Annotated in this window: 60 protein-coding genes (2 of these 60 running past the window's edge); 18 read left to right on the forward strand and 42 right to left on the reverse strand. The window is 50.3% G+C overall.

All coding sequences use genetic code 11. The features are described 5' to 3' along the window. The 5 genes from V5G20_RS14265 to V5G20_RS14285 all read right to left on the reverse strand — a co-directional run. A protein-coding gene (locus V5G20_RS14265; RefSeq protein WP_327934559.1) for a hypothetical protein crosses the window boundary here: on the reverse strand, window positions 1–483 show its 5' portion. The gene continues 474 nt to the left of window position 1, outside the view; only the first 483 of its 957 coding nucleotides appear in the window; its start codon is at window positions 481–483; its stop codon lies off the left edge, out of view. A 34-nt stretch (window positions 484–517) separates the two neighbouring features. Then, window positions 518–1,075, reverse strand: a complete 558-nt coding sequence (locus tag V5G20_RS14270) for a spore coat protein (protein ID WP_039071237.1) — start codon at window positions 1,073–1,075, stop codon at window positions 518–520. Window positions 1,076–1,215: 140 nt separating this feature from the next. Beyond that, window positions 1,216–2,640, reverse strand: a complete 1,425-nt coding sequence (locus V5G20_RS14275) for an FMN-binding glutamate synthase family protein (RefSeq protein ID WP_003386743.1) — start codon at window positions 2,638–2,640, stop codon at window positions 1,216–1,218. Next, window positions 2,624–2,917: a hypothetical protein gene (locus V5G20_RS14280; RefSeq protein ID WP_024984873.1), complete on the reverse strand. Its 294-nt coding sequence runs from the start codon at window positions 2,915–2,917 to the stop codon at window positions 2,624–2,626. Before V5G20_RS14280 ends, V5G20_RS14275 begins: the two co-directional genes overlap by 17 nt. A gap of 194 nt (window positions 2,918–3,111) precedes the next feature. Then, window positions 3,112–3,831: a YebC/PmpR family DNA-binding transcriptional regulator gene (locus tag V5G20_RS14285; RefSeq protein ID WP_024984872.1), complete on the reverse strand. Its 720-nt coding sequence runs from the start codon at window positions 3,829–3,831 to the stop codon at window positions 3,112–3,114. 753 nt (window positions 3,832–4,584) lie between these two features. On the opposite strand from V5G20_RS14285, the gene V5G20_RS14290 reads away from it, so the two are divergent. The 6 genes from V5G20_RS14290 (at window position 4,585) to V5G20_RS14315 (ending at window position 10,015) form a co-directional block, all read left to right on the forward strand. Next, window positions 4,585–5,361, forward strand: coding sequence for an NUDIX hydrolase (locus V5G20_RS14290; RefSeq protein WP_003386747.1), 777 nt, complete (start codon window positions 4,585–4,587; stop codon window positions 5,359–5,361). A 77-nt stretch (window positions 5,362–5,438) separates the two neighbouring features. Then, window positions 5,439–5,993 (forward strand): cysteine hydrolase family protein, encoded by a 555-nt coding sequence (locus V5G20_RS14295; protein WP_122958550.1) that lies wholly within the window; start codon window positions 5,439–5,441, stop codon window positions 5,991–5,993. A 65-nt stretch (window positions 5,994–6,058) separates the two neighbouring features. Continuing rightward, window positions 6,059–7,693, forward strand: coding sequence for a nicotinate phosphoribosyltransferase (locus tag V5G20_RS14300; protein WP_122958549.1), 1,635 nt, complete (start codon window positions 6,059–6,061; stop codon window positions 7,691–7,693). Between the two features lie 14 nt (window positions 7,694–7,707). Next, a complete protein-coding gene (nadD, locus tag V5G20_RS14305) occupies window positions 7,708–8,352 on the forward strand; it encodes a nicotinate (nicotinamide) nucleotide adenylyltransferase (RefSeq protein ID WP_003386750.1) in 645 nt (214 codons plus the stop codon). After that, window positions 8,352–9,185, forward strand: coding sequence for an ammonia-dependent NAD(+) synthetase (gene nadE, locus V5G20_RS14310; protein ID WP_031933015.1), 834 nt, complete (start codon window positions 8,352–8,354; stop codon window positions 9,183–9,185). Before nadD ends, nadE begins: the two co-directional genes overlap by 1 nt. Window positions 9,186–9,421: 236 nt before the next feature. Beyond that, on the forward strand, window positions 9,422–10,015 hold the full coding sequence (locus V5G20_RS14315) for a YdeI/OmpD-associated family protein (RefSeq protein WP_003386753.1): 594 nt from the start codon (window positions 9,422–9,424) through the stop codon (window positions 10,013–10,015). A gap of 92 nt (window positions 10,016–10,107) precedes the next feature. Here V5G20_RS14315 and V5G20_RS14320 read toward each other — a convergent pair whose 3' ends face one another. The 6 genes from V5G20_RS14320 to V5G20_RS14345 all read right to left on the reverse strand — a co-directional run bounded on the left by V5G20_RS14320 (window position 10,108) and on the right by V5G20_RS14345 (window position 14,046). Continuing rightward, on the reverse strand, window positions 10,108–10,368 hold the full coding sequence (locus V5G20_RS14320; RefSeq protein WP_003386754.1) for a DUF2573 family protein: 261 nt from the start codon (window positions 10,366–10,368) through the stop codon (window positions 10,108–10,110). 130 nt (window positions 10,369–10,498) lie between these two features. Continuing rightward, entirely contained in the window at window positions 10,499–11,320 is an 822-nt protein-coding gene (locus V5G20_RS14325; protein WP_122958548.1) for an SPL family radical SAM protein, read from the reverse strand. A gap of 59 nt (window positions 11,321–11,379) precedes the next feature. Then, window positions 11,380–12,093: a 2OG-Fe(II) oxygenase gene (locus V5G20_RS14330; RefSeq protein ID WP_024984865.1), complete on the reverse strand. Its 714-nt coding sequence runs from the start codon at window positions 12,091–12,093 to the stop codon at window positions 11,380–11,382. Beyond that, the gene (locus tag V5G20_RS14335) at window positions 12,086–12,622 is read right to left on the reverse strand and encodes a methylated-DNA--[protein]-cysteine S-methyltransferase (RefSeq protein ID WP_338461020.1); all 537 of its coding nucleotides are present in this window, start codon (window positions 12,620–12,622) and stop codon (window positions 12,086–12,088) included. The genes V5G20_RS14330 and V5G20_RS14335 overlap by 8 nt, the downstream gene beginning before the upstream one ends. Continuing rightward, window positions 12,606–13,271 (reverse strand): bifunctional transcriptional activator/DNA repair enzyme AdaA, encoded by a 666-nt coding sequence (locus tag V5G20_RS14340; protein WP_422387968.1) that lies wholly within the window; start codon window positions 13,269–13,271, stop codon window positions 12,606–12,608. The genes V5G20_RS14335 and V5G20_RS14340 overlap by 17 nt, the downstream gene beginning before the upstream one ends. 250 nt (window positions 13,272–13,521) lie before the next feature. Then, window positions 13,522–14,046: an MgtC/SapB family protein gene (locus V5G20_RS14345; RefSeq protein WP_003386759.1), complete on the reverse strand. Its 525-nt coding sequence runs from the start codon at window positions 14,044–14,046 to the stop codon at window positions 13,522–13,524. A gap of 366 nt (window positions 14,047–14,412) precedes the next feature. Here V5G20_RS14345 and V5G20_RS14350 point away from each other — a divergent pair, with 366 nt between their 5' ends. Then, entirely contained in the window at window positions 14,413–15,606 is a 1,194-nt protein-coding gene (locus V5G20_RS14350; RefSeq protein WP_251247427.1) for a saccharopine dehydrogenase family protein, read from the forward strand. Window positions 15,607–15,814: 208 nt separating this feature from the next. Here V5G20_RS14350 and V5G20_RS14355 read toward each other — a convergent pair whose 3' ends face one another. The 17 genes from V5G20_RS14355 to V5G20_RS14435 all read right to left on the reverse strand — a co-directional run bounded on the left by V5G20_RS14355 (window position 15,815) and on the right by V5G20_RS14435 (window position 32,172). Beyond that, window positions 15,815–16,681 carry an SMR family transporter gene (locus V5G20_RS14355; protein ID WP_338461024.1) on the reverse strand — a complete coding sequence of 289 codons (867 nt, stop codon included), beginning with the start codon at window positions 16,679–16,681 and terminating at the stop codon, window positions 15,815–15,817. 80 nt (window positions 16,682–16,761) lie between these two features. Then, window positions 16,762–17,034: a EutN/CcmL family microcompartment protein gene (locus V5G20_RS14360; protein ID WP_003386764.1), complete on the reverse strand. Its 273-nt coding sequence runs from the start codon at window positions 17,032–17,034 to the stop codon at window positions 16,762–16,764. 5 nt (window positions 17,035–17,039) lie between these two features. Next, the gene (locus V5G20_RS14365; protein ID WP_338461027.1) at window positions 17,040–17,858 is read right to left on the reverse strand and encodes a hypothetical protein; all 819 of its coding nucleotides are present in this window, start codon (window positions 17,856–17,858) and stop codon (window positions 17,040–17,042) included. Window positions 17,859–17,863: 5 nt separating this feature from the next. Then, window positions 17,864–18,643: a phosphate propanoyltransferase gene (gene pduL, locus V5G20_RS14370; protein ID WP_338461029.1), complete on the reverse strand. Its 780-nt coding sequence runs from the start codon at window positions 18,641–18,643 to the stop codon at window positions 17,864–17,866. Between the two features lie 11 nt (window positions 18,644–18,654). Continuing rightward, on the reverse strand, window positions 18,655–18,942 hold the full coding sequence (locus tag V5G20_RS14375) for a BMC domain-containing protein (RefSeq protein ID WP_003386767.1): 288 nt from the start codon (window positions 18,940–18,942) through the stop codon (window positions 18,655–18,657). Window positions 18,943–18,955: 13 nt separating this feature from the next. After that, window positions 18,956–20,437 (reverse strand): acetaldehyde dehydrogenase (acetylating), encoded by a 1,482-nt coding sequence (locus V5G20_RS14380; RefSeq protein WP_338461032.1) that lies wholly within the window; start codon window positions 20,435–20,437, stop codon window positions 18,956–18,958. A 62-nt stretch (window positions 20,438–20,499) separates the two neighbouring features. Next, window positions 20,500–20,778, reverse strand: coding sequence for a BMC domain-containing protein (locus V5G20_RS14385; protein ID WP_003386769.1), 279 nt, complete (start codon window positions 20,776–20,778; stop codon window positions 20,500–20,502). Between the two features lie 3 nt (window positions 20,779–20,781). Then, the gene (locus tag V5G20_RS14390; RefSeq protein WP_327956162.1) at window positions 20,782–21,183 is read right to left on the reverse strand and encodes a BMC domain-containing protein; all 402 of its coding nucleotides are present in this window, start codon (window positions 21,181–21,183) and stop codon (window positions 20,782–20,784) included. Between the two features lie 65 nt (window positions 21,184–21,248). Further along, window positions 21,249–22,034, reverse strand: coding sequence for a DeoR/GlpR family DNA-binding transcription regulator (locus V5G20_RS14395; protein ID WP_003386771.1), 786 nt, complete (start codon window positions 22,032–22,034; stop codon window positions 21,249–21,251). Window positions 22,035–22,229: 195 nt separating this feature from the next. Continuing rightward, on the reverse strand, window positions 22,230–23,342 hold the full coding sequence (gene phnW, locus V5G20_RS14400) for a 2-aminoethylphosphonate--pyruvate transaminase (protein ID WP_338461037.1): 1,113 nt from the start codon (window positions 23,340–23,342) through the stop codon (window positions 22,230–22,232). 2 nt (window positions 23,343–23,344) lie between these two features. After that, window positions 23,345–24,139: a phosphonoacetaldehyde hydrolase gene (phnX, locus tag V5G20_RS14405; protein ID WP_172920778.1), complete on the reverse strand. Its 795-nt coding sequence runs from the start codon at window positions 24,137–24,139 to the stop codon at window positions 23,345–23,347. Window positions 24,140–24,155: 16 nt separating this feature from the next. After that, on the reverse strand, window positions 24,156–25,856 hold the full coding sequence (locus V5G20_RS14410; protein WP_003386776.1) for a putative 2-aminoethylphosphonate ABC transporter permease subunit: 1,701 nt from the start codon (window positions 25,854–25,856) through the stop codon (window positions 24,156–24,158). Next, window positions 25,853–26,917 carry a putative 2-aminoethylphosphonate ABC transporter ATP-binding protein gene (locus V5G20_RS14415; RefSeq protein ID WP_003386777.1) on the reverse strand — a complete coding sequence of 355 codons (1,065 nt, stop codon included), beginning with the start codon at window positions 26,915–26,917 and terminating at the stop codon, window positions 25,853–25,855. Before V5G20_RS14415 ends, V5G20_RS14410 begins: the two co-directional genes overlap by 4 nt. A 55-nt stretch (window positions 26,918–26,972) precedes the next feature. Then, entirely contained in the window at window positions 26,973–28,031 is a 1,059-nt protein-coding gene (locus V5G20_RS14420) for a putative 2-aminoethylphosphonate ABC transporter substrate-binding protein (protein ID WP_031933028.1), read from the reverse strand. A gap of 243 nt (window positions 28,032–28,274) precedes the next feature. Next, window positions 28,275–29,273 carry a histidinol phosphate phosphatase domain-containing protein gene (locus V5G20_RS14425; RefSeq protein ID WP_338461042.1) on the reverse strand — a complete coding sequence of 333 codons (999 nt, stop codon included), beginning with the start codon at window positions 29,271–29,273 and terminating at the stop codon, window positions 28,275–28,277. Between the two features lie 538 nt (window positions 29,274–29,811). Next, entirely contained in the window at window positions 29,812–31,077 is a 1,266-nt protein-coding gene (gene ltrA, locus V5G20_RS14430; protein WP_024985202.1) for a group II intron reverse transcriptase/maturase, read from the reverse strand. Between the two features lie 618 nt (window positions 31,078–31,695). Then, the gene (locus tag V5G20_RS14435) at window positions 31,696–32,172 is read right to left on the reverse strand and encodes a hypothetical protein (protein WP_003386780.1); all 477 of its coding nucleotides are present in this window, start codon (window positions 32,170–32,172) and stop codon (window positions 31,696–31,698) included. 119 nt (window positions 32,173–32,291) lie between these two features. Between V5G20_RS14435 and V5G20_RS14440 the strand changes: the two genes are divergently transcribed. Continuing rightward, window positions 32,292–33,428, forward strand: coding sequence for a zinc-dependent alcohol dehydrogenase (locus V5G20_RS14440; protein WP_338461045.1), 1,137 nt, complete (start codon window positions 32,292–32,294; stop codon window positions 33,426–33,428). Window positions 33,429–33,635: 207 nt separating this feature from the next. Continuing rightward, window positions 33,636–33,773 (forward strand): CDGSH iron-sulfur domain-containing protein, encoded by a 138-nt coding sequence (locus V5G20_RS14445; protein WP_375338703.1) that lies wholly within the window; start codon window positions 33,636–33,638, stop codon window positions 33,771–33,773. Between the two features lie 6 nt (window positions 33,774–33,779). Here V5G20_RS14445 and V5G20_RS14450 read toward each other — a convergent pair whose 3' ends face one another. From V5G20_RS14450 to V5G20_RS14465, 4 genes are all read right to left on the reverse strand, one after another. Then, window positions 33,780–34,343, reverse strand: a complete 564-nt coding sequence (locus V5G20_RS14450; RefSeq protein WP_003386783.1) for an AAA family ATPase — start codon at window positions 34,341–34,343, stop codon at window positions 33,780–33,782. A 136-nt stretch (window positions 34,344–34,479) separates the two neighbouring features. After that, window positions 34,480–35,271, reverse strand: a complete 792-nt coding sequence (locus tag V5G20_RS14455) for a helix-turn-helix transcriptional regulator (protein WP_003386784.1) — start codon at window positions 35,269–35,271, stop codon at window positions 34,480–34,482. 315 nt (window positions 35,272–35,586) lie between these two features. Then, complete coding sequence (locus V5G20_RS14460; RefSeq protein ID WP_003386785.1) at window positions 35,587–36,501, reverse strand: NADP-dependent oxidoreductase; 915 nt, start codon at window positions 36,499–36,501, stop codon at window positions 35,587–35,589. Window positions 36,502–36,572: 71 nt separating this feature from the next. Next, window positions 36,573–37,883, reverse strand: coding sequence for an MFS transporter (locus V5G20_RS14465; RefSeq protein WP_338463471.1), 1,311 nt, complete (start codon window positions 37,881–37,883; stop codon window positions 36,573–36,575). A 271-nt stretch (window positions 37,884–38,154) separates the two neighbouring features. On the opposite strand from V5G20_RS14465, the gene V5G20_RS14470 reads away from it, so the two are divergent. Further along, on the forward strand, window positions 38,155–39,105 hold the full coding sequence (locus V5G20_RS14470) for a LysR family transcriptional regulator (RefSeq protein WP_338461048.1): 951 nt from the start codon (window positions 38,155–38,157) through the stop codon (window positions 39,103–39,105). A gap of 72 nt (window positions 39,106–39,177) precedes the next feature. Here V5G20_RS14470 and V5G20_RS14475 read toward each other — a convergent pair whose 3' ends face one another. Both V5G20_RS14475 and V5G20_RS14480 read right to left on the reverse strand, forming a co-directional pair. After that, window positions 39,178–39,537, reverse strand: a complete 360-nt coding sequence (locus tag V5G20_RS14475; RefSeq protein WP_003386788.1) for a Lin0512 family protein — start codon at window positions 39,535–39,537, stop codon at window positions 39,178–39,180. Window positions 39,538–39,606: 69 nt separating this feature from the next. Next, window positions 39,607–40,983 (reverse strand): MATE family efflux transporter, encoded by a 1,377-nt coding sequence (locus V5G20_RS14480; RefSeq protein ID WP_003386789.1) that lies wholly within the window; start codon window positions 40,981–40,983, stop codon window positions 39,607–39,609. Window positions 40,984–41,811: 828 nt separating this feature from the next. Here V5G20_RS14480 and istA point away from each other — a divergent pair. The 4 genes from istA (at window position 41,812) to V5G20_RS14500 (ending at window position 45,810) form a co-directional block, all read left to right on the forward strand. After that, window positions 41,812–43,317, forward strand: a complete 1,506-nt coding sequence (gene istA / locus V5G20_RS14485; RefSeq protein WP_023555239.1) for an IS21 family transposase — start codon at window positions 41,812–41,814, stop codon at window positions 43,315–43,317. Continuing rightward, entirely contained in the window at window positions 43,314–44,042 is a 729-nt protein-coding gene (gene istB / locus V5G20_RS14490) for an IS21-like element helper ATPase IstB (RefSeq protein ID WP_023555238.1), read from the forward strand. The genes istA and istB overlap by 4 nt, the downstream gene beginning before the upstream one ends. 131 nt (window positions 44,043–44,173) lie before the next feature. Beyond that, window positions 44,174–44,536 carry a hypothetical protein gene (locus V5G20_RS14495; protein WP_338461051.1) on the forward strand — a complete coding sequence of 121 codons (363 nt, stop codon included), beginning with the start codon at window positions 44,174–44,176 and terminating at the stop codon, window positions 44,534–44,536. A 53-nt stretch (window positions 44,537–44,589) separates the two neighbouring features. Further along, window positions 44,590–45,810 carry an IS256 family transposase gene (locus V5G20_RS14500; RefSeq protein ID WP_025845625.1) on the forward strand — a complete coding sequence of 407 codons (1,221 nt, stop codon included), beginning with the start codon at window positions 44,590–44,592 and terminating at the stop codon, window positions 45,808–45,810. 616 nt (window positions 45,811–46,426) lie between these two features. On the opposite strand, the gene V5G20_RS14505 is transcribed toward V5G20_RS14500, so the two are convergent. The 3 genes from V5G20_RS14505 to V5G20_RS14515 form a co-directional block, all read right to left on the reverse strand. Further along, the gene (locus V5G20_RS14505; RefSeq protein ID WP_338461057.1) at window positions 46,427–47,263 is read right to left on the reverse strand and encodes a nucleotidyltransferase domain-containing protein; all 837 of its coding nucleotides are present in this window, start codon (window positions 47,261–47,263) and stop codon (window positions 46,427–46,429) included. Window positions 47,264–47,383: 120 nt separating this feature from the next. After that, window positions 47,384–47,584, reverse strand: a complete 201-nt coding sequence (locus tag V5G20_RS14510) for a hypothetical protein (RefSeq protein ID WP_003386797.1) — start codon at window positions 47,582–47,584, stop codon at window positions 47,384–47,386. An 88-nt stretch (window positions 47,585–47,672) separates the two neighbouring features. Continuing rightward, entirely contained in the window at window positions 47,673–48,593 is a 921-nt protein-coding gene (locus V5G20_RS14515) for an aldo/keto reductase (protein ID WP_031933032.1), read from the reverse strand. A 128-nt stretch (window positions 48,594–48,721) separates the two neighbouring features. Between V5G20_RS14515 and V5G20_RS14520 the strand changes: the two genes are divergently transcribed. Next, complete coding sequence (locus tag V5G20_RS14520; protein ID WP_003386801.1) at window positions 48,722–48,946, forward strand: hypothetical protein; 225 nt, start codon at window positions 48,722–48,724, stop codon at window positions 48,944–48,946. Window positions 48,947–48,952: 6 nt separating this feature from the next. Here V5G20_RS14520 and V5G20_RS14525 read toward each other — a convergent pair whose 3' ends face one another. The 4 genes from V5G20_RS14525 to V5G20_RS14540 all read right to left on the reverse strand — a co-directional run bounded on the left by V5G20_RS14525 (window position 48,953) and on the right by V5G20_RS14540 (window position 53,624). Beyond that, complete coding sequence (locus V5G20_RS14525; RefSeq protein ID WP_024984846.1) at window positions 48,953–50,080, reverse strand: GerAB/ArcD/ProY family transporter; 1,128 nt, start codon at window positions 50,078–50,080, stop codon at window positions 48,953–48,955. Between the two features lie 21 nt (window positions 50,081–50,101). Beyond that, on the reverse strand, window positions 50,102–51,328 hold the full coding sequence (locus tag V5G20_RS14530) for a Ger(x)C family spore germination protein (RefSeq protein WP_338461062.1): 1,227 nt from the start codon (window positions 51,326–51,328) through the stop codon (window positions 50,102–50,104). Beyond that, window positions 51,318–52,952 (reverse strand): spore germination protein, encoded by a 1,635-nt coding sequence (locus tag V5G20_RS14535; RefSeq protein WP_338463472.1) that lies wholly within the window; start codon window positions 52,950–52,952, stop codon window positions 51,318–51,320. Before V5G20_RS14535 ends, V5G20_RS14530 begins: the two co-directional genes overlap by 11 nt. 303 nt (window positions 52,953–53,255) lie before the next feature. Beyond that, a complete protein-coding gene (locus tag V5G20_RS14540; protein ID WP_052259727.1) occupies window positions 53,256–53,624 on the reverse strand; it encodes a sigma factor in 369 nt (122 codons plus the stop codon). 241 nt (window positions 53,625–53,865) lie between these two features. On the opposite strand from V5G20_RS14540, the gene V5G20_RS14545 reads away from it, so the two are divergent. The 3 genes from V5G20_RS14545 to V5G20_RS14555 all read left to right on the forward strand — a co-directional run bounded on the left by V5G20_RS14545 (window position 53,866) and on the right by V5G20_RS14555 (window position 55,890). Then, on the forward strand, window positions 53,866–54,807 hold the full coding sequence (locus tag V5G20_RS14545) for an MBL fold metallo-hydrolase (protein WP_039071652.1): 942 nt from the start codon (window positions 53,866–53,868) through the stop codon (window positions 54,805–54,807). 119 nt (window positions 54,808–54,926) lie between these two features. Next, a complete protein-coding gene (locus tag V5G20_RS14550; protein ID WP_024984841.1) occupies window positions 54,927–55,529 on the forward strand; it encodes a TetR/AcrR family transcriptional regulator in 603 nt (200 codons plus the stop codon). A gap of 34 nt (window positions 55,530–55,563) precedes the next feature. Beyond that, complete coding sequence (locus tag V5G20_RS14555) at window positions 55,564–55,890, forward strand: DoxX family protein (RefSeq protein WP_039071439.1); 327 nt, start codon at window positions 55,564–55,566, stop codon at window positions 55,888–55,890. A 175-nt stretch (window positions 55,891–56,065) separates the two neighbouring features. Here the strand turns inward: V5G20_RS14555 and V5G20_RS14560 are convergent, their stop codons facing one another. After that, a protein-coding gene (locus V5G20_RS14560; protein ID WP_228006658.1) for an S-layer homology domain-containing protein crosses the window boundary here: on the reverse strand, window positions 56,066–56,805 show its end. The gene runs 1,600 nt beyond the window's last position; 740 of the gene's 2,340 nt are visible here — the last part of the coding sequence; its start codon lies beyond the right edge, outside the window; it ends in the stop codon at window positions 56,066–56,068.

Genomic DNA, 56,805 nt, shown 5'->3' on the forward strand with positions numbered 1-56,805 from the left:
CGGTTGGAAAATCGCTTGGGCTCCGCCGAATGCAGCCGGGGAAGCTTGCTGGGTGAAGCCGCCGGAGAAGCCAGCTTGTCCAAATCCGCCTTCACGAGCGATGTCCTGTCTTACTTGCTGCGGGTTGGTGCCTGCAAAGCCTGGTTGGAAAATCGCTTGGGCTCCGCCGAATGCAGCCGGGGAAGCTTGCTGGGTGAAGCCGCCGGAGAAGCCAGCTTGTCCAAATCCGCCTTCACGAGCGATATCCTGTCTTACTTGCTGCGGGTTGGTGCCTGCAAAGCCTGGTTGGAATACAGCTTGGGCTCCGCCGAATGCAGCCGGGGAAGCTTGCTGGGTGAAGCCGCCGGAGAAGCCAGCTTGTCCAAATCCGCCTTCACGGGCGATATCCTGTCTTACTTGCTGCGGGTTGGTCCCTGCAAAGCCTGGTTGGAAAATCGCTTGGGCTCCACCGAAGTTATTGGAGAGTGTTTGATTGGTAAACATGTTTGTGTTCCTCCTTTTTAATGTGGTTCATAACTTAAGCCATTGCTGGCTGTTGCTGGTAAGCATTGATCATCGTGTTCATCGTATGGTCTGCTAGCTGCGGCGTTTGGTAGAACCCTCTCATATTCATATACTGCCATGTTTCATAGGCCATTTGTTGGCACAGATTGGCTCCATTAACATGATATTGTCTGATTTGCGGGTCTACGCATTCACTAGCCCAGAGCATACCGATGGCGGAACCGGCCTTGTGCCAGTTGAGCATGATTGTTGCGATCGTCATATCAGAAAGGCGGGTTGGATGTGGATTTGGCGCCATCATCTGAGGCTGATTCAGCCCGACGGTCGCTGGCTCAGTCGTACGGATTTGAGCCAGTTGGGGAGTGGCTGCTACGTTTACACCCTTCCCCATCAACAGATTGATCCCTTGCTGATAGGCATTCATGATTTGGCGTTGGTGATTGAGAACCATGTTTTTCAGTTGCGGATCCTGTGCCATTTCGGCAAATAAGCCATGCATTTCGATCTCCGCATGCTTGGAGCGCAGCGCTTCTTGCGTTTCCAAAAATTCATGTGCGGCAAACCGTTGCATATATGCACCTCCTCTTCATATGGTTTGGTGTACATAGTACATCCCATCATAGACTTCCCGGGCAAATTTGCCTTTATGTATCTGCGGAGTAAGGAAATTCCACCCCGTATGATGGCTCTGGAGAAAAATAATTCATTCTGCTAGTGAAAAGTGGAAGGCTGTGTTTCTGCAAAGCGCTCTTCGGTCTGATCGAACACGGGTTTGGTTTCTTCGAAGAAACGATCTTGATTCTCGGGCGAAACGTACCCCAGCTGAATGCCGGTTGCTTTTGCGAGAAACGGGTCAAGCGTGCAAAGGTCAGCTTTGGAAATGTCGGATAAAGCGGTTTTTCCTGCTGATACAGCAACCAATTCCATTTCTGTCACACAAGCGTTGAGGTACCGAAACAAATTGGTCGACGCCTGGTCAATATCTAGCTGATCCGTCATTTTTCCCGTATAAACCAGCAAACTGGTGGGAGGTTCAAACGGAACCGACTTGACCATTTGTTCGCTCACGAGCGCCATGAGTGCTGCGGTGCCGATATAGACTGCATCTGCACCCAGTGCTATCGCTTTGAGCATTTGCCCCGGCGTTACAAGTCCGCCTGTGGCCAGTAGACTGACATCCCGGAAAACGCCTTTGCGGGCAAAAAATTCTGTTGCCCTCGTGATCGCAAAAAGAGTCGGCAGCCCCACATCATCCTGAAGCGTCGGCGCTCCTCCATGGGTTCCACCCTCTGCTCCATCCAGCGTAACGAAATCTACCCCGGCCTCTACCGCAATTTGCAGCTCTTTTTCCAGGTGATGGGTTGCTGCGATTTTGAGCCCGACCGGTACACCCGTCTCATCCCGAAGCCGCCTGACGAGCTGAATAAAATCTTCTTTTGTATTTACCCCCGGAAGACGCGAATGAATAAGCGCATCCTCCCCTTCGCGAAGCTCAAAAACCTTTCGGTAATCTTCACCGATGTTTTTTGCTGTCGTCCGCTGGTAGGCTGATCCCTGGGCGCCTTGTCCCAATTGAATCTCAATGGCATCCAGACGGTTGTACTTGTCAGGGGTATTCAACCAGCCGCCGCGATTGTATTGACCGATCAGCAAGCGAGCGGCTTCCCGCTCCTCCTCGAGCAGACCTGCTTCCCCTGTATTGGTCGCTGTCCCCGCAGCCGCAGCCGCCTTGGCCAACGCAATTTTTGTACTCTTGCTAAGCGCCCCTCCAAACGACATCGCTGCGATCATGATCGGCATGGAGATGGTCAATGGTTTTCGCGCGCGGTGGCCGATCGTGACAGAAGTCTTGATCCCTACATTTTCTGGTGTTGGAAAGCGGAATAAATGTACGGGATTAAACAAGATTTTCTCCCACGGGGAAAAGTGAAGGTGACTGCCAAGCGGACGAGGGACGGGTGTTCCCTGGGCAGCCCGCATCGCGATTTCCATAAGGTTGATCGGTCCAACCTTTTTCGTGGCAGGCACCATCTCAAACAGGTTTTCAATGTATTGATCCCTCATCATTCTCGTTACTGCTTTATCCACCGTTTCGTTAATAGCCGAACGGATGAAGTTTTCAATGAGTCTCAGCACGTTGCCCACTCTCCCCCGGTTCACCACCGTCTAGTGCGTTTATGAGCCCCTCTAATTTTTGGGTCATCGCCAAGCACATGTGCTTCATGGTGCCAAGCTGGCGGGCAGCATTCTGTTCTTCCACGGCAATATCGACCAGGTTTCGGTCATCGAAATTCGTGAGCTTTTTGTAATGGTCGTGCTCAATGGTAGACAGCGTTCCGGCCATCGTTTCGATCCGATTCAGCTCGGAATGGATATACGAAAGCGTGTTCTTCAGTTCTTGGTTGGCATTCATTGCATGGCACCTGCCCTTTCCATTTTGTTTATACATTAACCAATGTTTGTAAGTTCTATGCTTTTTTTGTCCTGAGCAAATAAAAAAACCGTCCCCTCTTTTGAAGGGACAGTTTTTCGATTCTTATATGAAATATCGAGTTGATTCAGTTGGCTTGCAAGGACGTCCCTTTCGCCGGGACCGGCGCCAAGCATTTACTCCGCCAAATCTACATTGTGGTACACCTGCTGGACATCATCCAGATCTTCCAGTGCATCAATCAATTTTTCAAATTGAGCTTGCGCGTCTTCGGGAAGTGTCACTTCATTTTGCGCGAGCATGGTCAGCTCTGCAACGGTAAACTCAGTGACGCCGGCATTTTTGAACGCTTCCTGTACGGCGTGAAACTGGTCTGGCTCCGCGTAGACGATCACCGATCCGTCTTCGTCCAGAATGTCGCGTACGTCCACATCCGCTTCCATGAGCAATTCGAGAACTTCTTCCGCAGTTTTGCCTTCGACACCGATAACGGCAGTTGCATCGAACATATAGGCTACCGAACCGCTCACGCCCATGTTGCCGCCATTTTTATTAAAGGCTGCACGGACTTCGGAAGCAGTACGGTTTACGTTGTTGGTCAGTGCATCGACGATGATCATCGATCCATTTGGTCCGAAGCCTTCATAACGCAGCTCGTCGTAGCTTTCTTCGGAACCGCCTTTTGCCTTTTCGATGGCCCGGTCAATGATCGCTTTCGGTACGCTGTACGTTTTTGCGCGCTCAAGCACGACCTTCAGGGCGCGATTGGATTCCGGGTCCGGTTCTCCCTGTTTGGCTGCAACGTAAATTTCTTTACCGAACTTTGCATATATCCGACTGGTATTGGCATCCTTTGACGCTTTTTTTTCCTTGATATTGTTCCATTTACGACCCATAATGTCCCACTCTCTTTCGACGGTTTCAAATTAAGGCTGCTCCCCTCAAGAGGAGGTTCATAGCAACGAAATGATTGCTGACAAAAAAATACTAAATGAAAGATATCCAGTTCACAAGAGGAAATTATAAAACAATGCCGGAGCAGGGATGTTTATAAAACCGGCTATGCCTGAAACTGAGCGGCGGAAAAAATGAAATGGCATACCTCCTGAATCTGCAGCCAATTCAAGAAAGACGGTACCTATTATAACATAAACAGAATGGCTCTCTCTATCAGAAACCTCGATCGCTTTCCTTTCGGTTCGCAGCAGATTGTTTTTCTTGCATTCCTAAAAAATGTCCTCTGAATGAAGGCGATTTTCTCAGTACGAGCTATCATTTTCCGCGAATCCGGTTCATATTTTACGAGCAGCACCGGAATATGAGCATGCTGCACGACAGCTTGACCGCTTTTTCCAGTGCTTTTTTGGCTAACGCCGATCCACCGAAAGGCATCAAAATTTTGCTGCATAGCATGCCGATCACGGCCTTTCTCATTGCGTCTAGGAGCATCCTTTCTTTGCTATTCTACCATAGACATACCCTTACGTTTACGTTAACGTCAATAAAAAGATATGCTGTCACTACCGGTCTACTACTCAATAAAGAAACATAGAATAAAATCATATGGTGTTTTTAACCATACCGTATTGACAATGTAATTTCCACCTTGTAAAATAAAGCCAAGACGATGCAGAAAGGAGGAGACAAATTTGAATTCTGCATCCGTTTCAAAGCCGGTCTTTCGTTCTCCGGATGGTCTGCCTACCGATATATGCATTTTTACAATCACATCCGAGCCCAGAAAAGATACAAAAAACAAGTCGCTTCCGGAGAGAAAGCTGAAGATCCTGCTCATCCAGCGCGATCCGAACAGCGACCGGTTTCCAGGCTACTGGGCTTTTCCCGGCGGTTTTTCCAATGAACACGAGACTCTCGACGCTTGTGCCGAGCGGGAATTGAGAGAAGAAACCCACATCCTGAACGAAAACGTCCATATCGAACAACTGAAAGCCTACTACACTCCGGGAAGAGATCCGGGAGGCTGGATTCCCACGGTCGCCTACTACGCTCTGGTGAACGAGAAAAGCCTTTCCGGTTTTAAAGCGGATGACGACGCAGTTGATGCTCGCTTGTTTACAGTGGAAGAAGCCTTGTCGATGAAGCTTGCTTTTGACCATAACAAGATATTGGAGGATGCGCTCAAACGCATCCAGGAAAAAATGCTGCAAACCAACATCGCCAAGGAATTCCTGCCGGAAGAATTCACGTTATCCGAGCTGCTCCAGGTCATCGAAACGGTAGTGCCGACATATACAGTGGATAGATCAAACTTTGAGAAAAAATTAGTGGGCACCAAAACGAGAAAAGGGATCATTGAAGTCGCCCGGGACTCGCAAGACCGGATCAAATATTCGAATGAATACTCGCAAAACAAGGCGAAACTGTACCGTTTCACGGACTACGTCCCCTTTTTAACGATCTATTAGTCCATCTTTTTTTAAGTAACGATAAGGTTATTTTGACAATATCAAAAATACATTTTGATTTTCGGGAGGTCATGATGATGAGCAAAAAAGCGTTGATTGTCATCGATTATACGAATGATTTCGTTGCTGCAGACGGTGCCCTGACTTGCGGAGAACCCGGACAAAACATCGAGAAGCGGATTTGCGAGCTAACCAATGAGTTTCTGCAAAATGGAGATTATGTCGTCATGGCTGTGGATGGCCACAAAGAAAACGATCCTTACCATCCGGAAACCGCCCTCTATCCCCCGCACAATATCATGGGCACAAAGGGACGCCATCTATATGGAGCGCTGCACGATCTCTACCTGGAAAATGAAGCGGCGATTTACTGGATGGACAAAACGAGATACAGCTCCTTTGAGGGAACAGATTTGGCTCTCCAGCTTCAGGCGCGGGGCATCCGGGAAATCCATCTTGTCGGCGTTTGCACGGATATTTGTGTTCTCCATACTGCCGTTTCGGCCTGGTATCTCGGGTACGAGGTAGTCATTCACGAGGATGCCGTGGCAAGCTTCAATCCTGCCGGTCACGAATGGGCATTGGGTCACTTTAAAAACCAGATGGGCATGAAGGTTGTATCGAAAGCTTGACCAGGGGAGCCTCCTCTCCCCTCTCTTACAACTCCCTTTGCCGGAGCAGAAAGGATTGGGAACGGATGAAAAGGACCATTTTTGATGCGATTGATCCGAAAGTATATCGTTTTGTCCATATTTGCAATTCCTGCAAGCAACCAAATTTTCGCATCTCGGATCAGGTGAATCCCTGCTCTGCGTGCGGCCAGACGGCAGACTTCGAGATTCTGCCCTTCTTCGATCCTTCCAGAGATTACGGTCTCGACGTAGACGAATACGCGATCAACATGATGTATGCCCTGTACAAGAAGGGCTTGCACCAAACGCCTGTCGTTTTCGACGACTTCTACCGCAAGGCGCCTTTTGTAAAACCGGTTGGCGACCATACGGGAGAGCTTGGCGGATACGTCGCCTTTTGCGGACTTCACCAGCTGATCGACATCGTAGAAAATCTCTACTTCAACGAGAGCGACATCGAATACCTCCGCAGCAAGCAACTGTACGATGAAGAATTTCTCGCTGAACTGCGCTCGCTGCGATTCACTGGTCAGCTTTATGCCATGGAAGAAGGCCAGATCGTTTTTCCGAACACGCCCTATATCCGGATTGTGGCCCCGATCATGGAATGCGTCTGGATTGAAGCCCAGTTGCTGAATACCGTGAACAGCGAGTCTCTGCTCATGACCAAGGCTTCGCGGATTATGACTGCGGCCGAAGGTCAGACGGTCATCGAAATGGGCAAAAGAAGAGCCCAAGGACGTGACGCCTCCGTACAAGGAGCCCGTGCCGCCTATATAGCGGGATTCCATTACTCTTCCAACATGAAGGCAGGCAAACAATACGGTGTCCCGACAACCGGAACCCATGCCCATCTGTTCGTGCAGTTTTTCCCGAATGAACTGGAAGCGTTCCTTGCATTCGCAGAGGTGTTTCCGGCGAAAAGCATTTTGCTGGTCGATACCTTCGATGTGCTCGGGTCGGGTATTCCAAATGCGATCAAGGTCGGCAAGATCATGCAGGAACGCGGTCACAAGCTGAGCGGGATTCGCCTGGACAGCGGGGACCTCGCCTTCTTTTCCAAAAGAGCCCGGAAAATGCTCGATAATGCCGGCTTGCACGATGTCAAGATAGCCGCATCCAGCGATCTGGACGAGTACACGATCACTTCCCTCAAATATCAGGGAGCCAAAATCGACATATGGGGCATCGGCACCAAGTACATCACCGCTTACGACAGCCCGGCACTCGGCGGCGTCCACAAAATCGTGGCCCGCAAGACGGAAAAGGATTGGATGGCATTGATCAAAATCTCCGAAAATATCGACAAGATCCTGAATCCGGGCATTAAAAAAGTGTATCGGCTGTACGATCAGGACGGAATGGCCAAGGGCGACTACATTTGCCTGGAGCATGAAGAAATCGGGCATGTCAAAGAAATTGTGCTGAAGCATCCGACGAACCCGTTAAAGAGCAAACGCGTGGTCAATTTTCGGGCTGTCCCCTTGCTCGTCCCGATCTTTGAACACGGAAAGCGGGTTTACAAAACTCCGACACTCGAACAATCCCGCCGTTTCCATCTGGCACAGAAGAATACGTTTTGGGAGGAGTATTTGCGCCTCGACAACCCGGAGGTGTACCCGGTATCGTTGTCTGACGAATTGAAAGAGTTGAAAGAGAAGCTGATCCACGAAAAAAGGCAATTTGCTCTTATGGAATAAGGGAGGATTCGACCATGCGACGAATCGGTATATACGGCAGCAGCTTTGACCCCATTACGTATTCCCACATGTTTACGGCAGCTGCGGTAGCGAGCCGCAAGCGCCTCGATAAGGTGTACTTTACCCCCTGCTCCTCCATGCGCAGAGACAAGATTCTGCAAACGGAAGACCGGCATCGCGTCAAAATGCTCGAGCTTGCTTTGGGAACCTGCAAAAACAAAACCAACCGATTCGGGGAGCCTTTGTTCGAAATCTCTTTGGTTGAAATGAATGCGCTCCCTGGCGAAACCTATACCTATGACACCATGGAGCACTTTCGCAAGCAGTTTCCGGACGACGAGATTTTCTTCATCATGGGCGCCGATCTGTTGGAAGGATTGTCCCGCTGGGGAAATGCAGAGAAATTGGTGAAAAACCACAAGTTTATTGTCATGTCTCGGGAAGGCTATCACATGGATGACTTGATCGCAAAGGACCCGCTGCTCAGAAACAATGACGAAAACTTCCTCACGATGTCAAAAGGCATCAGTATGGGCATCAGCTCCAGCTATATCCGCGGAGAAATTCGCAATGGCGGCGATCCGAGCTTCCTGCTTCCCGACCTGGTACTCGACTACATTTACAAGAATCAGTTGTACACGAAAGAGGTTGGCCGCTAATGAACAGGAACTTGACAAAGCAAGAGAAAATCATAGAGAGCTTGCATGTTCGGGCAACGATCGACGCAGAGGAAGAGCTGCGCTTTCGGGTGGATTTTTTAAAAGAATACCTGTTGAAAACAGGTGCAAAAGGATATGTGGTGGGGATCAGCGGCGGGGTTGATTCTACGCTGACCGGCTATATGGCCCGGGTTGCCTGCGATGAAGCAGCCAAGGAGACGGGCAAGGAATACCGATTTGTCGCTGTCCGCCTCCCCTACGGCCAGCAGTTGGATGAAGATGATGCTCAAAAAGCAATAAGATTCATTCGTCCACATAACACGATTACGGTAAACATCAAGCCCGCCGTCGATGCTTCCATGGAGCAATTCCAACTGGCGACCGGTGCGGCTCTCTCCGATTTCCACAAAGGGAACACAAAAGCGCGTGAACGCATGAAGGTCCAATATGACATAGCTGGCCATTTCGGCCTCCTCGTCCTGGGCACAGATCAGGCGCCGGAAGCCGCTACAGGGTTTTTCACGAAATTCGGAGACGGTGCAGCCGATGTCGCCCCCATCACCGGGTTGACGAAAGGCCAAGTGCGTCAACTACTCCAATACGTGGGCGCACCGGAGCATCTCTATATGAAAACCCCTACTGCCGATCTCGAAGACAACCGGCCGCTGCTGCCCGATGAGGTCGCACTTGGATTCTCTTACGACGATTTGGATAAATACTTGACGAATCAAGCTGTATCAGCCGAAGTGAAAGAAAAGATCGAACGACAATATGACGTGACCATGCACAAGCGCAGCCTCCCTGTGACTCCTTTTGACAGATGGTGGAAATGAGCAGGAACCTCCGGAGATAATGCGAAGCCGGAGGTTCTTTTTTGTAAGCCGTCTCGCTGTGGGCAGTTATCTGCAAAGTACGCAAGATTATGATTGAGATCATGCTTCCGAGTGAGGTAGAATTTGGAATGAAATAAAATTGGCGGTCCGAAAGATTACAGAAGAGAATTGAATGGATCAAAAACGGTTATTCTTGACTGTCAGCTCAACGAGAAATTGATGAGGGGTGCTCCTTGATGGCAAATAGCAAATTGAATCCTAAGGTTGACGAATTCGTAAGCAAAGCGGAAAAGTGGAAGGCAGAATATGAAAAGCTGAGAAATATTGTTCTTGACTGTGAGCTGACAGAAGAATGGAAGTGGATGCATCCTTGCTACACGTATGAGAATAAAAACATAGTGTTAATACACGGATTTAAAGAATACTGCGCGCTTCTGTTTCACAAAGGTGCCTTGCTACAGGATACCCATGGGATTCTCGTTCAACAAACGGAGAATGTACAGGCGGCTCGCCAGATTCGGTTCACCAATGTTGAAGAAATCATTGAACTGGAAACCGTCTTGAAAGCCTATATTCATGAAGCGATTGAAGTTGAAAAAGCCGGTTTGGAAGTGGATTTTAAAAAGCATACGGACTACAGCGTTGCGGAAGAATTTCAAATGAAACTAGATGAAAACCCTGCCTTGAAAACTGCTTTTGAAGCATTGACGCCGGGACGGCAAAGAGCCTACCTTCTTTATTTTTCATCACCCAAACAATCCAAAACGCGAGCGTCAAGGGTAGAAAAATGTATACCGCAAATTCTCGATGGAAAAGGATTGAATGATTAACGACTACAATCGTCCGTTTATTCGACTCTCACACGGTGAAAAGGCTTGGCAGCATGCACCAAGCCCTTTCACCGCAACCGTTTCTACTATTTTCAGTGCTTCTGGTTTTTTGTTTGGTTCCACTGCTTGATTTGCTCAATGATTCCCCGGATCTGGTCGCGCGCTTCGAAATGTTCCGGCTCGCTCGCCCAATGTTGAACCAGCGGCGGCATCGCTTTTGACATATGTGTATAGAGGCACCAGATCTTTACCATTTCCACGCGCTCTGGCGTTGCTTCTCCCGTCAACAGTTCAGTGAATTTGTAGAGGAGCTCATCAAGCTCTGGAACGAGCGGCGTTTTTTTATCGTCCATGCAGTTACCCTCGCTTTCGGCATTCAACGTTTATTCCTTCGCTTTATTTTACGAAATATTGCTCCCTGGGAAAAGGTTATTCCGGACGTGGGTAAAGATCTGTATGAAACATGCTCCTTCCTGCCCCTGATTAAAACGGGGCAAAGCCCTTTTGACTTACGAAAACCTGATGATCGGGAAAAACCCGTCTCATTCTGTCGTAGACGATTCGATAAGCGGACGGGTCGTACCATTCTTCCATCCCAAGTTCTTCGTACAATGCGCGAATCCCCAATCTTCCCGTGCGTCTCCCGCCGCTGCCGTCCCCCATAAAATAATCATCGACGCAGACACGGCTGACCAAAGACTTCAGCTTTACGGGGAAGTCTTCGCTGCTGGGAAGTAGCGGTGCAATCGTCGCCTGCGTCGGCACACCGGCATCTGCTAGTTCCTGCAGCGCTTTTAATCTTGCTGCAATGGGCGGAGCGCCCGGTGTAAAGTGCTTGCGTATTTCCTCCAGGTCCGTTTCTACGGTCATGCTTACCCGAACACGATCCTTGAGCTGCAATAACAAATCGACATCTCTGGAAACAAGCGGACTGCGGGTTTGCACAAAAAGAAAATCAGGCGGCTCCTCTGTCATGACCTCGAGCAGGGATCTCGTCACTTTTTCCCGATACTCGACAGGCTGATAAGGATCGGTGCTCGAGGACATGAATATCGTTACCTCGCCTTTGGCCTTGGCTTTGCGAAGCTCCTTGTGCAAAAGCTCCGCAGCTTCCTTTTTCACATCCACCCAGGTTCCCCATTCAGCGCCGCGAAACGTCGAGACGGGCATCTGACGCACGTAACAGTATGAGCATCCAAAAGCACAGCCAGTATAGGGATTGAGAGAGTGGCTGTAATCGGATAGAAACCCTGTCCCTTTGTTAAGCAGCGATTTGGGGTACTTGTAGAATAACTCGCTTTTCATGAAGACTCTCCCCTATTCCTGATACGCCTCCTCCTTTTATCATACACGATACGTTGTGTTTACTTGGCATCGTGAAAAATGATCCCGAGACTGTACCTCGTTCCCGAGGCAACCGTGCTGACTCCGTGCCGAAGCGTAGTCTTGTAGTACCCGCGCGTTCCCGGGACTGGACGGTGGTTCGTCGGGAAAATAAGTCCCGCGCCCTGCTCCAGACTGATCGCGTGACCTCTGCTTTGCGCTCTTGGCCTCTGCTCTACCAGGAGGAACTCTCCTCCCTTGTAATCCAGCTCTTTTTGATTCAAGGCAAGCACGACCTGAAACGGGAAGAATACTTCTCCGTATAAATCCTGGTGCAGACAGTTGTATCCGCCTGATTCATACTTCAGAATCAGCGGTGTTGACCGCACTTGCCCCTGCTGATGGCAGCAGTCGAGAAACTCGGGCAGCGTATCCGGATAGACGATGCCGTGGCCTAGCTGCTGGTGCCAGCGATTCGCAGTTTTCGCCAGCTCAGGATAGAAGCCGTGACGGAGTGTTTGCAGCAAATCGGGAAGAGGAGCTTGGTAGTACTTGTACTCTCCGACCCCAAATCGGTATCTGGCCATCTTGATTGTGCTGCGAAAATGGCTCTCTACCGTATAGGTTTCGATGATTTCCCTGCATTGTTCTTGTGTCAAGATGCCGGGAACTACAGCATAGCCCTGCTCGTCCAGCGTCTGTTGCGGCGTATCCCAATCCAGAGCAGAAATTCGCTGTGCGAGACGATCAGGCATATGTCGGACTCCCTTCGGATTTTTCCAACTGCAGCAGCTTCGTTTTCACATCCAAACCGCCCCGGTAGCCGGTAAGCGATCCATTTTTTCCGATCACCCGATGACACGGTACGGTGAATAGCACCGGATTCGCGCCAATCGCTGTCCCGACCGCCCGGACTGCTGCCGGTTTTTGGATACGCAATGCAATATCTGAATAGGTGCTGGTCTGCCCGTAAGGAATTTCGCGGAGCGCGTTCCATACAGCGAGCTGAAACGGCCTGCCAGAAACATCAAAAGGGATGGAAAAGCTTTTGCGGATGCCTTGAAAATACTCGATCAGTTCTGCTGCATACGGTTGAACTTTTTCATCGTCTTGCACCAGTGGGCTCCCGGAAAAATGCTTTTCCACCCACTCTCTCATTTCCTCCAAAGGCTGATTCGGTGTCCCCACAAAGCAAAGTCCCCTGGATGTCGCGGCCAGGTATATTCTCCAGTTTTCATGAACCAACAAGGTCCAGTAAATCGTCTGATCAGTTTTCGCGTTCATAGTGCAACCTCCCCGTTTCCGATGCTTGTTTATGCCGGTGCCGATACTCGGTAGGCGTCGTCCCGGTCATTTTCTTGAACAGTGTTACGAAATAAGGCGTACTGGACATACCTACAGCAAAAGCAATATCCGTTATCGTTTTATCCGTATCGGCCAGAAGCTGCTTGGCCATGTTCATGCGCAACTGCTGAACGTATTCGCCGGGCGTCATTCCTTTTACCCGCTTGAAGGTGCGGTGCAAATGATACGGACTGCCGTGGCACATTTCCGCCAAGATTTCCAGTGTTACATTTTCACTGAAATGGCTGTCAATGAAATGCGTAATTTGATCGACCCACTCGCTGTCGGGCAAACGCTGTCCAGTCGGCTTGCATCGCTTGCATGGGCGAAAATGGGCTGCCAGGGCTTGCTGCGCGTTTTGAAAGATCCGGACATTTTGTTTATTCGGAGGCCTGGATTTGCAAGACGGCCTGCAAAAAATACAGGTCGTTTTGACGGCGTAAAAAAACTGAAAATCGTAGGAAGCATCGTTGTTTATGATGGCTTGCCATCTTTCGTCTGTTAGCTGTCCCTCGTCGGCAGCTATTTTTGCATCATCCGCCATTGGAATGGAATGATGCTTTGGTTCATGTCCGCCTATGTTTGCCATCAGCTTCACCTCCACCATCAGTATAACCTCGCCGATTGTCGTCTGTACGCAATTCCGAATGGAAAAGCAAGATATTGAAATCGTTCCAGCCTGCAGCGGCAGTGTACTTACTCCATCCAATAAAAAGCAAAAGCATCTCTGTCCCCCTCTGCATGGACTGTCCAAACAGACGGGTGAGATGCATTCCCCTTCAGACGAGACGAGCATTGCTTGTTCAGACTTGCGGGCAGGCTAGATACAGTCTACATGACTACATGACCTCCTGCCGCTTTCCTTCGTGTGTTTTGACTCCCTCTTCTTCTATCCGCTTATGATGATTCTCTTCAAAGCGCAGACTTACCCTGGCCAGGGCGAAAGAAACGATCACGGAAAAAATGACGATGCCGTAAAAGCCCGCACCGATTCCGATCCCGATGCCACCCGCAAAGAAAATCATCGCAGCAGACGTCAGTCCCTTTACCTGCAAGCCGTTTTTCAGAATCACGCCTGCGCCCAAAAAGCCCAAGCCAGTCACGATCTGAGCGGCCAGACGCATCGGATCCATCATTGTCCCGCTGTTCGGGGAGCTGTACAGCTTTGTGCTGTAAATGGAGACCAGTGTGATCAGCGTGCAAGCGACGGATACATACATATACGTCTTTAACCCGGCAGGCTTGTTCTTATGGGAGCGGTCCCACCCGATAAACATTCCCAGAACCGCACTGATGATGACACGCAGATACATCTCCAGATTCATGATGACATGCTGCTCATAAATAACCTGCAGATATTCCATGTTCACACCTTCTTTTTTGCTATTCAGGCATTTGCTCAAAGGCAATACCTTATCCTTATGATTCGGAGCCCTGTCATATGAAGACCATCGCGTTCTATTGGAAGAATGGGCAGGACAGGGGTAAATATACTGAATTTTTCGTTTATTATATCACAGGGTATGCTTGTTTTGTTGTTTTTATTTGGGATAAATCATTTGTTTTAAAAAAATATGTGTTTTTTATTCTGTTTTCACGTAAAAAAAGGACAAAAAAATAAAATACACAATACATTTACAATTAAAAACAACACAAAACCCAAGCGGTGTGCTATACTAAAAATCAGACAGGAAAAAGAATTACTATTCAGATAACGAGGAGGCTTCGTCATGAAGGTACTGTGTTTAGGTGGGGCAGGACGAATTTGCCGGGAGTCCATTCTCGATCTGGTGCAATACTCCAGCTTCGAGAAAATCACAGTGGCGGATTTCAACGAGGAAGAAGGCAGAAAAGTCGTTGAATGGCTGAATGATCCCCGTGTCGATTTTGTCAAAATCAACGTTTTGGATCATGAAGACACCGTAAACAAAATGAAAGGCTACGACATCGTGATGGATGGCACCACCATCACCCTGAACGGCCTCTCCACTGCCTGCATCGCAGAAGCGGGGTGCCACGGAATCAATCTAAACGGCTTCGGTGCCGAAGATGAATCCGACGAGGTGTTTAGGCGAAATGGCAAGACCTGCGTACCGGGCTTTGGCATGACCCCCGGGGTTACGCAAATGATGGCCATGCATGCAGCCAATCAGCTCGACACAGTCGACTCGGTCCGTGTCAGCCACGGTGCATTTCGCCCCATCGCCTTTTCCCGTTCGATCACAGAGACGACGACCTATGAATACGCCCCTCACCTTCCAGGCCGCGTCGTCTACGAAAACGGCGAATTCGTGCAAGTGCCTCCGTTCGCCAGACCACGCGAAATTCAATTGCCTGAACCGTACGGAAAAACTGTCCAGTACATCATCCCGCACGCAGAGACAAAAACGTTGGCCAAAGCACTGGCAGACAAGCAAGTGAGGCTCATCGAGGTACGTGGAACGTGGCCGGCGAAAAACATGCAGCTCGTGCGGGCGATGTACGACTGGGGCATTATGCGAAATGACAAAATTACTGTCAACGGCGCAGAGATCGGAATTCTTGACTGCATTGGCGAATATTTGTTCCATTCCAAAGAAGGTCAGGAGACAGAGCTGTACGGCTACTCTTTGCATGTTGAAGTGATCGGAACGAAGGATGGCAAAAAAGTACAGCATGTCCTCTATCACACCCACCCTGCTTCTGACGGCTCTGTTCCCGGTTGGGAAAAACTGCGCGCCTACACCCGCAACGTCGGCATTCCGATGGCGATTGCCACCGAGTTGATCGCGAAAGGAAGGGTAAAAGGAACGGGTGTACTGATTCCGGAAGAAGCGTTCAACCCTGCAGAGATTTTCGCCGAGCTGGAAAAACGGGGCATCCACATGCACGAGGAAGTAACGCAACTGGGTGCGGAAAACGAATCTATGTCTGTGATCCTGTAGCATGAGCCTGTAAAAAGACAGAGCACTCCCTGGAGCTGCAGTTCCTTCTTGGGCACAGTTCCTTCTTGGACAGCAGCTCCTCCTTTAGGCTGCACCTCGTCCCCGTGGTTTCAAAGCGGCAAAACAAAAGCAGGTACTCCCAAAATTCTCGGGGGTACCTGTTTTTACTTGGGAGTTTGGCTCTTGCTTTTTCGAGGGACAGACATCGTCAGCTCAGCTTGATAATGAGGACGCCGCTTAGAATCATGGTGATCGACACCCATTTCACGATACTGACCTGCTCTTTCAGCCAAATGACGCCGATGAGAGTGGCAAAGACGATGCTGATCTCCCGTACAGATGCCACGTACGTGACCGGCGTTGTTTGCATGGCGTAGACCGCGAGCGAATTGGAGATGAACACAAACAGCCCGCCCGCTGCTGTTTGGACCGGATACCGTTTCACCAGTGACAAGTAATCGGTTTTCGTCTCTGTTCTTTTGTCGATCATCCATTTCCCCGCGAACATGCCGATGAAGACGACATATTTGAACAGCAAGCCAGACATAATGGCGGCTCCCATCCCGTCGATCATGCTGCTGCAGGCCGAAAAAGCGCCTGCCAGGAAGACCCATTTCATCCTGCTCCAGTCCGTCAGCAGGCTGCCCAGTTCTTTTGGCGAAAAGCTCTTTTGATTCATCATGAGCACCCCCATGACAATTACGGCAATTCCGATTACCCCTGTCCAAGCGATCGTGGCCCCGAAGAACAAAAAGCCGAGGATCGTGGTGACAATAGGCGCAGTGCCTCGCAATACCGGGTAGGCATGGCTCAGGTTGTTTGTCTGATAAGCTTTGGCCAGCGCGACAAAATATAGAACTTCCGAACAAGTGCTGAGCAATAACCATTTGACCGCTGCAGGAGGAAAGGGCGACGTGGAGAAAAGATACACAGCCAATGGCAAGTAAAGGATGACAGAGACGCCCAAGATCAAGGTAAAAAAAGAATCGCGTTCTTCAATCTGCTTGGAAACCGCGTTCCAGACCGCGTGGCACAGAGCGGCAAACAACAGAACGAGCAAAATGGTGGTGGACATCCTTCTCCCAGCTCTCTTTTTCAGATTGCCGAAGCAAATAAGCACAGGTGCAGCCTGTGGAGACTACACCTGAAAAGCCGTTACCCTTCTTGCACTTCATAGGAGTCGACGATCCCCACGATGACGGCATCGATGGGGACATTTTTATGGGCAAAGATGTTTTTCGCCGGAGTGCCGCGCGATACGATGACCCGCTCGCCCATTCCGGCTCCGATGCGATCGGCCGCGATCACCGTTGGCCCGCCCTCGTTTTCCTTCCAGTCTATGGGTTGGACAATCAGCAGCTTCAGATTCTCCATGCCCTCTTCTTTTTGCGTAGACCAGACGCTGCCAATCACTTTTCCCAGAAACATGGCGGTCACCCTTTACCGACATAGTGAACAGCGATCCCTCTTTCCTTGAGCAGATCCATTGCCAAGGGAGAAACAATTGCTCCCTGTTCCAGGATCAATCTGTTTTCAGGGAAGTCTGGCTGCGACTTTACCCATTCGGCTGAGATCAGCTTTCCACTGCCCGGCAGCATCTTGCGCAACCCACCGGGGAGCTGATCCGACTCTTTTAAAGCTTCTGCCTGTCTTTTTGACGTCCATTTTCTTACAGCCGCATTGGCCAATTCTCGTTGCGGGAAAAATTCGACGCCCAGATCCTTCATCTCGCTCACGTGCCGCTCAAACAGCTTTTGGTACGCGGCCGGCAGTGACAGTGTCTTCAGGCAGCGGCGGTCCGAGCGCTTGATTCCAGGCACGTCTTCCCCGACCAGCACGAATTTTCCCAAGACGAGCGCGGAAAAGATGATCTCTGCCTTGATGGTGCCCTTCAATCCGGCGGCGACGCGGGCCGCGTTGTCCAGATCGATTTCCGGGACGATCACGCCGTCGTATTCTTTCGGCAATTCCAATGGGGCTGGCGCGTACTCGTCCGCAGCGATGATTTTGCCTGCGCCTCCGCATTCAATGCGATGCATGCCAAGCCAGGACGAGGTTTCCCCGTCGAGAAACAGGATGTCGTGGCAAATCCCGTGATTCTGCAGCGCAATAAACTGGTCGGCAAACGGCTCATGTGCCGTGCTGTCGCAAAAGATGAACAGCAGCTTGTGCTTCTGCAGCTTTTCCTTCTCGGCTTGCATCGATGCCAGGAGCTCGCGTGTGATCGATTCGACCAGCTTTCTGACCTCCATTTGCTTCACCTCCCTGTAGAGGACAGGAGTTTGCCGTTTTTGCCGATGACCTCCATCTCGTCTCCCGTCCGCAGGTTGGCCGCATTCGCCTCGTCCTGGTCGATGTGCAGGTCGAGGGCGAACGCCGGATCGATGCGTACGGCTACATCCGGAAAAATGATGGAGCGTTCACCACTGAGCCGCAGAATCAGGCTGTCGCCCTGTTTTACATCGAATGCAGCGGCGTCATCGGATGACATGTGCACGTGGCGTTTGGCAACGATGACGCCTTGTTTCAGCACGACACATCCGGCAGAGCCGATGAGCGTAATGCCAGGCGTCCCGTCAATCGACCCTGAAAGCCGGATAGGAGGATGGACACCCAACTGATACCCATCTGTCTTTGATATTTCCACCTGGCTTGCTCCCCGAGCCGGTCCGAGTATGCGCACGCCCCTGATCAATCCCTTGGGGCCGAGCAATGTCACTGTTTCTTCTGCGGCAAACTGACCGGGCTGGGACAAAGGACGCATCGGCGTCAGTTGATAGTCAGGGCCAAACAGTTGTTCCACGTCTTCCTGCGAAAGGTGGACGTGACGGTTTGATACGCCTACAGGAATAACCAGCCGATTTTCCGGCCCCCGTGAAAATGAATCCGGCGACTTGCAAGGCTCCAATTTGATCCCTCTCCCCTTTAGAAAGTCAACAGCGGCCGGGGTCAGCTTGTCGTTTTCATGCAATGGATAAGGGTTGGGAATACCCGTACGCAGCATGGCCCGAAGCGTCGCTTCCGTAATAAAGGCCATAGGCTATGTCATCACCCTTCGCCCTTCGGGAGGATCAGCTCAATGTCGGTATGCGGCCGGGGGATGACGTGTACGGAGATGAGCTGCCCTACTTTTTCTACGGCAGCCGCCCCCGCATCCGTCGAAGCTTTTACGGCACCGACATCTCCCCGAACCATAACGGTAACCAGCCCTCCTCCGACATGGACTTTTCCGATCAGCTTTACATTTGCCGCTTTGACCATTGCATCAGCTGCTTCGATCGCCCCGACCAAACCTTTTGTTTCTACCATTCCGAGCGCTGCCATTTCTCCTGCCATCCTTTACGCCTCCTTACCTGCCGGTTGTCTGCAGCTCCAGCAGTACGCTTTTGATAATCTCCGCTATTTCTTCCCTCGTGATGGCGGCAGGAGGGGCCGCAGAGACAGCGGATGCTTGCGCTGAACCGGACGCTGTATCCAGCTTCATTTCACGGATGCCAAACGCTACCCGTTTTACATTGAGCAAATGCTGAGGGCCGATATTGTCAGATGTGACATTGTTGCCAAGGGAACCGCAGCCTAGTGTAAGCGACGGCATGATGCCTGTCGTAGCTCCGATTCCGCCAAACGTCGTCCCCGAATTGACGACAATCCGCGATGCAGGCTGTCCGAGAGCAAACCTCTCGATCACTTGCTGCTCCTGGCAGTGAATGCCCAGCGTATGCCCCAGTCCGCCAAGCGCTAGCAGACGGCTGCACAGGCGGCTGGCTTCCTGCCAATCCTCAACGGTATACAGCGCTAAAATAGGGGCCAGCTTTTCGACAGAGAACGGATATTCTCTCCCGACCTCGCTTTCTTCGGCGACGAGCAGCTTGGCCTCCGGCGGCACCAGGATACCGGCGAGTTCGGCAATGGCCTGAGGCGGCTTGCCGACGATGGCCGGGTTCAGACCGTTTCCTGCCAGGATGACGGATGCAACTTTTTTTGTTTCATGTTCATCAAGAAAATATGCGCCCTGCTTTTTCAGTTCGGCTACAACCTTTCGCTTGATCGCTTTATCGGCCACCAAGGCCTGCTCGGAGGCACAGATCGTGCCGTAGTCAAACGTTTTGCTTTGGACGATTTGGCGAACCGCGACAGGAATGTCGGCACTCGTGTGAAGGTATACAGGGACATTGCCCGGGCCGACGCCAAATGTCGGCTTCCCCGAACTGTATGCAGCCTTGACCATCCCCGTACCGCCTGTCGCCAGGATGACGTCGGTGAGGCTGTGGCGCATCAACTCTAGCGAGGACGCCATGGTCGGCTGGCTCACGCAGCTGATGAGTCCTGCCGGAGCACCCGCCCTCTCTGCGGCGGCCTGCATGAGCTTTGCCGTCTCTGACGAGCATTTTGCTGCTGATGGATGAGGACTAAAGACAATCGCATTGCCTGACTTCACCGCGATCAACGACTTGTAAATCAGTGTCGAGGTCGGATTGGTTGATGGCAAAATGCCTGCAATGACTCCGACAGGCTGGGCTGCCTCCCAAACCTGGTTTTGTTCGTCCCGCCGAATGATCCCAACCGTTTTCATATCTTTGATCGCCTGGTAAACATCGTTTGCGGCGAACAGGTTTTTTACTGTTTTGTCAGCCGCTTTGCCGTATCCCGTTTCTTCCACAGCCAGGGCTGCCAGTCTGCCCGCCTCCGCCTTTGCCGCTTCGGCCATGCTTTCTACGATCTGATCGATTTGACTCTGCGACATGCCAGCCACCAGTTGCTGTGCCGCTTTGGCCTTTTCCAAACAGTGCCGCGCTTCCTGGACCGATTGCAAATCAACGTCTAGCATCACGTGTACCGTCACCTCTTTTCAGCCGTTTGCAAATCTCTCGCTTTTCAGAAAAAAATTGTTCGTTATCCTTCCAGCTTGGGCAGGATCAGCTCAATATCGGAGTGCGGACGCGGGATCACGTGCACCGAAACCAGCTCGCCGACTTTTTCCGCCGCGGCAGCACCTGCGTCTGTCGATGCTTTCACTGCCCCCACATCACCGCGAACCATAACCGTTACGAGTCCGCCACCTACATGAACCTTGCCGATCAGCTTGACGTTTGCCGCTTTGACCATTGCATCGGCCGCCTCTACAGCACCGACCAATCCCTTTGTCTCCACCATTCCCAATGCGTCACCCATGATTCATTCCTCCTTGCCGGTTTCATTTGGATTTTCCTTTTTTGCGTTGTTCTGTTTATCGGCCGTCTCTTTGCTCGTCGACCTTCCTGCTGGTTTGGCGCCCGCTGGTCCCTTCTTTTTGTCCAACCGCTGAAAAACCATCTGCAATACTGTCTGATCAGGCCGCGGAATCACTTGGGAGTGACGTAGCTGGCCAATCCGTCTCGCTTCCGCTTCTCCAACAGTCACGGCTGCTGAAACCGATGCAACATCGCCGACAATGTAAATCGTGACAATTCCCGCGTCTGCCCCCTGATACGTGACACAGTGGACATCTGCCGCTTTGGCCGCGGCATCTGCGGCGGCGACTAGCGCAGGAAAACCGACCGTCTCGATCATTCCGAGAGCGTATCCACCACTGAGCATACCTTCACCCCGCTTTTTTCCATCATCACTCTAACCGAATGGTGAAGCGGCATCATACCCTCCGCTCACTCACCGACAATCCAATTGACGCCTCTTTGATCCAGCTCGTGCCGCCACTCTTTGGGTGCAGGAACGTCACTGATCACACTGTCAATCTCCTTGAGATCGGCCACTTTATAAAACGTACTGATTCCGATTTTGGAGTGATCCGTCAAGACGATGATCTCCTGAGAATGTTCGATAAACCGCCTCCCCAGCATTGCTTTGTCGGCATCATAGCTGGTAATCCCTTTGTGAGCCAGAATCCCGTCGATCGAGATAAAAGCCTTGTCGACAAAAAAGTTTTGCATCATTTTTTCCGCAAGCGTTCCGACTGTTCGAAAATGCTTTGACTGTACCTTTCCGCCGATAAAGTATACCTCTCCGGTGAACAGCTCCCGGTTCAGATAATCCATCAGAACATTCAATGCCGGTACGGAGATGGTGAGAATTTTGAGATTCTTCTTATTGATTAAATAGCTCAACATATGCAGCGTTGTCGTACCGTCATCGATCACGATTGCGTCGTTGTCCTGCACCAGTTTGGCTGCCGCCCGGCCGATCTTTTTCTTTTCCTCGGCGTGCGACACCTCTCTCGTCAGGTGGGACGGCTCCTCCCGGTCGTAGTTGATCTTGACCGCCCCGCCGTAAACACGTTTCAGCTTTTTTTCGCTTTCCAGCTCTTCGAGATACCGCCTGATCGTCTCCGAGGATACTTGCAGCTTTTCCACTAGTTCGTTCGTTCGCACTTTTCCGGCGTAGTTCAGTAGATGGATGATGACTTCTTTGCGCTCTTCACCCACCAGAGACATGGATAAAGTCCTCCTGTCTGCATGAGCAATTTTCCAATTGGTAAGGATTGTTGGTTTGATCCGGGTTCAGTCCTTCGAGCTTGGTTAAAGCAACAGAAATATAGGAAAATACATATTCCATGCATGTGTTATATTGCTTTTACTTGGTCCTATGGGTGAAAAATAAGCCTCTTCGCTGTTCACCAAGAGGGCCTGTTACCAAAATCGGTTTTTATCGATCGCTTCTACCAGCCGCTTCATGTCATGCGGATACACCTCGCCAATATTGCCGATGCGGAATGTGTCTGCCAACGAAATTTTTCCTGGATAAATCACAAAGCCTTCCTTTTTCAAGCGCTCATAAAAGCCGTGAAAGGTAAACGCTGCGCTCTCCGGATAGTAAAAGGAGGTAATGATCGGCGACTGGCTTGATCTTGGCAAAAGTGTCCGAAAGCCGATCTGCTCCATTCCATCAACCAATGTGCGTTGGTTTTCCCTGTACCGGATCTCCCGCGCTTTTACGCCACCTTCCTCCTCCAGCTCCAGCATGGCCTGGTAAAAGGCGCGGACCACATGCGTCGGAGATGTATACCGCCACTTGCCATTGTACGTTTCCATGGTCTCCCACTGATCGTACAGGTCAAGCGAAAGGGAACGGGCCCGCCCTTTGCATTTTTTCAATTCCTCCGTCTTCGCGAGGATAAAACCAAAGCCAGGCACTCCCTGGATGCACTTGTTGGCGCTTGAGATCAAAAAGTCGATTTCCAGTTCAGCGGCATCAATCTCAACCCCGCCAAAGCTGCTCATGGCGTCCACAATGAGCACCTTGCCGAATGCTTTTGCGATCTTGCCCACTTCAGCGATCGGGTTGAGCATCCCGGTCGTCGTCTCGCAATGAACGACGGCTACGTGCGTAATCTCCGGATCGCCCTCCAGCACTTCCTGCAGCTTCTCGGGCTGCGTCTGCGACACTTCGCCAAAATCGATCACCAGCGTGTTGACCTTGAGCACCCGGGCAATCTGGACGATCCTGTTTCCGTATGCGCCGTTGGTCAATATGAGCAGCTTGCCATCGTCCGGGACGGCGGAACCGATGACCGCTTCCACGGAAAATGTTCCGCTCCCCTGCATCAGCACAGACGTGTAGTTGTCGTGGTTATTGCCAGCCAGTCTCACCAGCTTTCGCCTGATTTCCTGCACCAGATCGTTGTATTCGTCATCCCATGTGCACCAGTCCCGCAGCATCGCGGCCTTTACTCCTTTTGACGTGGAAAGCGGTCCCGGTGTGAGCAGCAGATACGGGTTATCCGGCAACTGAGTGATCTTCATGGTCATCTCTCCTTTTGCGCAAGGCGCAGATTGATTTTGGGAATCAGCGTATCCAGCTCGCCGATGCTGTCTATGACGTAATCGGCTCCGGCCTCCTTGAAACGCTTGGCTACGGCTTCCATCCTGTCTGCCAAAAGATCGGGGTCGCACTCCAGGACTTCCCTCTCCGTCATTCCGAGTTCACTGCTTCCTTTGATAACTCCGACTGCCCAGGCGCCGGCATTGACTGCCTCCCTGATGTCACTGGTCGTATCGCCTACCTTGATCACGTGCTTCATCGGAAACACGCCGAGGTTGATCGCATTTTGATAGCACATCCACGGGTATGGCCGCCCCGCAGGCATTTCGGTGGGCGTGACCAAGGAATCGGGCGCGTATCCGCGTTTTTTCGCTTCCGGCGCGACGATGGCCATCATTTCTGCGGTATAGCCTGTAGTTGAACCGATTTTGATGCCTGCCCGCCGCAAGCGGTCCACCAGCTCCAGCACACCGGGAATCGGCGTCGTATAGTTTCTCAGGATGGAGAAAAGCATCGGTTCGAAATCGGCGTAAAGCATGTCGACATCCTTTTTCTCCGGGTATCTGCCGTACTTCTCTTTCCATAAGCCCGCAATCCGCTCCATCTGGCACATCGTGTTGATGTGGTCCCACTTGAGCATGCCCATCGGCTCCCGAGCCTCTTCATGCATCACCTCGATTCCCTTCTTTTTGAACACCTCCAGAAAGACGTCCAGTGGCGCAAAACATCCGTAGTCAACCGTAGTTCCAGCCCAGTCAAAAATTACTGCTTGAATCATTTCCTCTCTCCCACCTTTATCTTTTTTGCCATGCCTCCGTTTTCTTTCTCACCTTTCGGGTGCCGATTTCGTAGACGATCCGGACGACGATGTTGGTCGCCACGATCAAGACGGACATCGCAGCCGCTGCGGCAACATCACCGGCGTCATCCATGTTGACAATGGAGACGGAAGCCAGCTTGAAGTCGGCGGAGTAGAGAAAGACGACGGCAGAAATAGTAACCATGGAGTTGATGAAGTAGTAGACGGCAATCTCCAAAATGGCTGGCAGCGACATGGGGACTGTCACCCGCAAAAAAGTGATATAGAATGGCACGCCCATCGATTCGGATGCGAGTTCAAATTCCTTGTCCAGCTTTTTCAGCGCAGTCGTCGCCGTGATGAACGGAACCGCGTAGAAGTGGACGATATTCGCGATTACGAGGATGAGCACAGTGCCGTAAATCCAGTTCAACGGGTTGTCAGGATGGTTGAAGAAGAAAATGTACGCAAGCCCGATCACCAGCCCGGGCAGGGCGAGCGGCAGGATGGAGAGAAAGTACCCTACCTGGCGCATCCCCTTGAGAAACCGCGTTTTCTCGATGATATAAGCGTTGACAAAGGTGATCACCGTTCCCGCCACCGCACTGTAGAAGGCGACGAGCAAGCTGTTCCAAAATGGCTGCATTCCCTCCCCTGCTACTTTTGTAAAGTCGAAGTGGGTAAGCGTCATGCTCAGATCATAGGGCCAGACCTTTACAAGCGAAGCGAAGACGACCGTACCGAGCATGATGAAGATCGAAGCTGTAATCAGTGAGCAGTAGGCAAAGAAAGCATGATCCCGCCACCTTCTCGGTGTAATCTTGTACGGCGTGGACTTGGCTGTGACGGCTGAGTTTTGCTTCCTCTCCACGATCCGGTCGACGATAAATGCGAGAATCGCAGGCAAGATCAGGATAATCCCCACAGTGGCCCCCATCGTCGTATTTTGTTGGCCAATCACCTGCTTGTAGATGTCCGTGGCCAGCACGTTGAATTGACCGCCCACCACTTTCGGAGCGCCGAAGTCGGTAAAGCTCAAGGTAAAACAGACGAAGATCGCACTGACCAGACCGTACTTGACATTCGGCAGGGTCACCGTTAAAAACTGGCGGAGACGGCTCGCCCCCATCGTCTCCGCCGCCTCGTACAAATTGTAGTCGGCAAATGCCAGCGAAACGGCCATGATCAGGTAGGCCTGCGGAAACGTATAGATTACTTCCGAGATAATAATCCCGAGCGGTCCGTACAGCTCCATCTCAAAGCCGGGCAAGAGTCCGAAAAATCCCGTCGTGAGAATTCCCTGGTTGCCAAACAGATAGGTAAGTGCGATCCCGTGCATCATCGTCGGAGCAAACAGCGGCAGCATCGCGGCATAGCGAAAAAATGTCTTGCCTCTCATGTCAGTCCGCGTCAGGGCAAATGCGTACAGAAAAGCCATAGCCACAGAAATGATCGTCGTGATCCCGGACACGTACAAGGTGTTGGTAAACGACTGGACAAGAGCAGGTGTGGCAAAGTAATGGACAAAGTTGGAGAAGCCGATGTATTGGCCGCTCTCGTCGAGAAATGCTCGGCTGAACAAATCGCCCAGCGGCATCAGGACGCTGATGAACAGGACGATCACGATGCCTGTGATCAGAATTTTCTGAATCAACTCATCCCTGCCCATCTTCTGGCGGACGGTTCTTGTGCTCATCGCTGGTCACTCCCCGTCTTTTTCGCCACGGCTGCCTGATCAAACGAGATCAGACTTTCGATCGGCATTTCGAAAGCGACCCGCTTATCCCGGCTGAGCCCCAGACGGTGTGTTTGGCCCACAGGAAGGTCCATCGTGACGAGGTGGGGAAGAATGCCGTCCTGCTCGCTTGTGAGCTGCAGTGTGACACGGTAAAAGGAGCCGCGAAATTCCATGTCTTGGACGATGGCCTTCTGGCTGTACTCCGCTTCGGGTTCCATCAGGTGAATGTTTTCCGGGCGAATGGCCAGAAGGCGGTCCTCTCCTTTTGCATGACCGGAAAAAACAGACGGTTCCAAAAAGTTGATGGCTCCTACGAAATCCGCAACGAACGGGCTGTTCGGCTTTTGATATACCTCCTGGGGAGTTCCTACCTGAACCACTTCCGCGTTGTTCATCACGACGATCCGGTCAGCCATCGTCAACGCTTCTTCCTGATCATGCGTCACCATGATCGTCGTAATGCCGATTTTTTCATGCAGATTCCTCAGTTCCCGGCGCAATTTGAGGCGCACCTTGGCATCCAAAGCCGAAAGCGGCTCATCCAGGAGCAGAAAGTCCGGGGACAGGGCGATGGCCCGGGCCAAAGCGACACGCTGCTGCTGGCCACCGGACAGTTGGGAGGGATACTTGTCGCGAATATGCTCCAGATCGATCAGCGCCAATACTTCCTGCACTTTTTCCTGCACTTCTTTTTTGGAAAGCTTTTTGGCCTGAAGTCCATAGGCGATATTTTGAGCCGCCGTCAGGTTGGGAAACAGGGCGTATGACTGAAACATCATGCCAAAGTTGCGCTTTGCCGGGGGGAGGGCTGTAATGTCTCGGCCACCTACGAATATCCGGCCATCCGTTGGCTGCTCCAACCCTGCCAAAATACGGAGCAGTGTGGTTTTCCCGCATCCGCTTGGTCCGAGCAGGCAGATAAACTCGTTCTTTTTGATGTCGATGTCGATGGACGTGAGCGCTACAAACTTGCCGAACGTTTTCCTGATTCCCTTGATGGAAAGATATGGATTTGCCATACGTTCCTCCCTTCCTCCATTTCACTGGATTCGAAGCTTGCAACCACGAATAGCGTTAGTTTTTCGGCTCGCTCTTTGTGCTGAATCGTTTATCCCACTCTGCCAGGATCTTTGGCCGTTCTTTGGCCACTTTGCTTAAATCGTTCTGGATGAGCTGTGATTTGGGATCTTTCGTATAGCCCTCCGGAATCGTCCCGCCAGCGCTGCTAAGCGTAATGATGGCAAAGTTTTTATTGTATTCCTTCATGGCTTCATCCGTAATGGCCCAGTCGAGAAACAGCTTGGCTTCCGGCTTGATCTGTTTCTTTTTGACGAGGGCGTTGGCCTCTACATCCCAGCCAGCGCCTTCTTCGGGGAAGACGACTTCAAGCGGAGCCCCTTTTTTCTTTTCGGTAATGCCCCGGTAACCGAAAGAGATCCCGATCGGATATTCACCGGCTGCAGCCATCTTCGCGGGCTTGGACCCGGAATGTGTATAGAGGGCGATGTTTTCGTGCAATTTGTCCATGTACTTCCAGGCTTCTTCCTCTCCCCAGAGCTGGATCCAGGCTGAGACCGTAAAGAATCCGGTGCCCGAAGAGGACGGGTTGGGCATGACGATCATCCCTTTGTACTCTGGTTTGATCAGATCACGATATGTTTTTGGGATGGGCAGATTGTGTTTTTCCAGTTCCTTGGTATTGACGACAAAGGCGGTCTCAAAGGCATCGATGCCGACCCAGTGCGCCGGCTCTTTCGAATCTCTAAATTCCGGCAATATCCGCTCAATGCCTTTTGGCGAATACGGTTCCAGTACGCCTTGGAATTCTGCTCCCAAAAGCTCAGTCGCAGCTGTACCCCACACCACATCCGCTTGCGGATTGTCTTTCTCCGCAATCAGCTTGGCTACAATGACCCCGGTAGAATCCCTGACGATATTTAGCTTGATCTCCGGGTGTGCTTTTTTGAAGGCGTCCACGTAGGCTTTTAGCTGGTCGTCTTCAAGTGCAGTGTAAACGGTAAGCTCAGATGAGCCCCCCTTGCCCCCGGCAGCCGGACTGGAGGATTGTCCGCAACCTGCGAGAACCGATAACAGCAGAACACCAGTCAAAAATGCGCTATACCATTTTTTCATCCCAAATCCCTCCCCTTTGTTCCCTCTCCTGGCTCCCCTTCCAATCTGCATCGGTTAAGACAAGACCAATTACACATTAATTGATTTGTTTTCCCGTTTTTTAGTTGTTTTTCGTTTTTATTATATAGTGAATTGACTGAAGATTTCAAATGTTTTTTATAAAAAAAGAGCCGAGCTCCTTTGCTCCACTCTTTTCTTACACTTGAAATGATTCTTCTGTATGTGTGATTGCGGTACTTCTTGTTACTGAAGTGCTGCCTCACGGCGGACGCGTTTTTCAAATGTGACGATCTCCGTGTACCCTGCCGCTTTCAGCGCTTTGCGGGCTTCTGGCAAAAAGCTGCCCAAATGGTCGGGGAAATGGGCGTCAGAGGATGTTGTGATCGGAACGCCCTGCTCACGCAAAACTCGCAGAAAGCTCGGGCTCGGGCACATTTCTTTTACGGGGTAGCGATAGAACAGACCCGTGTTGATCTCTGTGGCTGTATCGTGCTGCCGCAGCAGTTGGGCAATGCGCTGATAGTACGGGAGAAGCTGCTCTTCTTCCGGCCGGTGGCCAAATACCTTGAGATTGTCCAAATGCGCGATGATGTCGAACAGTCCGGATGAGATCGCCTCCTCCACTGTCTGAAACACATCGCGATAAAGCAGCCTCAAGTCTGTCTCCGCAAACCGTGACTGTGTATCCGGATTGTCAAACCCCCAGCCGCCGACAAAATGGACAGAGCCGATGACATGATCCCAGGGATATTGCCTAATCAATGGGGCAAGCACAGCTTCTCCGCCGGAAAAATAGTCCGCTTCGATGCCTAGCCGCAAATCGATGCCGTCGGACTCCCAGATCCGTTTTTGCTCCTGAATAAAGGAGACGAACGCATCGATTGAGGTGCAGCAGACCTGATCCAGCCAAAGCTTCTGCATGCGTCCCAGCTCATCGTCTCCGAGATTTATGTTTGCTTCAAAGTAGGGCTTGAATTCCTTGAAGCGGTAGAGATGATCCACGATTCCAACGTGTGAGAGACCCAATTCTTTGGCCCGCTTACGGTACAAGTCGAGCCATACACGCGAGTAGGCTCCTTGCTTGATTCGCCTGTTCATCTGGTCCGACAGATCTTCCATCCATTCCAGCGCATGTTTTTGGCCAGCCGTTTGACGAAATGAAAGCAAAGCCTCTGCCGTCCGGGTCCACCAACGAAGGGAGTACGGCCCCTCCTCCAAATGGACATGATAGTCTACGTACATGGCATTTTCCCCTCCCGCTTTTGTTCGCCACAGTAATTCACTTGTTGGTTTGTGTGTTTTCTTATTCTTTGTTGGATTGTGTTGCTTTTGTCTGTTGGTGACTATTATACGGGGAGGAAATAGGGATGTACAATTGATTTTTCAAGTGAGCAGAAATGAGCCAGGATCTTTCCTCTATTGACTGCTTGCTCAGATGATCTTCTTTCCGCCGGACTTTCGCTGCTTCGTTTTATCTGCAGGATGGCAATCTTTCATAAACCGATTCCGTGAATGTGGAGGTGTATCTAGCGGGGAATGCATTGCCCGTTTTTCCGAATACACAAGAAAGCAGCCGACTGTCAAGTAAGCTCGTTTGTCCCTATAGCTCCTAATGATCAATCTCATGCTGTCTCAATTCCAACGGTGGTCCCGTCATACCTACTCGGCGTAAGGATGCAGTTGATTTGACTGTTACCAAGCAAAAATATGATCGAGTAGGAGGGGGCGACTAACCCCCGTCCTCTCACACCACCGTACGTACCGTTCGGTATACGGCGGTTCACCAAGCTTGACGAATTTGAGAATATCGTTGCACTAAGCTTTTCAGCCCTTGTTGTTGCCAGTAGGCAATGCCGAGGGCTTTGTGTATATGCGGAGACTTTGTGGTACGCCATGCACCCTTGCGGGTATTTGCAATTTCAATGGCTTTTACGTGAGATATGCCAAGAGAACGAAGTTCTCGATATCTGGTTCTCACGCGTTTCCACTGCATCCACAAACAAAGACGGAGCCTGCGCCTTGTCCATTCCTCAATGGATTGTAGAATGCCCTTCGCGTCTGCAAGGGCGAAATATCCAATCCAGCCCATGAGGTACTGATTTATTCTTTCAATCCGCTTCTCCATCGAGATGCTCCACACCGGATTCGTGATCGTGCGGATTTTCTCTTTTAGCTTGAGGAGGGATTTGGGGTGGATGCGAATCCTTGTCTGTTTTGCAAAGGTAAAACTAAAGCCCAAGAATTTTCGTTTCCATGGTCGGTCTATCGCGCTTTTCTCCTCATTTACTTTTAGCCTTAGTACCTTCTCCAAGTGGTTTTGAATACTCTTCTTTACTCGTTCCCCTGCCCGTTTTGTTTTCACGTAGATGTTACAATCGTCTGCGTAGCGGCAGAAACGGTGGCCTCTCTTTTCGAGTTCCTTGTCCAAATCATCAAGTAGGATATTTGCCAAAAGTGGGCTTAACGGCCCACCTTGCGGTGTTCCTTCACTTGATGTTGTACAGACGCCATTTATCATGATCCCCGCATTCAAGTAGGAACGAATCAGTCTTAAAATTCTCTTGTCCTGAACTTTTCGAGCCACACGGCTCATTAGAATATCATGATTTACGCGATCAAAGAATTTCTCTAGATCGATGTCCACCACGAAACGATATCCTTCGGAGATATACGCTTGCGCTTTCCTTACTGCCATGTGAGCGCTACGTTTTGGACGGAACCCATAGCTAGATTCCGAGAAGGTGGGGTCGAAGATCGGCGTTAACACTTGGAGGATGGCCTGCTGAATAAAGCGGTCTACCACGGTGGGAATGCCTAATAACCTTACACCACCGTCAGGTTTCGGGATTTCGACTCTGCGAACAGGTGAAGGTCTATAGGTTCCCCTTTCCATCTTCTCGCGGATGGCTTGCCAGTGTTCACGTAGATAATCGCGTAGTTGTTCGGTTGAAACACCATCGACTCCACCGACACCTTTGTTTTCCTCCACTCGTTGGAGTGCCATCCGTAAGTTTTCCCGTGATAAGACTTTTTCCAGCAAATCCATAATGATGTTCCTTCCTTCGCACATGCGGACTCCGTGCTTGCTGTACGATACTCAGCCCTCTTTTGTACCCTCGGGGCTTCACCCCTGCTCTTCAAAAGTAGTTCCTTGACAGAATTCTGCTTCGACGTACCGTATCAAAAGACATGGATCGCATGCTGACTTGATGTTCGGCCCTTCCCCATTCAAGCGTCCTCTACTCGGGTACTATGGCCTCTGCTGACTTCTGCATGTTCAGCGTCTCCTTACGGAGACGGTTACCAACAGTTGAAGGCGTTTCATGCAGACCTCCCCAGGTAAGAACGATAACTTTCATCCCATGTACCTGCCCAAGTTTACTACTGTATCCCTTGGCTGTATGGGGCTTTGTCTTGTTTGGCAGACTCGCCCGGATACAACAGCCTCAAATTGGGTTCGTGTACCTCAGGTCGGGATTTTGCCGCCGGCTTCCTTCAGATTCGACCTCGCGGTCGACACCCTTGCCTTGAGCTAACGGTTGGTACAGCCAACCCCCGTTCGGGACTTTCACCCTATAGCTATCGCCCATGCTGGGCGCACCAAAAAGAAAACGCTGTTTTCCAGGTGGAAACAGCGTTTTTATGGTCGATCTTCTGTTGTGAGCTATTGCAGTTTAAAGCCTTCTTCTAACAAATACCGTTTCGCCTCTTTATGCGACTCGAAGGCCTCCTCCAGGTTTGGACCTGCATAAACATTCCATAGCTCATCTTCCTGTACGAGCTGCAGGGTCTGCCCGTTTGGACCCACCCAGGTTTCGCACGTCTGTTCCTGAGCTGCATCTGTGCTTGCTTTTGGCTCTGGTTTACGGGACAAGTAATCGATTGAAGCTTGAATAATGGCTCGCAGTTCATCCGCAGAATAATCGCGAATGTTCACCATGCCCTTTGGATCTGTCGCTTTTTTGGGCAAATGTCCGGCATATACAAAGCCATTGCCGTTCGGATGCAGGTTTTGCACGACGATTTTCTTGTCATGGAGACTCTCTTCGAAATGAAAGTTGAAACGGCCAAGCGACACCGGTTTCTTATGTAATTGCGGAAACGATTCGATAATCGCCAGTTTTTCTTCAAAAGTAAGCATGAATTCCTCCGTGATCCTAATGTCATTTCATATTGCACGATTATATCACAAGCGTTTGTTGGATAGCCAATGGGAATAGCGCCATTCCGTCAGGGGATAATACACACGGGAGGTGAATCATGAAAGCTGTTACGTATCAAGGGTTCAAAGATGTCAAGGTAAAAGAGGTCAACGATCCTAAAATTGAAAAGCCGGACGATATCATTGTCAGGCTGACATCCACTGCAATCTGCGGCTCTGATTTGCATTTGATTCACGGCATGATACCCAACATGCCCGAGGACTTTATCATCGGTCACGAACCAATGGGGATTGTCGAGGAAGCGGGTCCGAATGTCACCAAGGTTAAAAAGGGCGACCGTGTGATTATCCCTTTTAATATCAGCTGCGGCGAATGCTTCTATTGCAAAAACCAGTTGGAAAGTCAATGCGACAATTCCAACCCTCACGGCGAAACGGGCGCATTTTTCGGCTATTCGGAAACGGCCGGCGGGTATGCAGGTGGACAAGCAGAGTTCTTGCGTGTCCCCTACGCCAATTTTGTCCCTTTTCGCATCCCGGATGACTGCGAGATTGAAGATGAGAAACTCGTGTTGATGTCCGATGCCATGGCTACAGCTTACTGGAGTGTAGACAATGCAGGCGTGAAAAAGGGAGATACGGTAATCGTTCTCGGATGCGGGCCAGTAGGTTTGCTTACCCAAAAATTTGCCTGGCTCAAAGGGGCAAAAAGAGTGATCGCCGTTGACTATATCGACTACCGTTTGCAGCATGCCAAGCGAACCAATCAAGTCGAGATTGTCAACTTTGAGGCAGAAGAAAATATCGGCAATCATTTGAAGGAAATGACCAAAGGCGGAGCGGACGTCGTCATCGACTGTGTAGGAATGGACGGGAAAATGACGCCTTTGGAAATGATAGCGACAGGTCTCAAGCTGCAAGGCGGTGCCATGGGCGCCATCGTCATCGCAACCCAGGCTGTTCGCAAAGGCGGCACCATTCAGATTACGGGTGTGTACGGGATGAGATACAATGCTTTCCCGCTCGGCGACATTTTTCAACGGAATGTGAATCTCAGAACCGGACAAGCCCCTATCATTCACTACATGCCGCATTTGTACAACTTGATTGCGGAAGGAAAAGTCGATCCCGGAGACATCGTGACACATGTTTTGCCGCTGGATCAAGCAGAACACGGCTATGAGATCTTCGACACAAAGACGGATGGCTGCATTAAAGTCGTACTAATGCCATAAGAGGATTTCCTCTGGCTGATTATGATCGATCCCTTTATTTAAAAAGGGTCTGCTGGTGTAAACCGGAAAACAAATTCCGAGATGACAAGCTTGGCCGGAACAATACTCACGATCATCCTTCCGAGGTGATGAAATCTGGAAAACGAGAAAGTCACGATAAAAATCAACGATAACGGCTCCATCCGCGTCAACGGCAATGTTGACCTGATAGATGCGCTCGGCGGCCGGTTTGAGGCAGGCTCCACGTTTTCACTTTGCCGCTGCGGTCATTCAGAGAAAAAGCCTTTCTGTGACGGGACGCATAAAAAAATCGGATTCGAGAGCGCGCCGCGGGCGGGAGGATGACTCCTGCTAGTATGGACTGTCTGTTTCTTCGATGATTCCTTGGGCCCACACCCTCCCCCATATTTCATCGAGGGTTTGCGCTGCGGTTTGGTTGGTGGTATCCAGCCACAGACCGATCTTGGGTGTCTCTTCCCGCAAGCGCCGATCAAGCTCGTCTGCCGTCCAAAGTCCGTACCCTGTTTTTGGGCGACTCTTCTCCCTCTCCATTACGGCTTCCGGACGGGGAGCCAGAACGATTACATACAAAGGCCTGCTTTGAATCCTCGTCACGGTTTCAGCGAGGAAGGAACCGATTATGACATCTTGCAAAACGACGGTAAATCCCGCACGGTAGTATCGATCTGCGGTCGAAGCCGCTATTTCATGCCGCAGGCTGAGCTGCCGGACGGACTCTTGGGATGTCTCCGGCAGCATTTCTTCTCTTCCGTTGACGATCATCTTCCGAAACGCATCTCCCCGCAGGTGGACACTCTTTTCGAATTTCTCCGCAAGCATTTGTGCGATCGTTGATTTTCCTGCAGCCATGACTCCCGTTATGAGAAATATTCCGTTTCTGTTTTCTTTTTGCATCTTGTATCCCCCTTATCTGACCGCCGCCGTTATTCCCGATCCGAATTATTTCACGCTCGTCAGAACAAGCCGGATAAAATCGATAAGCGTCTTCTCTGGAAACAGCTAAGCAAGAATGATGACCAGACAGGTCTTCTCAATTATTCTTTTGTGCAACCCGAGTAAGAAAACGATCCATCAACACGGGCAAGGAAATCAGGATGGGAGGATCGTCCAGGCGTGGCGGATGCAGCATAACCTGCTGATGCGGGACGATGGAATGAGGCCCTACAATGATCGGCTTTTTGGAGCGAGTTCGCAGGGTTGTCTGAGGCAGCAGGAAATCCACTGCTTGCGTCCCCCACGAAACGGAAGTAGCCATCAAGTAGTAGACACCCGGCTTGACGTTGGTAAAACAAAAATGACCTAAGGAAGAAAGCAGCGTTCCATACAAGGGGAGTCCTTCTGGAATGGGCTTGGCGAATAGGCCGATCAGAATGATTCCTTCGAATGGAATCTCCGCTTCGACCGTCCCCTCAATTTTAAAATATTGTTCTGATGCAGAATGCCACGCAGGCCAATGGTTAAGCTGCTGCAAAGCGCGGAGATGATCGTCGGCTTGCAGCGTCGAATTCCGGAAATCGGATGGCGTCATCCCTACCCGTTCCGTAAATCGGGTCGTAAAGGTCCCCAAGCTCTGTTGTCCAATTTCCAATGCAATATCGCGAATGCTGAGATTCGTACGCAGCAGCAAATCTTTCGCTCTTTGCAAGCGGTGGGATGAAACATAGTACAGCGGAGAAAGCCCGACTCTTTCCTTAAAAATGCGCGAAAAATGGTACGGACTATATCCTGCATATCCCGCCAGTTTGGATAGCGGAAGTGGATCATAAATATTTTCATGAATGTATTCGATCACTCCGTCGATTTCCGGATACCGGTCCGTCACCGATGCTGCACTTCCTTCCTTTTTGCAATAAAATAAGATGTTATGTACGTGAAACAAAAAGAGACTGAAGATTATGATATCAACCAAAACAAGAACAATCGTTCGCTCTCATTCTACCATATTTTTCTTGTGCATGGAATAGCTGAATCAGGTTGAACCTATGAAAATTCAGAAAAAAATCTCGGCAGTTGGCGACTAGCACCCTGCTGCGCCGCAACCTGTGCAACTGGAGGCATATGTCCGCACGTCAAAGCAAAAAAGCCCTGAAATCGATGCTGATTCCAGGACTTCCCCCATTATCCGGGCTATTGTCGCTTACTTTCCGACGGTAATGACAACCTTTCCGCGGACGTGTCCCGTTTCGACTTCGCGATGAGCCTCTGCCGCTTGCTCCAGCGAAAAAGATTTCCAAATATGGACGGCCAGCTCCCCTCGGGAATACAATGCAACGAGCTCCTGAAGCCGGGCGACAGACCGCTGGCTGCGAATGCTGCGGACGCCGAGCTGTTCCGCCCTGTCAAAATCGACGATCGTCGCGATCCGCTCCTTGTTTTCGACCAGATCTACTGAAACGGAAAGGGCCTCACCTCCCACAGCATCGAGCGAGGCATCTATGCCGCCGGGTGCGAGGGCTTTTACCCGTTCGAGAAGTCCCTCTCCGTAAGCAACAGGAATGGCCCCCAGAGAACGAAGGTACTCGTGATTGCGAGGGCTGGCAGTTCCGATGACTGTCGCTCCCCGGGCCCGGGCCACTTGCACCGCAAAGGTACCTACACCGCCTGCAGCTGCGTGAATCAGAACGGTATCTCCTGGTCCCACCCGTAATTCCTCCATTGCAGTGTGGGCCGTTTGCCCGGAAGCCGAGATCACACCTGCTGCTTCCCAAGGCATATTTTTTGGTTTTGCCGTGATCTGTTCGACATTGACGGCCACCATCTCTGCATAGCAAGACAATAGGGACCAGCCGAGTACCTCGTCACCGACGGAGTAGCCTGTTACGTTTTCCCCGACCTGATCGATCACACCAGCGAACTCGTTGCCGAGAATCTGCGGGAAGCTGACCGGAAAAAATCCATTACCCCAACCACTCCGTATGGAACAATCGAACGGCTGGACGCCCGCGGCTTTAACCCGCACTCTCACCTGTCCGGGACCCGCCTGGGGATCAGAAAATTCCATTACTTGCAAAACTTCCGGTGGACCATACGACGAAAATGCTGCTGCTTTCATGATCTTCATCCTCTCTTTGCCTTTCTTGCTCTACGATTGTGTTGCGTTCACGGGTACACGAATTCCCGTCATCAGGCATCCGCATGAAGCTTTCCTGCCTGACTCGTTTTTCTCATCAATGTGAAGTAAATCGACACCATGGCGATGTACAGACACGCCAAGACAAAATAGATGCTGCTGTAGACAGATGCCTCGCCGGATAAAGGGGCAACGATCACGTTACCGGCGGAGCCGCTCCCCAGATCGACGATTTTGCTGTAAACACTTGCAAAAACCGCTCCAGCGATAAAGTTCAAGAGAGACATCATTCCCATGCCGACCCCAACCTGATCCTTAGGCAGCAGTTTGGAGGTCGTATTGGATAGTGCAATTAAAATGAACGTCTGGCCCACATTGCCGAAGATGAGAATGACGGCGATAAGGACCGGGGAGAACCCGGCAAAGAATGACAGCAGGACAAAGCAGATAAAGAGCAATGCCGTAGCCGTATAGAACAAAAAGGGATTTCCTTTTGAATCTGCCAGCTTCCCGCCAGTCCTTCCCAGAATGGCCGCCGAGATAGCGGCCGGCACCATGACAAAACCGACGACTCCGGGAGCGAGTTGATTCAGTTGGGACAGCATCTGCGGGCTTAGAAAAGGAAGCGCGTAGCCGATTCCGCTTGCCAGAAAAGCAAGCACGAGCATGAGCGAGTAGCTTTTGTTTGCAAACAGTCTCGGTTGGACAAAAGGCTCGGTTGAACGATGGATGTGAAGCAAAAACAAGGCAAGCAAGATGGCTCCAGCCAATGCGAGCATCCATCCTCCATTCGTAACAGCCAAAAGCACCAGAGCCACCGTTCCTGCCAGCAAACCAGCGCCGATCCAATCCAGTTTGCCTTTCCGTCCGGGCTCATCGTCCAAATACTTTCGATAAAACGGGAGCGTAATAAGGGTGAGAAGAGGGATATAGAACAGCCACCGCCAATGGACAAAGCTAGCAACGAACGCCGCTACAATTGGCGCAAGCGCCCCACCCAGCGCAAGTCCCGTAGCAGATATGCCCAGAGCGCGTCCCCTGCTCTCCGGTGGAAAATAGCGGATCGGTATGATCATGCCTGTTGCCGGAATAACCGAAGCCCCTACTGCCTGTAAAATCCGTCCAAGCAGAACCATCCAAAATGCTTGTGCGGCCAGACCGATCATCGAGCCAACTGCAAAGGCTGCCAGTCCAAAGGTGAGCAAGCTTTTCAGCCTGTATGTGTCCGCCAGTTTGCCATACGTGACGCTTCCGATCGCATAAATCAGCATGTACGAGACCGACACCCAGCTGACCTGCGCGAAGGAAAGTTGAAAATCAGATCTGATCTCAGGCAGAACGATATTGAACATAGTCGCGCTCATCACTGAGATGACGAGCGTGACAGCCAATAGTCGAATCAATTTTTCTCCCGCTTGATGTACATCAATCTTGTTTATGGGTAAACTCCCCTTTCTTTCAGATTGTTCTGATGTGCGTCACCTTTGTGTGTCCTCTACATGCACGGTTTCACCAGGTTGTTTCACTGTTGTCGTCTCGCACGATTTATTCTACAATCGATACTATAGAAATAAAAATATTTATTAATATATCTCTACATATACTGGGGGATATGAATCCGGGGTGATAGATGATATGGAACTGCTGCAGCTGCACTACTTTCGGACAGTTGCCAGACTTGAGCATATGACGAAGGCAGCCCAAGAGCTGCGCATTGCACAGCCTGCCCTCAGCAAGACGATTTCACGGCTTGAAGAGGATCTCGGCGTTCCGTTGTTCGACCGTCAAGGCAGACAAATCCGCCTCAATATGTTCGGCCAGGCATTTTTGAAAAAGGTGGAAACGGCGCTGACTGCACTGGAAGAAGGGCGCAGAGAGGTGGCCGATATGGCGGGGATGGAGCGCGGCAGCATTTATGTAGCGACTCCTACCTTGCATCGCTTGTCTGAGCCGCTAGGTGCTTTTCTGGCTCTGCACCCAAACGTGAATTTTCGGATCACACAAGCTTCTCTGGAGGAAATGTCGCGTCTTATGGAAAACGGCGATGTCGATTTTTGTTTTACTGCCGTTCCTATTGAAGGTGCGGGCATTCATCAATTGCCCGTACTGAAGGAGGAGGTGTTTTTGGCGGTGCCTCCTGGGCATCGGTTGGCTTCCAGAAAAAGCGTATCGTTGAGCGAGGTGGCCCATGATCCATTTGTCGGGTACAAGGAGAGCTATCCTTTTCGGAAAATGAATGATGAGTTCTGTCTTCAGGCAGGGTTCAAACCCAATGTCGTCTGCGAGGTTGATGAGCCATCCGCGATCAGCAGCCTTGTTCAGGCAGGACTCGGCGTCGCTTTTGTGGGCGCATGCAAAACCGACAAGAAATCTCCATTGATCAAGCTGGATATTGAAAGCCCGGTTTGTCAGCGAACGTACCAGCTTGCGTGGCATGAAAAGCGCTATCTCTCCAAGGCAGCTAAGAAGTTCCGGGAGTTTGTCGTGAAATATTTTACCGATATGCAGCAAGGAGCAGGTGCACCTGCCGTTTTGCAGGAAGTTGCCGCTTCACAGGCAACAAATAAAAAGAACCCGGCGGTATAACGCATCACCGGGTTCTTCCTTTCCCTTCCAAATAGGAAAATGGTTTTTCCTTGTAAGGCTGCAGGCAGCCGCTCAATAGCCTACTTCCACAGAAGCGATGACCACATAAGCGAGATCATTTTTATCCTCCTTGTCAGCAAGGACGACACCGCTGCTCGTGAGCATGCCTCCCTCGACAACGTCAAAGGTGACTTCGCCGTATGGCAATTCTGCACGAACGGCAGCCAAATCCAGCTTGTCCATGTCAGCCGGCACAGCGAGTCTGACGTTTACTTTCATCATGTTGATGTCATGATTCGGCAATACAGATCGCAGACCCGGCATCGAGTTGTGGTGGATTGCATTTTGCACCGCTCTCACGGCTGCTTTTGTCACGTTTTGGCCGTGCAAATCAACCCCCATCCCGATCTCGATAAACATTACTTTATCCATAACAGGTTCACTCCTCTATCAAACTTTGGTCGCCATCTCTATCTTACCATCTTTTCACGGTCAGCCGCTTTACGCAGATGGATGCACCAAAGACTTTTGTTCCCACGCTCTGCTTCTCCAGCGGAAAAACATGATGATTCCGCGCATCCACTCATCTGCCGCAATCGCCAGCCAGATTCCCGCCAAGCCCAGATCGAGCGAAAATGCGAGATAATAGCCGAGCGGCAGGCTCATGCAGACCATCGACAGCAGCCCCATATAAACCGGAAATTTGGCATCCCCTGCCGCGCGCAAGGAGTTGATCAGGATCAGGTTGAACGTCCTGCCGGATTCCAGCAGTATGCTAAGCAAAAGGATCTGCGTCGCCAGAGCGATTATCTCCCGATCTTCCGTAAAGAGCTCGATGATCGGCACTCGGAAAAGGATAATGACAATATTAACGGCAATGGTTAAAAACAGGCCCCAGCGCAAGCTTCGCCACACCCGCTTATACGCTTCCTCGGTCCGCCCGGCTCCGACCATGCGGCCTGTGATAATCGCCGTCCCCATCCCGATAGCCAAGCTAAACAGATAGATGAACGTAGAGATGTTCATGACATATTGCCGTGATGCCATCTCGACAGCCCCGAGGAGTGTCGCGTAATAAAGAAACACCGTCTGACACGCATTGTAGGTTACCTGCTCAAACGCGGAGGGAATGCCGATCCGCAAGATTTTTTTGATGTATTCCATGGAAAAGCTGAAGTAATCCCGGACCGCGATCTTGACTTCCATCAGACGGTATAGCAGCCAGAAAAAGATAAAGAGGGAGATGAGCCGGCTTACAACGGTTGAGATCGCTGCACCTTCCACTCCCAGCTCTGGAAAGCCGAGATGGCCAAAAATCAACAGGTAATTTCCGATGACGTGAATGACATTCATCCCCAAGGATACAAGCATCGACTCTTTTGTATAGCCATACGTCCGTATAATGCTGGCCAGCGTATTGATGACTGCTTGCAGAAAAAGCCCGCCACCGACAATCGTAATGTAGGTTTGCGCGTAATGCAAAATCTCCCCCTGCAGATTGACAGACTGGAGCAGGGATTTTCCAAACAGGATGAAACAGGTGCTGATCACAACGCCGATCATCAGGTTCAATGTGACGGCAATGGCGGAAATTCTCGCCGCATCTTCCCGTCTGTTTGAGCCGATATACTGGGCAATCACGATGGAAGCTCCGTTTCCGATAACCTCCATGATCAAGATGGCGATAAAAATATATTGATTGGCCGCTCCAACCGCCGAAACGGCATTGTCCGAGACCTCGCTCAACATGAAGGTGTCGGCACTGCCCATGAGCATGAATAAAAACAATTCCAAAAAGATGGGCCAGGTCAATACAAAGAGATTGAAGTCTTTTGGAGTCGTCTGCTTGGTTGCAGCCTTGGTTGCGATTGATTTCATGATCGTACCTTTCTAACCCTTTGTCTGAGGCGACACCGCATGATGCAGGTGTTGACCAGCGGCTTTTTGAGTTGTTCTCGCATTCTTATTAAGGACAAAATGAACTGATCTACCTAGATGAAACTGTTCTTTCTTTGCAGAGATCATCTCCTTGTCTAACAGCATTGCAAATTTTAACAGCACTAACTTTTTTGCAAAACTTATTGTAAGCCAGTCCAAGAAATTAATAAATAGTTTAGCGGGAAATAAGATGATTTGCCTGCAGATATGGAATGAAAGGGCAACAAAAAGCCGGCTTAGCTCCTGTAGAGAGCTGCCGGCCGCACAGGCTATCTTTCGCATGAGGTTTTTAAGCTTCTCTTTGGATTTGCTCTTTTTAACAATCCCCCTTGGTTCATCCAGAGGATTTTTTCTCTGCCATAATCGGATTTACCGAACAAAAACAGCTGATCGACAGGTATTTAGAGACCATCATTAATTATTCAAGGAGTCATGGATACCTTGCCAAAGCATTACTAGATAGATACTTACTAGAGCGAGAGGATTTTGTTCGCCTTGAAGAAACTTACCAGCGTGGAATAGAATTAACACATTATACTGAGCATCTAGATCCGCACGACTACGTTCAATTCTATTATCGTATGGGAATACATGCCTACGCACTACAGAGATACGACGAATTGTTTATGGCAGGATAAAAGTGCAGAGAATTGCGGCGGAAAACTGCAGAGTTCCACCGCAATTCTGAGGCCATGAAAAAGGCACTTGCCAACATCCCCCTACAAAATCTACCCTTGGATTTGGCTAGAATCTGAGGGAGTGAGAGGAATGTTGAAAGTGCCACAACAACAGTATATCCGATTTTTGCGGGAAGTCGAAGGGTGTTCGATTCAGGAAATTGCGGAACGTGTCCAGGTGAATTGGCGAACCGCCAAGAAATATGCGGATCGCGACGATTGGAATGAACCGGTATGCAAGCGAAAAGGCCGCCATCCGGTGTTGGGACCGTACTTAGAGATTATTGACACATGGCTGGAGGATGATGAGCGTCTTCCACGCAAGCAACGCCATACAGCCGTCCGCATGTTTCAGCGGTTACGGGATGAGTACGGCTTCCCTGGCGGGCAGCGAACGGTATCCGAATATGTCTCCAAACGGAAGAAAGCCATGGCAGCCGAACGAGCCGAACATTTTGAGCGTTTGGAGCATCCAGGCGGGGAAGCCCAGGCTGACTTTGGGACGGTGTACGTGGTCAAGTCGGGAGAACTGGTGGAGCGGAAAGTATTGACCCTGTCGTTTCCGTACAGCAATGCCGCCTTTGTGTTCCCGGTTCCGAAAGAAAACACGGAATGCTTTCTGGAGGCCTTAGGGCGGCTATTTCAGCAAATGGGAGGGGTTCCTCGCAAGATTTGGTTTGACAACTTGTCCGCTGCTGTTGTGTCCATCCAGCAAGGCGGAAAACGAGAGTGTACGGAAGCGTTTCGGCGTTTCTGCGCCCATTACCGCTTTGAGCCCCTGTTTTGCAATCCATACAGCGGCCATGAGAAAGGCCATGTGGAAAACAAAGTGGGGTATGGACGCCGGAACTGGTGTGTTCCGCCACCGGTTATCGATACGCCGGAACAACTGGAGACGTATTTGGCGGAAGCTGCCCGTGCGGATATGCAGCGCCCTCACTATGTGAAAAAGCAAACCATTGCCGAGTTGTGGAAGCAAGAAAAATGCAAGCTGCTGACGCTGCCGACGACACCGCTGGAGATTTTCCGGCTGGAGACGTGCCACCTGAACAAATACGCTGAGCTGTCGTTTGACGCGGCTCTCTTCCCGTTGCCGCAGTGTCGGGCCATGCAGCCGGTTTTGGTGAAAGTCAAGTGGGATGTGCTGGAGGTGTTAACGGCAGACGGGACATACACCCCGATTGTGACATTGCCTCGTCCCTATACGGAGAAAGTCATTCCAGTAGATTGGAAGGCGGTATTGAAGAGATATGAAAAACGCCCGCGGGCGGTGATGTATTCTTCCTTTACCAATATGATGCCTCAGGCGCTCCAAACGTTTTTGACGGTGGAAGACATGAATGCACGAAAAGCACGAATTCGCCTGCTCCATCGATTGCTCGACACCTATACGTTGAAGGAAATCGGGCAAGTACTGGGAGAATTGTCGCATCAGCAAGAGCATCTGGCTGTTGCCTTGGAGCATGCCCTTTACGCGATAAAACACCCTGTTTTCCGCCCGGAACCGTTTTCAGAGTCGCATACACCCCCTGCCCTTCACGGGCAGATACCCATACTGGATGAGTACGACCGGATCCTGGGGGTGAGGGTGGAATGAGAGAAGAGCTGGCAAAGGTGTGCAAAACTTTGCATTTGGCGCATGTGATGGAAACCTATGAACAGGTGCCGTTTGAAGATCGGGAGAGCTTCTTGCTGGGAGTCTTGCGGATGGAGATTCAACGGCGGGAGGAGACAAAGCTGAAGCGACTGATAAAGAAAGCCGCGTTTCCCCAACTGAAGACACTGGAAGATTACGCTTTTGAGGCAGTCACCTTACCGGAAACATGTACAAAGGAGGGATTGATCGACCTACGTTTTTTGGAGCGCAAGGAAAATGTGCTGATGCTGGGAAAAGTGGGCACGGGGAAGACCCATCTGGCAACAGCGCTTGGCGTAGAGGCGTGCCGAAGGGGATATGCCGTTCGATTCTTCCGTGTTCCCGATCTGGTTGCGCTCTTGCAGGAAAAACACGCGAATGGGGCACTGATGCGGTTTCAAAAAGAACTGGCAGACTGTGAGTTGTTGATTTTGGACGAGGTTGGGTTTGTTCCCTTTCACCAAACGGGGGCTGAGCTGTTGTTTCATGTTATCTCGGCCTGCTATGAGAGAAACAGTGTGATTGTGACGTCGAATTTGGAGTTTGGGCAGTGGAATACGGTGTTTGGAGATACGCGATTGACGGCAGCCCTTGTGGATCGCCTCGTCCACCACGCCCATATTCTGGCGTTTACCGGAGAAAGCTACCGACTGCGCCATGCTCTATCCAGCATGAAGTCTTCCTAAATTCTTTTGTATTGATGTTGGCAGTGTTCTGCATAAATTGGCCGCCAAACTCTGCATTTTTGAGTTGCAAAATACAAGAATGCATAAACTTTTGCAAAATTGCCTTTGATAGAGACGAATCAGATAATCATATGAAGGCCGAAGCTTTAACTGCGGTCATCGGCTCCTACCTGTATTTAGACGATACAACTTTGGCAGAGGTTTACCTGAAAGAATACAAAAACAGTCAATTTGCTGATTTCAAACAAGACCATATACAAGCAATGATCTATTCAAAGAAGGGTCAGTATGATAAATCAATCAGTCTATACAAAGAATTGCTCCATTCTGTAGATAAGGAACGTCGAATATCTATTGTAGTCGATCTCATAGAGGATTGCTTGCGCCTCGGAGACACAAATACAGTAAACGAAATAATTGCTTCCGAGGCTACTTTCTTCCCTTCTGTTCCCATCAAGAATCCAAGACGTGGGACTGTAAAATATTCTGTGTAAACTCTCAAAACCTATTACAATAAGAGAAAGGTTGGTTTGAGAGGATGACACCTATGGCGAGATTTAGTAAGGAACAAGTGAAGGCGTTTGTGAAGGAAAACAACCTCAAGACGATGGACGATGTGCAGTCGGCACTGAAGGAACTGTTTGCAGAAACGCTGCAGTCGATGCTAGAGGCGGAGCTTGACACGGAACTCGGCTATGAAAAGCACGATGTGAAGCGAAAGAAAACAACAAACAGCCGTAACGGGAAGACAAAGAAGACGGTGACAAGCGAATACGGCGAGGTGGAGATCGCGGTGCCACGTGACCGTAATGGCGAATTTGAGCCCGTTATCGTGAAAAAGCATCAGTCTACCGTTACCGGCATTGAGGACCAAATTATCGCCATGTATGCCAAAGGTGTCAGCACACGGGATATTCAGGACCATCTGAACCATCTGTATGGAATTGACGTTTCTCCTACCATGATCTCCAATGTGACGAATAAGATCGTGCCACTCATCAAAGAATGGCAGAACCGACCGCTACAAAGCATCTATGCGGTTGTATTTATGGACGCCATTCACTACAAAGTCAAGCAAGACGGTGCTATTGTGAACAAAGCGGCTTATATGGTCATTGGCATTGATTTGGACGGCAACAAGGACGTATTAGGCATGTGGATTGGAGAGAATGAATCCTCAAAGTTCTGGCTGAGCGTACTGAACGACTTACGGAACCGTGGGGTTCAGGACATTCTCATCACCTGCGTGGATAACCTAACGGGCTTCTCTCAGGCCATCTCTGCCTGCTATCCGAATACGGAGATCCAAAAGTGCATCATTCATCAAATCCGCAACTCGACCCGTTATGTTTCTTACAAGGATCTTAAGAAAGTGACGGCGGATTTAAAGCCAATCTACAAAGCGGCAACAGAAGAGGCTGCCTTACTGGAATTGGATCGTTTTGAGGAAACATGGGGTAACAAATATCCCCTCATCGTTCGCTCTTGGCGTACCAACTGGGACGAGCTAGCTACTTTTTTCAAGTATCCACCAGAGATTCGTAAATTGATCTATACGACCAATATGATTGAGAGTTACCATCGGCAACTCCGAAAGGTGACGAAGGGCAAGAGCATTTTCCCCACCGATGAAGCCCTGCTCAAAATGCTCTATTTGGCTACCATGGACGTCACCAGGAAGTGGACTGGACGAGTGCAGAACTGGGGGCAAATGCTCCTCCAGCTCTCCGTTTTCTTCCCGGATCGGATCGGCCAATACTTACGCTAGTTTTTTATTCCAAAAGGGTTTACACAAAATACTGGACAGACCCCAAGACGTATTGAAAAGATGGCAAAATATTTAAGTTAAGGGATTTTATAATTTCTCGATTGATAAGTTTGACGAAGGAATCAATCACACATTGGTTAGTGCAACTCATTTCAAACAAATTGGTCAATACAAAGAGGCAATGAATTGTGTCGGATTTGTACTGAAGTCAATTGAGGAAAGCGAAAGAAGTATTCCATCTGAGATCATAGAAAAAATCTCAGATATATGCAATCATAGTTAATAAAACAGGAGGAGTTTTTTATGCAAAAGTTCTTAACGCTGTTGTGTTCAGTTCTGCTTTTGGGATTTTTTGCTTTATCCTCTGATATTGAGCAAACATTAATTAAGGCTCCATCTGTCATCATGTCCGTAGATCCTGAATGGTAATTTTTCATTAACATGTAAGAATGGGCTACCTCAAAATAGACACCCTATTTGAGAAGTAGCCCATTTTTTTAATAAAAACCAATCAGAACCGTTTAACGGAAGAATGTGTTAGCACCCAATACCACTCCAAATTCTTGGGCGAGTACTACCATACGCATGGTGCTTTCTGCTCAAATAGCGGGTACTGTTAGCTGCCTAATAGCTGCTCCACTTCAGCTACCAGCTCCCGAAGCTGCTCTACCCCTCTTCTTGCGCTTGCCTCCTCTACAGACAACAAGGTAATGACCTGATCGATCCTGGCCTTGTAGTCCTTTGGCTTGACAGAAAAACGGTCGATCATCGCTGCAGCCTTTTTCTCATTGATGCAATATTCTTCATTCTTGGCAAATAATACTTGGTTCAAGCATGCAATCGCCCGAAAGCAGCAGCCAGCCACGTAGGTCACATCATCTTTGTCAACGTTTTTATCAGCGAACATCAGAGAGAACGATGCTTCAAACATGAAATACCCGATCATTGCCTGCTGCAACGCTTTCGGATACGGCTTGGTTTTCGCTTGCAATTCGGCTAGTCTCTTGGCCGGATCGCATAAAATCCGGCAGATCGACAACTCACCCATATACATCACATTCAAATAAGCATGAGGATGCCCGGTTTGGTAATTCGCGGTGACAGAACCCGACAGGCACTCATCGATCACCTGCGAGACTCTGTTCACATCGCGAAAGATAAAGTCCACATGGTACCCCTGAACGACAAGCCATCCCCCGCCATTTACCCACGGTCCCCAAGCGCCCAGAGGTGTGATGATGTTTTCTCTGTGCTCGTCATCCAGCTTCGTGGCGATTTTTCCGATCTCGGCTGCGTCAAAACCACCGGCTTCGTCATAATAAATGCCGATGTCGATGTCGGAAGTGGGGCGATGAGTCCCTCTAGCTCTGGACCCGCCTAATACGATTCCTACTACGCCAGGTACGCCTTGCAAATGTTTCGCAACATCTTCTATGATTTTTTGTACGGTCAAAAAGCTCATCTCCATTTTTTGAATCTGATCATCTACCGTTATTTGTCCATTTTTTCACCCTCCGCTGATACGGCAACCTGGCCATGCCATACCTTTATTGTTTGATCGCATGAGGCGCTACTATATGTGATGCGTAAATAAATAGGACAAGAAGAAATAAGCGCTGATTGCGGCTCCGCCCATGAAAAGGACTCCGCTTTTCGTCTTCTTCTGAAACAGATGAAGAAAGCCAAAGCAGAAAAGAACTCCCGTTACACTAAAATACGCGATGCCCACCCAGAACACATTCCACGGCAAAAGAGACAAATCTACCGTACCCAAAAAAACACCACCTTGTTTCTACTTTTCTCTCGCTTGAAAAACAGTTTTGTTTTATTGCTTGCAAACGGGAATGGCATTGGTTTTCCAATCACGCCTTCCACGCTTGTGGATGGTCCTCGTTCACCAGCTCTGCCGCTTTGGCGTTCGCTTCCACCTGAGATGGACTCTTGCATCCCGGAATCACCGCAGTGACGGCAGGATGCTTCAAGCACCAGGCCAAAGCCCACTGTGCCATGTCCGTACCCGCAGGCACTTCGTTTTGCTTGATCTCTTCGACCTGCTGCAGCAAAGAGCGAACGCGCTCCTGGTCGTGATTATGGCGTACGTCATTTTCGGCAAAGACGGAACCCGGCTTGTACTTGCCGCTCAGATAGCCGCTTGCCAGCGGGACGCGAGCCAGCACCCCCAGGTCATTCTCCATGCACGCGGGGAAAACCTGCTCCTCAGGGGTACGATCCAACCGATTGTAGACGACCTGTATTGTCTTGGCGTTTACCTTCGGGGCCGATCCTGTCTGATGAATGTTGTCATTCTTGGCGATGGAGAGGCCGAGATGGCGAATCTTCCCTGCTTGCACCTGTTTGTCCAGCACCGTCCACAGCTCGTCATTGTCAAAGGCTTCATCGGGACCGGAGTGGAACTGATACAGATCGATATAGTCGGTCTGCAGCGCCAGAAGTGACGCGTCCAGCTGTTTCAATACATCGTCTGCACTGTAGTTGTTCGTCCGTGTAAACTTGTCGTGGAAGTGATGGCCGAACTTGGTCGCTACCACCCAGTCTTCCCGTCGATCCTTTTTCAGGAAGCCGCCGATCAACCGCTCCGACAAGTGATCGCCGTAGCACTCCGCTGTGTCGATCAGATTGATGCCCAGTTCCTTGGCTCTGTGCAGGATTCGATCCGCTTCCTCCTGGGAGAAATCCATACCCCATTCGCCGCCGAATTGCCATGTCCCGATGCCGACTACTGACAACTTCAACTCTGTTTTTCCCAATCTGCGATATTTCACGAGAAGCCCTCCTCTATCTTTGCTAAATTGCTCTGAGCCCCGGACTGTCTCCCTGCATGCTTGCGGGAATAATCCGTGGTGATTGGCAGAAAATACGCGTAATGTCTCTTCCACAAGAGGTGGACTCCATGAAAAGCTTGTTGATCTTTCTTTTCCTGACAATCCTGTCTCTGCTATTTGCAATGGCAATGGATGTTTTGATCGGCCTGGGTGCTCCGGCATCCTTGCAAAATCTGGCAAACCTGTTCTGGATCATGTCTCCCGCTGAATATATCCTCGTCATTTTCCTATTGATCGTGATTGTCTTTCACTTTGCGCACACCTTCAAGCATGCAAAAGAAACGAAGCGATAACTCGCCTTACCTCTGCTGTTCAGTGGAAAAGCCACTTTCCCCGCGATTGCCGAGAAGTCTGCGAATAAAGGAACCAACCAACAAAAAAAGCGGAATGACGGTCACGAATAACTCAAGCGTATATTTCAAATAAAAGTCCCCTTCTACAGAATGCTCGGCATGACTGCCGGCGATATTCATGGAGGAGAACAGGATGATTACCCCGATCGGGAGGATCAGGCTGCGAAGCTTATCCACCTTGAACAGATCGGCAGCACCGATGACCGCCGAATAATAAAAGATGGAGATTTTAAAGAAATTGACGATGATCAGGGTAAAGACGACAAGCGCATCCAGTCTTTGCAGGAAATTGGCAATATCCACCTTGCTGAGAGTGATCAGCAAGGGAAAGGTTGAACGCTGGACGAGGTCAGCGCCAAGAACGGAAATCTCCAGAGCGGTTATCAGGCTTAAAATGATCCCGCTTACAATCAACCCCGTCATCCCCGCCCGTCTGGCACGCCCCGGCTTTGCCAGATAGGGAAGAATCATGGCAAAGCAGATGATCTGTCCGAACGGAAAGGTGTAGGTTTGCGACACGACAGCCTGAAAGATTGGTTCCCATCCGTTCTCCAGAACTGGCTGAAGAAGCGTAAACTGGACGATCCCCGAAAATATCACCAGCAGGATGCCGACACAGACCAATATCATCACGATGCCGAAAAACACTTCCCCGGTTCTGGCCAATACCTCAAACCCTTTGTGCAGCACGTACGTAATGGCGGCGAGCATGAGAAAATGCAGCAGAAACAAAGGGGTCTCATCATATACAGAGTTAAACAGCAAATCGCCGATGTCACGTGTAATTCGAGCCGACCCATAAATGAAAAAGGCGACGTACAACAAGGAAATGGGCCACCCAAGGACATTTCCGAGGATTTTTCGTATGTAGCCTGTCAAAGGAATGGCAGGATATTGCCGATACAAATACAAGTATACCTGAAAAATAAGCAAACCGGCTATCAGCCCTGCCAAAATGGCGAGCCATGCATCTTGCCCCGCATCGGCTCCCAAGGGGATAACCAGTGAACTCCCTAATTCAAATAATACAATCAAGCAAAACAATTGTCTTGGACTGATTCTGATTTTTTCCATGTGGGATGGGCCACCCCCGCTTCATTCATCCCTGATTTTCTTGTCTCGCTTTAGTAAATATGGTTCAGTGATCATCCCTGGCTGGCGGATAAACGCTTTCACCTTCACCTCCACTGGCAGTTGGGAAAAGCGGTCTGCCCAGTCCAGCTTTAAATGCCCCCATGCCTTCGGGTCTGCCCGGCGGATTACTTCTCCAAATCCAAAAATATCTGTTTTGTACTGTTGGGCTGCTTTCACGGCCGACATGATCTGAAGCATCGTTTTATCTTCCAGCTTGTTTGCCAGTTCGTAAATGACCGCTGGACTGGACAAATGAATGGCGCATTTGACATCTGCAATGCTGGCTTCTTCCGTTATCGTTACGGTGATTTGCGGCTTTCCTTGAACCACCTTTCCTTGGATATCCGTCTTGGAACGGGTAATCTCGATTCCGACTTGATCCTTTTTTCCATCGCAATCGACCATCAAAACGGAGCTTTTTAAACTGCCGTGAAGCCAATTCACACCGCGTGCTTGCTCTCCTTCCAGCCAACCCACCAGCTTCCCGGTTCTAAATGCCCCGATCCCGCCGATCTTCTCGATAACATCCGGCTTGGTCAATTGGATATTTTCCACACGCTGGCCGGCTCGCGGATTTCCAAGGAGCTCGACCGCGCTTATCATCGGTTCTCTCCCTGGGTTTCCAATAGCCCGGATTACATCATCGAACTCGATTTTGATGCTTTCTCCCCACAGCTCTTCGGAAAATTCCAATGCGCCTACCCCTGCTGTTGCTGGAATCTTTTCCATCGGTGTGACGATTGCCAGGACTTCTTGGGCAGTTCTGCCCTTGGCAATAACCAAGCGGGCCGTCAAACGGATTTCATTGGACCGCTCAAAAGAGTCTAACACCCCGTTGATGCCTTGGCGGGCTAGCTGTTCGCCAATCATGATGTAGCGAACATGGGAGAAAAAAAGCCGTCGCGGTGCTTTTTGCGAGGCTTTTCGAGCGGCCTCAAAAAGGGTTTCCCCCGTTTCCGTATAAACGGTGACTGGCCCCATGTTTTCGTCCCCTTGCCCAACCGTTCCCGAAATCACGGCGGAAGGGTTGACCACTTGAAAAGAAAAGACGTGCTCATTCTGATTCTTTCCCTTGTCCAATCCAATCGCGGTAACGATGGCCAGCGTACCAAGCTCCCGATTATTCCAGCAGCCTGTCAAAAGCAGAAGGGCCATGCACAAGATCATCAGCAGGCTTCTACTCCTCATGGCGCTCCCCCTCCGGCCTGTTATTCTGCTTTTTCAACATCGAGTGTCCGCTTGGCTCCATCTTTTTGATGTTCTTTTTGTTTATCGCTTTCGTGCGGGTGGCAAGCATCCAGAGGGGCAGCCGGACGAGCGCATCCTTTTGGTCATCCATCTGAAACGGGGCATAGGGGCTCAAATACGGAATGCCAAACGAGCGCAGACTGCTCAAATGCGCAACGAGAACAATCATAGCCAGTGTCAATGTGTAAAAGCCAAAAGTCGCCGCCAGGATCATCAGAACAAAACGGATGAGCCGTGCCGACACAGCAAGATTGTACGCAGGCGTGGAAAAGCTGGCGATTCCCGTAATGGAGACGACAATGACCATCGCGGGCGAGACAATCCCTGCCTGTACCGCTGCCTGCCCCAGGACGAGGGCGCCAACGATGGACACCGCCTGGCCCACCGCCCGCGGCATGCGGATGCCGGCCTCTCGCAATATCTCAAAGCTCAGCTCCATCAGCAGCGCTTCGACCAGCGCCGGAAACGGCACACCTTCGCGGGTAGCGGCCAGGCTGAACAGCAGTGGAGTCGGAATCATCTCCTGGTGGAAGGTGATAGCGGCGATATAGATGGACGGCCACAGCAGGGATATCAAGAAGCTTGCATAGCGGAGCAAGCGGATAAAGCTGCTGATGTCATAGCGTTGGGCGTAGTCGTCCGATGCAACGAAAAACTGGGTGAACAATGCGGGTACCAACAATACAAACGGGGTCCCGTCTACGATGATGGCCACCCTCCCATCCAGAAGGTAGCGCGATACCAGATCGGGACGTTCGGTATTGTACACAGTGGGAAACGGCGTCATCGTCTGATCCTCGATGAGCTGCTCAATATTCCCCGCCTGCAGAATCCCGTCCACTTTTATGCCGGTCAGCCGCTGTCGTACTTCTTCTACAATTTGGTCACTTACAATCCCGTTCATGTACATAATAGCCACATCGGTATGGGTGATTTCTCCGATCCGATACATCTCCAACCAGAGATTCGGGCTTTTTATCCGTCTGCGTATGAGTGAAATATTCGTCGATATGGATTCATTAAAACTATCCTTCGGTCCCCGGATCGACAGTTCGGTCGTAGGCTTTTCGATGCCTCTCCATTCTCCGCCAGACGTGTTGCAGCCGATAGCCACCGGGAAGTGATCAATAAAAATAATTGTGTTCCCGTCCATAACGGTGTTCATGACTTCATTCCAATTTTCAACCGTGTCGACTTCTCCGACCGGCAAGGCGTGATTTCGGAGAAAATGAAAGACCTGCTCTCCGGATGCTTCGGAGAGGCGCCCCCTATCTTTGGAGAGCATCAGCGGCTGGATGACAAATTCGTTTAGCTGGGGCTGATCTACCAGACCCTCGTTATAAATGGCCGCAACCCGAATTTGCGGATTGCTCCCCAATTCAAACTGACGCACTTTCAAATCAGGGCTGTTTCCTGTTTCTTCCCGAAACCTTTTGATGTTGATGTCAAGGTCTGTGTCTAACGGGCGGTGACCGTCATCTATGGCGGAACCTTGATGGTTCTCGTCTCTGTTTCGGTTGCTGCTAGTCCTTGTCTTTTGAGTAAACTTCCTGATGAACTTCATCTTCAACACCTATATCCCCATCGTAGTATGTAAATTATTTGCAATCTATCAGGGGGATATGCACTTGAAAGACTCGCCCGACTTCCTGCAAAACAAGAAACAAGACGAAGCAGCTTCAGCTTCGTCTTGTTTCGGTTCGGCTTCGTCTTTTCTTGCCTTTGTTATCTCAGTTGATCTGCTATGGACAGCAAATCCGCTTTGGTAACATTCTTGGATGTTGAAGTAATGGTGTAGAGTACAGCGGCCCCGTCTTTTTGCTGAGTCCAGTTGAGTGCATGGGCCTCTTTTGATTTAATGAGGAAATTATTTGCAATTTTTGTGCCGCAGAAAAAGTGATTCCGAATCTGGGCTCGGCTCAGGCAGCTCCATGAGCTTGCCTCGTTCATACAATCGAAATTTGCGCCATAGCTTCCGGTTCCAGTTGCGTACCTGTCGGATAACAACACCGGTTATCCAGGATCGGAACGGTTTATCAAAGTCGTACCGGTACAGCGATTTAAACACTTCTACGTAGACCTCACTGACGACATCAGCTGCATCCTGCTTGTTGTTGACAAGCAGCGAAACGGTCCCGTACACATAGTCCTTGCTGTGTGCGTAGATTTTGCGAAAAGCGTCCTTGTTGCCGCTTCTCGTACTGCGGATACACTCATGCAATTCTGTTTCTGTCATAGGCGGCCGGCCCCCTAGTGCTTATTTCACTACATATTGGTTCCGACATCCGAAAAGGTTCGGTTATCAGTTCAAAGCAAATATAAACAAGACTCGAAAGAGGTATGTATCATCTATAAGAATTTACACTGCCTGGCACAATCACGAAAATACTGCGGCTAAAAAATGCACATCGATCTCTTTACTTCAAAGTTGGGTCGTTGCTATAGTGATTACGATGCTAAGCAAAAGGAGTTTTGGCATGCTACCTACATTGTTATCGTGGCTGGGCGGGGCGCTCGCTGTGCTCTTCGTCATCCTGCTGGCTTATATCGGGTACCGCTATTGGTACCACATGGGCCGGCTTCCGAAACCCCCATCCCGGTCTATCCGGAATAAACCGATGCCCGCAACCTGGAGAGATGAAGAGGTTACGTTTACCTGGGTGGGACACTCAACCATTCTAATCAATCTTTTTGGCACAAAAATTCTGACTGATCCCGTGCTTGGGGAAAAATTGGGGCTTCGCATCGCGGGGATTCACTTTGGGCCGAAGCGTTATACGCCACCCGCTCTGAGCTCTGCGGAAATCGGAGATGTGGACATTATTTTGATCTCTCACGCTCACATGGATCACGTCGATCTGCCCAGCTTGCGGGAGCTGGCTCGTCCATCCATCCATGTCATCACTGCAAAAAACACCAGCAGACTGATTGCCCGCATGCCTTTTGGTTCGTATGAAGAAATTGCTCCGCATGAAACCGTACGTACTGCCAGCGGAGTGAAGATTACGGCTATCCCTGTCCGGCACTGGGGCAACCGCTTTCCATGGAATAAAGATTATGGCTATAACGGCTACATCATTGAAAAAAACGGGGTACGCATCCTCTATCCGGGAGACACGGCCTACACATCATTTGAGGAACTTCCTCGTGCTTTTGGAAGCATTGACATTGCCTTTATGCCGATAGGTGCCTATAAGCCCGATGCATATCAAGCTGCCCACTGTACTCCGGAGCAAGCTTGGGAGATGTTTAAACAGAGCGGAGCCAAATGGCTCGTTCCCATCCATTGGAATACGTTCGTTCTCTCCCAGGAGCCTGTTGAGGAACCTATTCAACGGCTGCTTGCGGCAGCTGGCGATGAAAAAGACCGCATCGTCATTGAGGAACAAGGCGAAACATTTGTCCTTCCAGTCTCTTAAGCTGGAAGGGCTTTTTCTTTTTCCCCTCTATCTTCTTGACTGGAAGTTGATTCCTTTGTTACATTACTCGTAAGTAACATTACTTTTGAGTATTTTTTTGTGGAGGAGGATTGGCTATTGTGGTTCGTGAAAAGGGGTGGAAAGGGAAGGAAAGTCGGAAGCGGCTGCTGGAAGCTGCTGCGGAAGAATTTGCATTGCGGGGATTCCACGAGACAAAAATCAGTACGATCGTAAAGCAGGCGGGATTGACCCAGCCATCTTTTTACCTCTACTTCGCCAGCAAAGAAGCCATTTTCGATGAAATCATCCATGACTTCCGGTCTGGTCTGGGCGAGCTTACGGCGTCCATCCGTCTGGAACCAGGGATCGAGCCGGAGCATTTGCTGCAGCGGATCGTACAGGCGCTGGAAATGGTTTTCAGCTTCCTCGTCCGCAATCCGCATATGACTCGAATCGGGCTCTTCCTTGCTCCGCAAGCGGAACAGATCAAAGAAGATCTGACTTCTCTCCTGCTTGAAAACTTGCGTGCCGAGCAGGAAGCGGGTTACTTTCGGGCCGATGTGGAGATGGCGACGGTCGCGGAATGTCTGCTCGGGATGATTGAGCGATTGACGGTTACACACCTGTTGCCGGGTAAACAAACGCCAGCACGATTGGCGAAGCAGGTCGTCGATGTTCTCATGTACGGCATGCTGCCCCGGGAGTCAAAGGCCAAAGAATAACATAATGGAGGAATAACCGGTGGGACTGATTATCATGCAAGCCGTATTGTCGCTGTTTCTTTTGTCAGGGGGTATCATCAAGCTCGCACGCGTTCCGTTTCAAGTCGAGCATTGGAGCCATTATCACTATCCTCTCTGGTTCATGTCCGTTGTCGGCATTCTTGAGATCGTGGGAGCGCTGGCGCTGATTGGCGGAATATGGAACCGGTATTTGGCCATTGGCTCCGGGGTACTCTTTGTCGTTCTTATGGCGGGGGCGATCCACGCCCATCTGTTTCGAGCAGAGCAGCCGATTGTCACCATCCTGCCGGCGGCAATCTGCCTGATTCTATCTGTCATCGTTATCAGCTCAAGGCTCTGAGGATTCACCACAAGACAGCAGCTATAAAAACCGTAGACCATTTACGCTTCCCTTGCTTTCATGAGGCAGTCGTACAACGTAAAAAAGATTCAGGATCGACTCAAAAAATGAGCCCGATCCTGAATCTTTTTGATTTCCCCTATATTCTGTTCCCTGCTGAACGGAAGGCTACCCGTTATCGCTTGTTTACAACGATCAGATAAACCTGGCCGTCCGCATTCGTCCACAAGTCGACTTTATCGGAAGACTTCACTTCGTCCTCATCCATATCAGAACCGTCGTAGTATTTCACTTTTGCGTCCTTCGACAGCTTGATGCTCGTGGAGACGTTGTTGAAGAAGACGTATTTATCTCCGTTTACACGGGCTTCAATTCCAATGAACTTTTCTTCTTCCTTGGTCAGAGTGCCTTGTACAACGGCTTTCGTCACTTCGCCTTCACGGTTCATTGTCAGTGTAACCAACTCAAATTGGTCGACATCATCTACCGTATCCGCGTTCAGGACCTTGTATGTCTTGCCGTTTACTTCGATCTCGGCCGATTTGGTCGAGCCGTTTTCATTCACCACTTCTACAGAATCGACTACGCCGCTGAGTGTTTTGGCAGCACCAGTCACCGCTTTTACCTTGCCGTCGTTGTTCAGTACGAGTGTATACTCTTTGTCGTTGGTGTCTGCATTGTCATCAATCGATACTCCGGAAAGAAGCTCATAATCCTTGCCGTTCACCGTAATGGTTTTACCCGATTTCTCGGTTACATAGCCCACTACCGTCTGCTTCTCAGCAGTCAGCTCGACGATATCATTGGTTCCCAGATTGTATTTCCAGCTGACGATCCGGTAATCATTCAACTGGTCGGCCTTGATTGTTGTTGCGGAGACCGAGTTTCCGTCGATAGTCAGCTTCGCGTTTGCCA

Origin of the sequence: Brevibacillus borstelensis, from assembly GCF_036700025.1 — a bacterium.
Lineage (GTDB): Bacteria > Bacillota > Bacilli > Brevibacillales > Brevibacillaceae > Brevibacillus > Brevibacillus borstelensis.

Coding starts and splice junctions, on each gene's coding strand:
- V5G20_RS14270 (WP_039071237.1), bottom strand. CDS start 1,075: ATGCAACGGTTTGCCGCACATGAATTTTTGGAAACGCAAGAAGCGCTG.
- V5G20_RS14280 (WP_024984873.1), bottom strand. CDS start 2,917: ATGAATGCCAACCAAGAACTGAAGAACACGCTTTCGTATATCCATTCC.
- V5G20_RS14285 (WP_024984872.1), bottom strand. CDS start 3,831: ATGGGTCGTAAATGGAACAATATCAAGGAAAAAAAAGCGTCAAAGGAT.
- V5G20_RS14295 (WP_122958550.1), top strand. CDS start 5,439: ATGAGCAAAAAAGCGTTGATTGTCATCGATTATACGAATGATTTCGTT.
- V5G20_RS14300 (WP_122958549.1), top strand. CDS start 6,059: ATGAAAAGGACCATTTTTGATGCGATTGATCCGAAAGTATATCGTTTT.
- nadD (WP_003386750.1), top strand. CDS start 7,708: ATGCGACGAATCGGTATATACGGCAGCAGCTTTGACCCCATTACGTAT.
- nadE (WP_031933015.1), top strand. CDS start 8,352: ATGAACAGGAACTTGACAAAGCAAGAGAAAATCATAGAGAGCTTGCAT.
- V5G20_RS14315 (WP_003386753.1), top strand. CDS start 9,422: ATGGCAAATAGCAAATTGAATCCTAAGGTTGACGAATTCGTAAGCAAA.
- V5G20_RS14320 (WP_003386754.1), bottom strand. CDS start 10,368: ATGGACGATAAAAAAACGCCGCTCGTTCCAGAGCTTGATGAGCTCCTC.
- V5G20_RS14325 (WP_122958548.1), bottom strand. CDS start 11,320: ATGAAAAGCGAGTTATTCTACAAGTACCCCAAATCGCTGCTTAACAAA.
- V5G20_RS14330 (WP_024984865.1), bottom strand. CDS start 12,093: ATGCCTGATCGTCTCGCACAGCGAATTTCTGCTCTGGATTGGGATACG.
- V5G20_RS14335 (WP_338461020.1), bottom strand. CDS start 12,622: ATGAACGCGAAAACTGATCAGACGATTTACTGGACCTTGTTGGTTCAT.
- V5G20_RS14340 (WP_422387968.1), bottom strand. CDS start 13,271: ATGGCAAACATAGGCGGACATGAACCAAAGCATCATTCCATTCCAATG.
- V5G20_RS14345 (WP_003386759.1), bottom strand. CDS start 14,046: ATGGAATATCTGCAGGTTATTTATGAGCAGCATGTCATCATGAATCTG.
- V5G20_RS14350 (WP_251247427.1), top strand. CDS start 14,413: ATGAAGGTACTGTGTTTAGGTGGGGCAGGACGAATTTGCCGGGAGTCC.
- V5G20_RS14355 (WP_338461024.1), bottom strand. CDS start 16,681: ATGTCCACCACCATTTTGCTCGTTCTGTTGTTTGCCGCTCTGTGCCAC.
- V5G20_RS14360 (WP_003386764.1), bottom strand. CDS start 17,034: ATGTTTCTGGGAAAAGTGATTGGCAGCGTCTGGTCTACGCAAAAAGAA.
- V5G20_RS14365 (WP_338461027.1), bottom strand. CDS start 17,858: ATGGAGGTCAGAAAGCTGGTCGAATCGATCACACGCGAGCTCCTGGCA.
- pduL (WP_338461029.1), bottom strand. CDS start 18,643: ATGGCCTTTATTACGGAAGCGACGCTTCGGGCCATGCTGCGTACGGGT.
- V5G20_RS14375 (WP_003386767.1), bottom strand. CDS start 18,942: ATGGCAGGAGAAATGGCAGCGCTCGGAATGGTAGAAACAAAAGGTTTG.
- V5G20_RS14385 (WP_003386769.1), bottom strand. CDS start 20,778: ATGGGTGACGCATTGGGAATGGTGGAGACAAAGGGATTGGTCGGTGCT.
- V5G20_RS14390 (WP_327956162.1), bottom strand. CDS start 21,183: ATGCTCAGTGGTGGATACGCTCTCGGAATGATCGAGACGGTCGGTTTT.
- V5G20_RS14395 (WP_003386771.1), bottom strand. CDS start 22,034: ATGTCTCTGGTGGGTGAAGAGCGCAAAGAAGTCATCATCCATCTACTG.
- phnW (WP_338461037.1), bottom strand. CDS start 23,342: ATGAAGATCACTCAGTTGCCGGATAACCCGTATCTGCTGCTCACACCG.
- phnX (WP_172920778.1), bottom strand. CDS start 24,139: ATGATTCAAGCAGTAATTTTTGACTGGGCTGGAACTACGGTTGACTAC.
- V5G20_RS14410 (WP_003386776.1), bottom strand. CDS start 25,856: ATGAGCACAAGAACCGTCCGCCAGAAGATGGGCAGGGATGAGTTGATT.
- V5G20_RS14415 (WP_003386777.1), bottom strand. CDS start 26,917: ATGGCAAATCCATATCTTTCCATCAAGGGAATCAGGAAAACGTTCGGC.
- V5G20_RS14420 (WP_031933028.1), bottom strand. CDS start 28,031: ATGAAAAAATGGTATAGCGCATTTTTGACTGGTGTTCTGCTGTTATCG.
- V5G20_RS14425 (WP_338461042.1), bottom strand. CDS start 29,273: ATGTACGTAGACTATCATGTCCATTTGGAGGAGGGGCCGTACTCCCTT.
- ltrA (WP_024985202.1), bottom strand. CDS start 31,077: ATGGATTTGCTGGAAAAAGTCTTATCACGGGAAAACTTACGGATGGCA.
- V5G20_RS14435 (WP_003386780.1), bottom strand. CDS start 32,172: ATGCTTACTTTTGAAGAAAAACTGGCGATTATCGAATCGTTTCCGCAA.
- V5G20_RS14440 (WP_338461045.1), top strand. CDS start 32,292: ATGAAAGCTGTTACGTATCAAGGGTTCAAAGATGTCAAGGTAAAAGAG.
- V5G20_RS14450 (WP_003386783.1), bottom strand. CDS start 34,343: ATGCAAAAAGAAAACAGAAACGGAATATTTCTCATAACGGGAGTCATG.
- V5G20_RS14460 (WP_003386785.1), bottom strand. CDS start 36,501: ATGAAAGCAGCAGCATTTTCGTCGTATGGTCCACCGGAAGTTTTGCAA.
- V5G20_RS14465 (WP_338463471.1), bottom strand. CDS start 37,883: ATGAGCGCGACTATGTTCAATATCGTTCTGCCTGAGATCAGATCTGAT.
- V5G20_RS14470 (WP_338461048.1), top strand. CDS start 38,155: ATGGAACTGCTGCAGCTGCACTACTTTCGGACAGTTGCCAGACTTGAG.
- V5G20_RS14475 (WP_003386788.1), bottom strand. CDS start 39,537: ATGGATAAAGTAATGTTTATCGAGATCGGGATGGGGGTTGATTTGCAC.
- V5G20_RS14480 (WP_003386789.1), bottom strand. CDS start 40,983: ATGAAATCAATCGCAACCAAGGCTGCAACCAAGCAGACGACTCCAAAA.
- istA (WP_023555239.1), top strand. CDS start 41,812: ATGTTGAAAGTGCCACAACAACAGTATATCCGATTTTTGCGGGAAGTC.
- istB (WP_023555238.1), top strand. CDS start 43,314: ATGAGAGAAGAGCTGGCAAAGGTGTGCAAAACTTTGCATTTGGCGCAT.
- V5G20_RS14495 (WP_338461051.1), top strand. CDS start 44,174: ATGAAGGCCGAAGCTTTAACTGCGGTCATCGGCTCCTACCTGTATTTA.
- V5G20_RS14500 (WP_025845625.1), top strand. CDS start 44,590: ATGGCGAGATTTAGTAAGGAACAAGTGAAGGCGTTTGTGAAGGAAAAC.
- V5G20_RS14520 (WP_003386801.1), top strand. CDS start 48,722: ATGAAAAGCTTGTTGATCTTTCTTTTCCTGACAATCCTGTCTCTGCTA.
- V5G20_RS14525 (WP_024984846.1), bottom strand. CDS start 50,080: ATGGAAAAAATCAGAATCAGTCCAAGACAATTGTTTTGCTTGATTGTA.
- V5G20_RS14530 (WP_338461062.1), bottom strand. CDS start 51,328: ATGAGGAGTAGAAGCCTGCTGATGATCTTGTGCATGGCCCTTCTGCTT.
- V5G20_RS14535 (WP_338463472.1), bottom strand. CDS start 52,952: ATGAAGTTCATCAGGAAGTTTACTCAAAAGACAAGGACTAGCAGCAAC.
- V5G20_RS14540 (WP_052259727.1), bottom strand. CDS start 53,624: ATGACAGAAACAGAATTGCATGAGTGTATCCGCAGTACGAGAAGCGGC.
- V5G20_RS14545 (WP_039071652.1), top strand. CDS start 53,866: ATGCTACCTACATTGTTATCGTGGCTGGGCGGGGCGCTCGCTGTGCTC.
- V5G20_RS14555 (WP_039071439.1), top strand. CDS start 55,564: ATGCAAGCCGTATTGTCGCTGTTTCTTTTGTCAGGGGGTATCATCAAG.